The organism is Microbispora sp. NPDC046933, from assembly GCF_040644635.1.
Taxonomy (GTDB): Bacteria; Actinomycetota; Actinomycetes; order Streptosporangiales; family Streptosporangiaceae; genus Microbispora.
Map to the genome: position 1 here is coordinate 111,026 of NZ_JBEYWW010000008.1, position 57,508 is coordinate 168,533.

At 69.9% G+C, this 57,508-nt stretch carries 53 protein-coding genes, 1 tRNA gene and 3 pseudogenes (2 of these 57 cut by a window edge); 31 read left to right on the plus strand and 26 right to left on the minus strand.

The window, feature by feature from the left end; all coding sequences use genetic code 11:
- From rpsR to rpsF, 3 genes are all read right to left on the minus strand, one after another.
- Positions 1-2 carry a 2-nt sliver of a 30S ribosomal protein S18 gene (rpsR, locus tag ABZ857_RS13160; RefSeq protein WP_076439843.1) on the minus strand. The gene continues 235 nt to the left of window position 1, outside the view, so just 2 of its 237 coding nucleotides fall inside the window; the start codon is cut by the window's left edge — 2 of its three bases fall inside, at positions 1-2; its stop codon lies beyond the left edge, outside the window.
- A 102-nt stretch (positions 3-104) separates the two neighbouring features.
- Positions 105-641 (minus strand): single-stranded DNA-binding protein, encoded by a 537-nt coding sequence (locus ABZ857_RS13165; protein WP_357042168.1) that lies wholly within the window; start codon positions 639-641, stop codon positions 105-107.
- A 101-nt stretch (positions 642-742) separates the two neighbouring features.
- Positions 743-1,033 carry a 30S ribosomal protein S6 gene (rpsF, locus tag ABZ857_RS13170; protein WP_030508619.1) on the minus strand — a complete coding sequence of 97 codons (291 nt, stop codon included), beginning with the start codon at positions 1,031-1,033 and terminating at the stop codon, positions 743-745.
- A gap of 271 nt (positions 1,034-1,304) precedes the next feature.
- On the opposite strand from rpsF, the gene ABZ857_RS13175 reads away from it, so the two are divergent.
- Positions 1,305-1,550, plus strand: a complete 246-nt coding sequence (locus ABZ857_RS13175; protein ID WP_357042171.1) for a hypothetical protein — start codon at positions 1,305-1,307, stop codon at positions 1,548-1,550.
- Positions 1,551-1,623: 73 nt separating this feature from the next.
- Here ABZ857_RS13175 and ABZ857_RS13180 read toward each other — a convergent pair whose 3' ends face one another.
- On the minus strand, positions 1,624-1,800 hold the full coding sequence (locus tag ABZ857_RS13180) for a hypothetical protein (protein ID WP_193203926.1): 177 nt from the start codon (positions 1,798-1,800) through the stop codon (positions 1,624-1,626).
- 178 nt (positions 1,801-1,978) lie between these two features.
- Between ABZ857_RS13180 and ABZ857_RS13185 the strand changes: the two genes are divergently transcribed.
- Positions 1,979-2,770, plus strand: a complete 792-nt coding sequence (locus tag ABZ857_RS13185) for a deoxyribonuclease IV (RefSeq protein WP_357042174.1) — start codon at positions 1,979-1,981, stop codon at positions 2,768-2,770.
- A gap of 43 nt (positions 2,771-2,813) precedes the next feature.
- Here ABZ857_RS13185 and ABZ857_RS13190 read toward each other — a convergent pair whose 3' ends face one another.
- The 4 genes from ABZ857_RS13190 to ABZ857_RS13205 all read right to left on the minus strand — a co-directional run bounded on the left by ABZ857_RS13190 (position 2,814) and on the right by ABZ857_RS13205 (position 9,101).
- A complete protein-coding gene (locus ABZ857_RS13190) occupies positions 2,814-4,049 on the minus strand; it encodes a glycosyltransferase 87 family protein (RefSeq protein ID WP_357042177.1) in 1,236 nt (411 codons plus the stop codon).
- A gap of 111 nt (positions 4,050-4,160) precedes the next feature.
- On the minus strand, positions 4,161-5,525 hold the full coding sequence (locus tag ABZ857_RS13195; protein ID WP_357042180.1) for a glycosyltransferase 87 family protein: 1,365 nt from the start codon (positions 5,523-5,525) through the stop codon (positions 4,161-4,163).
- A gap of 104 nt (positions 5,526-5,629) precedes the next feature.
- On the minus strand, positions 5,630-8,119 hold the full coding sequence (locus tag ABZ857_RS13200; protein ID WP_357042183.1) for a transglycosylase domain-containing protein: 2,490 nt from the start codon (positions 8,117-8,119) through the stop codon (positions 5,630-5,632).
- Between the two features lie 598 nt (positions 8,120-8,717).
- Positions 8,718-9,101, minus strand: coding sequence for a DUF5318 family protein (locus tag ABZ857_RS13205; protein WP_357042186.1), 384 nt, complete (start codon positions 9,099-9,101; stop codon positions 8,718-8,720).
- Positions 9,102-9,226: 125 nt separating this feature from the next.
- Between ABZ857_RS13205 and ABZ857_RS13210 the strand changes: the two genes are divergently transcribed.
- Both ABZ857_RS13210 and ABZ857_RS13215 read left to right on the plus strand, forming a co-directional pair.
- On the plus strand, positions 9,227-9,865 hold the full coding sequence (locus tag ABZ857_RS13210) for a helix-turn-helix transcriptional regulator (protein ID WP_357042189.1): 639 nt from the start codon (positions 9,227-9,229) through the stop codon (positions 9,863-9,865).
- A 13-nt stretch (positions 9,866-9,878) separates the two neighbouring features.
- Positions 9,879-10,958: an inositol-3-phosphate synthase gene (locus ABZ857_RS13215; RefSeq protein WP_357042192.1), complete on the plus strand. Its 1,080-nt coding sequence runs from the start codon at positions 9,879-9,881 to the stop codon at positions 10,956-10,958.
- Between the two features lie 75 nt (positions 10,959-11,033).
- Here the strand turns inward: ABZ857_RS13215 and idi are convergent, their stop codons facing one another.
- Positions 11,034-11,630: an isopentenyl-diphosphate Delta-isomerase gene (idi, locus tag ABZ857_RS13220; protein ID WP_357042195.1), complete on the minus strand. Its 597-nt coding sequence runs from the start codon at positions 11,628-11,630 to the stop codon at positions 11,034-11,036.
- A 102-nt stretch (positions 11,631-11,732) separates the two neighbouring features.
- On the opposite strand from idi, the gene ABZ857_RS13225 reads away from it, so the two are divergent.
- Complete coding sequence (locus tag ABZ857_RS13225) at positions 11,733-13,031, plus strand: MFS transporter (protein ID WP_357042198.1); 1,299 nt, start codon at positions 11,733-11,735, stop codon at positions 13,029-13,031.
- A gap of 62 nt (positions 13,032-13,093) precedes the next feature.
- Here the strand turns inward: ABZ857_RS13225 and ABZ857_RS13230 are convergent, their stop codons facing one another.
- The gene (locus ABZ857_RS13230; protein WP_357042201.1) at positions 13,094-14,371 is read right to left on the minus strand and encodes an adenosylmethionine--8-amino-7-oxononanoate transaminase; all 1,278 of its coding nucleotides are present in this window, start codon (positions 14,369-14,371) and stop codon (positions 13,094-13,096) included.
- A gap of 109 nt (positions 14,372-14,480) precedes the next feature.
- Positions 14,481-15,914, minus strand: coding sequence for a CCA tRNA nucleotidyltransferase (locus ABZ857_RS13235; protein ID WP_357042204.1), 1,434 nt, complete (start codon positions 15,912-15,914; stop codon positions 14,481-14,483).
- Positions 15,915-16,056: 142 nt separating this feature from the next.
- Between ABZ857_RS13235 and ABZ857_RS13240 the strand changes: the two genes are divergently transcribed.
- From ABZ857_RS13240 to trxA, 8 genes are all read left to right on the plus strand, one after another.
- Positions 16,057-16,593: a YbaK/EbsC family protein gene (locus ABZ857_RS13240; RefSeq protein ID WP_357042207.1), complete on the plus strand. Its 537-nt coding sequence runs from the start codon at positions 16,057-16,059 to the stop codon at positions 16,591-16,593.
- A 46-nt stretch (positions 16,594-16,639) separates the two neighbouring features.
- Positions 16,640-18,919 carry a hypothetical protein gene (locus ABZ857_RS13245; protein ID WP_357042210.1) on the plus strand — a complete coding sequence of 760 codons (2,280 nt, stop codon included), beginning with the start codon at positions 16,640-16,642 and terminating at the stop codon, positions 18,917-18,919.
- Between the two features lie 93 nt (positions 18,920-19,012).
- Positions 19,013-20,611: a murein biosynthesis integral membrane protein MurJ gene (murJ, locus tag ABZ857_RS13250; protein WP_357042213.1), complete on the plus strand. Its 1,599-nt coding sequence runs from the start codon at positions 19,013-19,015 to the stop codon at positions 20,609-20,611.
- A 416-nt stretch (positions 20,612-21,027) separates the two neighbouring features.
- Positions 21,028-22,527, plus strand: a complete 1,500-nt coding sequence (locus ABZ857_RS13255) for a serine/threonine protein kinase (protein WP_357042216.1) — start codon at positions 21,028-21,030, stop codon at positions 22,525-22,527.
- A 60-nt stretch (positions 22,528-22,587) separates the two neighbouring features.
- Positions 22,588-23,178, plus strand: a complete 591-nt coding sequence (gene sigM / locus ABZ857_RS13260; protein ID WP_142564177.1) for an RNA polymerase sigma factor SigM — start codon at positions 22,588-22,590, stop codon at positions 23,176-23,178.
- Positions 23,168-24,142, plus strand: coding sequence for a zf-HC2 domain-containing protein (locus ABZ857_RS13265; RefSeq protein WP_357042219.1), 975 nt, complete (start codon positions 23,168-23,170; stop codon positions 24,140-24,142). Before sigM ends, ABZ857_RS13265 begins: the two co-directional genes overlap by 11 nt.
- 151 nt (positions 24,143-24,293) lie before the next feature.
- Complete coding sequence (gene trxB / locus ABZ857_RS13270) at positions 24,294-25,223, plus strand: thioredoxin-disulfide reductase (protein WP_357042222.1); 930 nt, start codon at positions 24,294-24,296, stop codon at positions 25,221-25,223.
- 78 nt (positions 25,224-25,301) lie between these two features.
- Complete coding sequence (gene trxA / locus ABZ857_RS13275; RefSeq protein WP_357042225.1) at positions 25,302-25,625, plus strand: thioredoxin; 324 nt, start codon at positions 25,302-25,304, stop codon at positions 25,623-25,625.
- 95 nt (positions 25,626-25,720) lie between these two features.
- Here the strand turns inward: trxA and ABZ857_RS13280 are convergent, their stop codons facing one another.
- Entirely contained in the window at positions 25,721-26,341 is a 621-nt protein-coding gene (locus ABZ857_RS13280; RefSeq protein WP_142573380.1) for a GNAT family N-acetyltransferase, read from the minus strand.
- Positions 26,342-26,693: 352 nt separating this feature from the next.
- Between ABZ857_RS13280 and ABZ857_RS13285 the strand changes: the two genes are divergently transcribed.
- Together ABZ857_RS13285 and ABZ857_RS13290 are read left to right on the plus strand one after the other, a co-directional pair.
- Complete coding sequence (locus tag ABZ857_RS13285; protein WP_357042556.1) at positions 26,694-27,926, plus strand: PLP-dependent aminotransferase family protein; 1,233 nt, start codon at positions 26,694-26,696, stop codon at positions 27,924-27,926.
- A 314-nt stretch (positions 27,927-28,240) separates the two neighbouring features.
- Positions 28,241-29,191, plus strand: a complete 951-nt coding sequence (locus ABZ857_RS13290; protein WP_357042228.1) for a D-alanine--D-alanine ligase — start codon at positions 28,241-28,243, stop codon at positions 29,189-29,191.
- A gap of 1,011 nt (positions 29,192-30,202) precedes the next feature.
- Here ABZ857_RS13290 and ABZ857_RS13295 read toward each other — a convergent pair.
- The 8 genes from ABZ857_RS13295 to rpmH form a co-directional block, all read right to left on the minus strand.
- A complete protein-coding gene (locus ABZ857_RS13295; protein ID WP_357042231.1) occupies positions 30,203-31,189 on the minus strand; it encodes a ParB/RepB/Spo0J family partition protein in 987 nt (328 codons plus the stop codon).
- A gap of 590 nt (positions 31,190-31,779) precedes the next feature.
- A complete protein-coding gene (locus tag ABZ857_RS13300; RefSeq protein WP_357042234.1) occupies positions 31,780-32,553 on the minus strand; it encodes a ParA family protein in 774 nt (257 codons plus the stop codon).
- Positions 32,554-32,875: 322 nt separating this feature from the next.
- Positions 32,876-33,556 carry a 16S rRNA (guanine(527)-N(7))-methyltransferase RsmG gene (rsmG, locus tag ABZ857_RS13305; protein ID WP_357042237.1) on the minus strand — a complete coding sequence of 227 codons (681 nt, stop codon included), beginning with the start codon at positions 33,554-33,556 and terminating at the stop codon, positions 32,876-32,878.
- 220 nt (positions 33,557-33,776) lie between these two features.
- Positions 33,777-34,271, minus strand: a complete 495-nt coding sequence (locus ABZ857_RS13310; protein WP_357042240.1) for a R3H domain-containing nucleic acid-binding protein — start codon at positions 34,269-34,271, stop codon at positions 33,777-33,779.
- Between the two features lie 18 nt (positions 34,272-34,289).
- On the minus strand, positions 34,290-35,240 hold the full coding sequence (gene yidC / locus ABZ857_RS13315; RefSeq protein ID WP_357042243.1) for a membrane protein insertase YidC: 951 nt from the start codon (positions 35,238-35,240) through the stop codon (positions 34,290-34,292).
- A gap of 4 nt (positions 35,241-35,244) precedes the next feature.
- Complete coding sequence (yidD, locus tag ABZ857_RS13320; protein ID WP_357042246.1) at positions 35,245-35,559, minus strand: membrane protein insertion efficiency factor YidD; 315 nt, start codon at positions 35,557-35,559, stop codon at positions 35,245-35,247.
- On the minus strand, positions 35,556-35,933 hold the full coding sequence (gene rnpA, locus ABZ857_RS13325; protein ID WP_079314209.1) for a ribonuclease P protein component: 378 nt from the start codon (positions 35,931-35,933) through the stop codon (positions 35,556-35,558). The genes yidD and rnpA overlap by 4 nt, the downstream gene beginning before the upstream one ends.
- A gap of 61 nt (positions 35,934-35,994) precedes the next feature.
- Positions 35,995-36,132, minus strand: a complete 138-nt coding sequence (gene rpmH, locus ABZ857_RS13330) for a 50S ribosomal protein L34 (RefSeq protein ID WP_015772801.1) — start codon at positions 36,130-36,132, stop codon at positions 35,995-35,997.
- A 432-nt stretch (positions 36,133-36,564) separates the two neighbouring features.
- Here rpmH and dnaA point away from each other — a divergent pair, with 432 nt between their 5' ends.
- From dnaA to ABZ857_RS13375, 9 genes are all read left to right on the plus strand, one after another.
- Positions 36,565-38,244, plus strand: coding sequence for a chromosomal replication initiator protein DnaA (gene dnaA, locus ABZ857_RS13335; RefSeq protein ID WP_357042249.1), 1,680 nt, complete (start codon positions 36,565-36,567; stop codon positions 38,242-38,244).
- 524 nt (positions 38,245-38,768) lie between these two features.
- Entirely contained in the window at positions 38,769-39,908 is a 1,140-nt protein-coding gene (gene dnaN, locus ABZ857_RS13340; protein ID WP_357042252.1) for a DNA polymerase III subunit beta, read from the plus strand.
- A 104-nt stretch (positions 39,909-40,012) separates the two neighbouring features.
- The gene (gene gnd / locus ABZ857_RS13345) at positions 40,013-40,957 is read left to right on the plus strand and encodes a phosphogluconate dehydrogenase (NAD(+)-dependent, decarboxylating) (RefSeq protein ID WP_357042559.1); all 945 of its coding nucleotides are present in this window, start codon (positions 40,013-40,015) and stop codon (positions 40,955-40,957) included.
- Positions 40,958-41,121: 164 nt separating this feature from the next.
- A complete protein-coding gene (gene recF, locus ABZ857_RS13350) occupies positions 41,122-42,309 on the plus strand; it encodes a DNA replication/repair protein RecF (protein WP_357042255.1) in 1,188 nt (395 codons plus the stop codon).
- Positions 42,299-42,832 carry a DciA family protein gene (locus ABZ857_RS13355; protein WP_357042258.1) on the plus strand — a complete coding sequence of 178 codons (534 nt, stop codon included), beginning with the start codon at positions 42,299-42,301 and terminating at the stop codon, positions 42,830-42,832. The genes recF and ABZ857_RS13355 overlap by 11 nt, the downstream gene beginning before the upstream one ends.
- A gap of 366 nt (positions 42,833-43,198) precedes the next feature.
- A complete protein-coding gene (gene gyrB / locus ABZ857_RS13360) occupies positions 43,199-45,145 on the plus strand; it encodes a DNA topoisomerase (ATP-hydrolyzing) subunit B (protein WP_357042262.1) in 1,947 nt (648 codons plus the stop codon).
- Positions 45,146-45,173: 28 nt separating this feature from the next.
- On the plus strand, positions 45,174-47,684 hold the full coding sequence (gene gyrA, locus ABZ857_RS13365) for a DNA gyrase subunit A (protein WP_357042265.1): 2,511 nt from the start codon (positions 45,174-45,176) through the stop codon (positions 47,682-47,684).
- Between the two features lie 186 nt (positions 47,685-47,870).
- A complete protein-coding gene (locus ABZ857_RS13370; protein ID WP_357042268.1) occupies positions 47,871-48,569 on the plus strand; it encodes a DUF3566 domain-containing protein in 699 nt (232 codons plus the stop codon).
- 155 nt (positions 48,570-48,724) lie between these two features.
- A tRNA-Ile gene (locus ABZ857_RS13375) sits at positions 48,725-48,801 on the plus strand.
- A 316-nt stretch (positions 48,802-49,117) separates the two neighbouring features.
- On the opposite strand, the gene ABZ857_RS13380 is transcribed toward ABZ857_RS13375, so the two are convergent.
- Together ABZ857_RS13380 and ABZ857_RS13385 are read right to left on the minus strand one after the other, a co-directional pair.
- Positions 49,118-49,480 (minus strand): nuclear transport factor 2 family protein, encoded by a 363-nt coding sequence (locus tag ABZ857_RS13380; protein ID WP_357042271.1) that lies wholly within the window; start codon positions 49,478-49,480, stop codon positions 49,118-49,120.
- 116 nt (positions 49,481-49,596) lie between these two features.
- Positions 49,597-49,763: pseudogene (locus ABZ857_RS13385) on the minus strand (helix-turn-helix transcriptional regulator); the annotation flags it as partial.
- A 293-nt stretch (positions 49,764-50,056) separates the two neighbouring features.
- Here ABZ857_RS13385 and ABZ857_RS13390 point away from each other — a divergent pair.
- Positions 50,057-50,269, plus strand: a pseudogene (locus ABZ857_RS13390) (glycosyltransferase); the annotation flags it as partial.
- Between the two features lie 66 nt (positions 50,270-50,335).
- A complete protein-coding gene (locus tag ABZ857_RS13395; protein ID WP_357042562.1) occupies positions 50,336-50,962 on the plus strand; it encodes a glycosyltransferase in 627 nt (208 codons plus the stop codon).
- 56 nt (positions 50,963-51,018) lie between these two features.
- Here the strand turns inward: ABZ857_RS13395 and ABZ857_RS13400 are convergent, their stop codons facing one another.
- Positions 51,019-51,975 carry an NADP-dependent oxidoreductase gene (locus ABZ857_RS13400; protein ID WP_357042274.1) on the minus strand — a complete coding sequence of 319 codons (957 nt, stop codon included), beginning with the start codon at positions 51,973-51,975 and terminating at the stop codon, positions 51,019-51,021.
- A 95-nt stretch (positions 51,976-52,070) separates the two neighbouring features.
- Here ABZ857_RS13400 and ABZ857_RS13405 point away from each other — a divergent pair, with 95 nt between their 5' ends.
- A complete protein-coding gene (locus ABZ857_RS13405) occupies positions 52,071-52,652 on the plus strand; it encodes a helix-turn-helix domain-containing protein (RefSeq protein ID WP_357042277.1) in 582 nt (193 codons plus the stop codon).
- Between the two features lie 416 nt (positions 52,653-53,068).
- Here the strand turns inward: ABZ857_RS13405 and ABZ857_RS13410 are convergent, their stop codons facing one another.
- Positions 53,069-54,109, minus strand: coding sequence for a hypothetical protein (locus ABZ857_RS13410; protein ID WP_357042280.1), 1,041 nt, complete (start codon positions 54,107-54,109; stop codon positions 53,069-53,071).
- Between the two features lie 179 nt (positions 54,110-54,288).
- On the opposite strand from ABZ857_RS13410, the gene ABZ857_RS13415 reads away from it, so the two are divergent.
- Positions 54,289-54,903: a TetR/AcrR family transcriptional regulator gene (locus tag ABZ857_RS13415; protein ID WP_357042283.1), complete on the plus strand. Its 615-nt coding sequence runs from the start codon at positions 54,289-54,291 to the stop codon at positions 54,901-54,903.
- Positions 54,904-54,988: 85 nt separating this feature from the next.
- Positions 54,989-55,146: pseudogene (locus tag ABZ857_RS13420) on the plus strand (transposase family protein); the annotation flags it as partial.
- Positions 55,147-55,169: 23 nt separating this feature from the next.
- On the opposite strand, the gene ABZ857_RS13425 reads toward ABZ857_RS13420, so the two are convergent.
- The gene (locus ABZ857_RS13425; protein WP_357042286.1) at positions 55,170-55,538 is read right to left on the minus strand and encodes a nuclear transport factor 2 family protein; all 369 of its coding nucleotides are present in this window, start codon (positions 55,536-55,538) and stop codon (positions 55,170-55,172) included.
- 162 nt (positions 55,539-55,700) lie between these two features.
- Positions 55,701-56,552 carry an alpha/beta fold hydrolase gene (locus ABZ857_RS13430; RefSeq protein ID WP_357042289.1) on the minus strand — a complete coding sequence of 284 codons (852 nt, stop codon included), beginning with the start codon at positions 56,550-56,552 and terminating at the stop codon, positions 55,701-55,703.
- Between the two features lie 103 nt (positions 56,553-56,655).
- Here ABZ857_RS13430 and ABZ857_RS13435 point away from each other — a divergent pair, with 103 nt between their 5' ends.
- Together ABZ857_RS13435 and ABZ857_RS13440 are read left to right on the plus strand one after the other, a co-directional pair.
- The gene (locus ABZ857_RS13435) at positions 56,656-57,069 is read left to right on the plus strand and encodes a helix-turn-helix domain-containing protein (protein ID WP_357042292.1); all 414 of its coding nucleotides are present in this window, start codon (positions 56,656-56,658) and stop codon (positions 57,067-57,069) included.
- Between the two features lie 402 nt (positions 57,070-57,471).
- Positions 57,472-57,508, plus strand: partial view of a HAMP domain-containing sensor histidine kinase gene (locus ABZ857_RS13440; RefSeq protein ID WP_357042295.1) — the start only. It continues 1,286 nt past the right edge of the window; only the first 37 of its 1,323 coding nucleotides appear in the window; its start codon is at positions 57,472-57,474; its stop codon lies beyond the right edge, outside the window.

The window sequence follows — 57,508 nt, forward strand, 5'->3', positions numbered from 1 at the left end:
ATCGTGGTGCTCCTCTCAGAGCCCCGCATGTCGCGGGAATGGTGCGCTCGGTTAGGTTTCGCTCGGTTGTGTTCACGGTGGTGGGACCGGAAGGCCCCGATGACCTAGAAGGGCGGTTCGTCGCTGAAGTCGCCGCCGAAGCCGCCACCGCCCTGCGGGGCGCCGAAGCCGCCGCCACCGCCGGAGCCGTAGCCCCCCTGCGGGGCGGGCGCCGCGGTCGCCCACGGGTCGTTGGCCGGGCCGCCTCCGAAGCCGCCGCCGCCACCGCCCTGGCGCGTGGTCTTGTTGACCTTCGCCGTGGCGTTGCGCAGCGAGGGGCCGACCTCGTCGACCTCGACCTCGTAGACCGTGCGCTTCTCGCCTTCCTTGGTCTCGTACGACCGTTGGCGCAGCCGTCCCTGCACGATCACCCGCATGCCGCGCTGGAGGCTCTCGGCGACGTTCTCCGCCGCCTGCCGCCAGACGTTGCAGGTGAGGAACAGGCCCTCGCCGTCCTTCCACTCGTTGGTCTGCCTGTCGAGGAACCGCGGAGTGGACGCGATGCGGAACCGGGCCACGGCCTGACCCGTCGGGGTGAAGCGCAGCTCCGGGTCGTCGACAAGATTGCCGACGATCGTGATCTGTGTGTCGCCTGCTGCCATCGGTCGCTTTCGCCTTCCTATCCCGTCAGCTGAGCCGTCAAGGGCTCAGAGTACGGCCCGGGCCCGACAAACCGCCGGGCTTCGGGTTCTGCCAGTGGAGCTCAGTGGAGCTCGGGGCGGATGACCTTGGTGCGGAGGATGCCCTCGTTCAGGTTGAGCTGACGGTCCAGCTCCTTCACGGTGGCGGGCTCGGCGGTCAGGTCGACCACGGCGTAGATGCCCTCGGACTTCTTGGCGATGTCGTAGGACAGGCGGCGACGGCCCCAGACGTCGACCTTCTCCACGGTGCCGCCGTCGTTGCGGACGACGGTGAGGAACTGGTCGAGCGACGGCTGCACGGTGCGCTCGTCGAGGGACGGGTCGAGAATGACCATCATCTCGTAGCGACGCATGTGTGATCCAACCTCCTCTGGACTCTTGCGGTCACGACGCCTTGCCGTGACAGGAGGACCCTGCGCCTCGCGCCGGGCGGCCATGCCCCCGGCCCTTATCAGACGCAGCCGAATAAGGCTACCAGCCACTTGGCCGTACCCGGCCCGGAGAGTGAAACTGGAGGTCGGAGAGGGGGTAGGCACGATGCGACACGCCATCGGCCGCAAGAAAAGGCACCCCGTTCATCTCACGCTGAACACGGACGGCAGGCCGCACCCGCGGGAGAACGCGATGACGATCGCGACGCTGGTGTGCGGCCTGGTGGCGTTCGTCACGGGCTTCATCGTGACAGCCCACATGATCGCGTCATGGGTGGGCGCGATCGGGTTCTGGGGCGGCCTGTACGCCCAGTTCGTCTCGTCGACCACCAGACAGCGATCGTTGATCATCGTGGGGATCGTGGGGTCGTTCGTCGGCGCCGCGCTGGGGATCGCGCACGGAGGCTTCCTCCCCCGCGGAGTCACCCTGCGCAGCTGAAGACCCGTGCAGCTGAAACCCCGGGCAGCTGACGACCCGTGCAGCGGAAGCCTGTGCGGCCGAGAAGCGCCGCTCAGCCGCCGATGTGCAGGTCCACGCCGAGCAGTACGAGGAACCAGAGGAAGACCGCGATCAGGGCCTGGGCGACCTGCTTGAGGAGAGTGGGAGTGATGTAGTCGTGGAGCCAGGCCACATAGAGGCCGACGAGGATGTAGATGAGAAGGATGAAGCTGCCTAAGCGATATCTCATGCTCGTCTCCTTGACGACGAAGTAGTATCGCGCGCGGGTTTCGGGGGCGCGTGCAACGCGACTGCCCTGGTTCGCGCTCTTGAAACAGCGTGTCCTCTTGAAACGCTCTTGGAGAGCGCCTAGAGTTCGCCCTCCGCGTCCGGCAGCCCCCTTACCAGCCAAGCGATGGAGGAACGGCATGGACAGCCACGACGGCGCCCGCCCGCGGATCGGGGCCCACGTCGACCAGGACGACCCGCTCGCGCACGCGGCGGCCCGCGACGCCGACGTGGTGCAGTTCTTCCTCGGCGACCCCCAGGGGTGGAAGGGCCCGGTGACACCCGCCACCGCCGACGCCCTGCGCGCCTCGGACGTGGACGTCTACGTGCACGCGCCGTACGTCATCAACGTGGCCACCGCGAACAACCGCATCCGCATCCCGAGCCGCAAGCTGCTCGACGCGCACCTCAAGGCGGCGGCGGCCATCGGCGCCAAGGGCCTGATCGTCCACGGCGGGCACGTCAACGCGGGCGACGACCCGCAGACCGGCTTCGACAACTGGCGCAAGGTCTTCGAGCGCACCGAGTGCCCGATCCCCGTGCTGATCGAGAACACGGCCGGCGGCGGCAACGCGATGGCGCGCAAGCTGGAGCGCATCGCCCGGCTGTGGGACGCGGTGACGGCGGGGGCTCCGGACCCCTCGGTCGTCGGCTTCTGTCTGGACACCTGTCACTTCCACGCGGGCGGCGAGGAGCTCGCCGGGCTCGTGGAGCGGGTGAAGGCGATCACCGGTCGCATCGACCTCGTGCACTGCAACGACTCGCGGGACGCGTTCGACTCCGGGGCCGACCGCCACGCCAACCTCGGCGCCGGGCAGATCGACCCCGAGGCGATCCTGGAGGTCTGCCGGACGGCCGGGGCGCCGATCGTGGTCGAGACGCCGTTCGAGGGCCAGGCCGACGACATCGCGTTCCTGCGCAAGCACCTGTAGACACTCGTCCACACCCTGTGGATAACTCTGCGGATTGAGAACCTCAGGAAGCGGGTACGGCTGCCTGAACGCCCCGCGCCGCCCTCACTTGCCGAGGCCTGCGTGTGGCGCGCCACAACTGCACGTACGACGTGACCGCCGCGGCCAGGAAGACCAGGTTGCGCACGACCAGCACGAGCGTCCCCGGCAGGGCCCCCGCCCAGCTGTAGTCCAGCTCCATCCAGGGATACATGATCCCCGTCAGCAGGGCGGCGACCATGACGAGCAGGGCGGCCGGCCGCTGCGTCGGGCCGGGCCGGTCGCGCCGCACCGACAGGATGACGGCGGCGACGCCGATCACCCAGACGAGGTACTGCGGCGACAGCACCCGGCTGGTGGCGACCAGGAAGAGCACGGTGGTGAGCGCGGCGTCGTAGTACGACCGCGGGCTCGGGGCCGCGCGCAGCCACCACAGCCCGACCAGCGCCAGCGCCACGGGTGTGGCGGCCACGCTCAGCAGGGTCGCGACGCCCACGCCGCCGCCGACGGCCTCCATCGCGCCGTGCTGGTAGGTGGTGTAGCCGTCCCACCAGCCGAGGGCCCGCGCGAGCGCGAACGGCGTGGCCGCCAGCGACTCGATCTGCAGGCCCCGCTTCTCCTGCGCGGTCAGGAAGTCCAGCGCGTGCGGCAGGATCAGGGCGGCCACGCCGCATCCCGCCACCGCGACGACGAGCGTGAGTGCCGACGTGGTCAGCAGTTCGCGCCACCGCCGCAGGCCGGCGAGCAGCGCGACCGGCCACACCTTGACGAGGAGCCCGACGCCGATGAGCGCCCCGCGCACCGCCGGGTTGGCCGACGTCGTCAGCGCGAGCACCGCCACGAGCGTGACCATGAGGTCGTAGCGGGAGACGAGCACCGGGCCGAGCAGGGCCGCGCCCAGGGTCCACGCCCACGGGCCCGCACGGCCCCCGCCGCGGCGTGGGCCCGAGAACCGCCACAGCAACAGCAGGATCGCCAGGTCGCACAGCAGCGCGAGCAGATAGAAGGCGACGTGGTAGCCCAGCGGCAGCAGGCGGGGGGCGAGCAGCGGCAGCGCCGCGAACGGCGGGTACTGCCACTTCTCGTCCCCGGCAGGGAACCGCCCCTCCATCAGGACGTCGGACCAGAGACGGTAGAGGGTGACGTCGTTCCTGAAGGACTCGCCGTGCCCGGTCGAGACGGTCTGGGTCGCGACGAGCAGGAGCGCCACCCGGGTCACCGTCCAGACCAGCAACAGGAGCCATGGTGGCCTCCGGCGCATCGCGTCTCCCCCGTTCGTCGCCCCTCTCAGGCGACGCTACGCGATGCCTCCGCTCGGACGGCTCCGGGCCGCGCCGCGACGGGCGCGAAATCCGATGTAAGTTTCAGGGGTTCACGCCGTCTCCGGCTGCTGCCGCACGCCCCTCGCGAGGAGCGAACGGCGCAGCACGAGACGGTCCTCGGCGTGGTCGAACACCCCGCCCGACGGGTCGTCGGCCTCCCCCTGGCGTACGACGTCGTGCTCGGGCCGCAGGATGTCGCGGACGACGAGCGCCATGAGGATGACGATGGTCAGCGCCCGGGCCCAGACCGACAGGAAGTACGGGTCGTCCCCGATGCCGAGGGAGGCCTGGTCGGGGTACTGGCTGACCAGGTAGAGCCAGATCGAGAAGAAGTACCAGCACTCGGCGACCTGCCAGGCGGCCAGCGCGCCCCACCTCGGCCTGGCCAGCACCGCGAACGGCACCAGCCACAGGACGTACTGCGGCGACCAGACCTTATTGGTGATCATGAAGGCGGCCAGCGCGAGGAAACACAGCTGCATCAGGCGCGGCCGGCGCGGCGCGGCGAGCGCCAGCACGGCGACGCCCAGCAGCAGCACCGCCAGGGCGGCCATGGCCATGGTGTTCAGCTTCTCGGGGTCGCCGAGAAAGGCCAGGAAACCGGGCCTTTCCATGCCGAACCACTGGGTCTTCTGGAAGAAGAACCACAGCCCGCCCCAGTCGGCGCCGCGCTCGCTGCTGAACGCGTAGAACCGCTTCCAGCCCTCGAAGTTGACCAGCATGATCGGCACGTTCACCAGCAGCCACGCGGCCGCGGCCGCCGCGACGGTCTTGAGGAACGGCACCCACTTCGCCGTACGCACCGTGAGCAGGAACAACGCGCCGAAGAACATCAGCGGGTAGAACTTCGTGGCCACGGCCAGCGCCAGCAGCACACCCGCGAGCCACGGCCGGTGGCGGGACCAGGCGAGCAGGCCGCCGAGTGCGAGAGCCCCCGCGGCCAGGTCCCAGTTGATGTACGCGCAGAGGATGACGGCCGGGCCGACGGCGTACCAGAGGGCGTCCCAGCGGCGGGCCGGGCCGGCCAGCGCCGCCGTCAGCAGCACGCCCGCGACCAGCGCGATTCCCATCAGGACCACGGTGACGTCGTAGAACACGACCCCGTCGCCGTGCGCGAGCCGGCGGGCGAACTCCATGATCCCGCCGATGCCGACCGGATATTCGACCGGGTAGTCGACGTAGGGGACCTTGCCCTCGTTGAGGTGCTCGGCCCAGAACAGCGGATAGATGTCGGTGTAGCAGAAGTTCGTGAACTGCCCGACACCGCCGTTCCAGGCTCCGCCGAACCGGCAGGGATACTTCCACAGGTATGCGAGAACGGCGCCGAGCCCCGCGAGAAGCCCGAGAGGCAGGTACGGCACCGCCCGCGCGGCGACCCCGGGCAGCGGGGCGGAGTTCGTGGTCCGGGTCGTCATGCTCGGTATTGCACCATTCAACACCTCGGATTGGCGACCCCGCGCACCGAAGGGGCCCGCGGCGGGAGTCGCCACGGGCCCCTTCGGGACATCGGATCGGCGGATCAGGCGCCGCGGCCGTTCCTGCCGTTGCCCGGCCCGGCCGGCAGGGCGGCCGGGCCGTCGTGGATGTTCATCGGGACGTCGCCACCTCCCGGGCCGCCGTCCTGGCCGCCCTGGCCCGGGTTGTCGCCGAAGCCGTCACCGCCGTCGCATCCCGGGCCGATGTCGTAGCAGCCGTCGTCGTCGGGGGAGTTGGTCGGGAAGTCGGTCGGGAACCCGCCGTCGTCCGGGGTCGGCGACGGAGTGGGCGTCGGGCTCGGCACCAGGTTCTCCGGAGAGCCCAGCCCGGCCTTCGGCGGGAACTGCTTGACCGGCTTGCCCGCGAGCGCCTCCATCATGAAGTTCCGCCAGATCGTGGTCGGGTAGGTCGCGCCCTCGATGCCGGCGCCGAGCGATATCTCACGGCCTTGTGAGTATCGGTTGTTCGGGCCGTACTTCTTGCTCTCCTTCCCTCCGGGGGTCTCCGGGCAGTTCGCGTCGATCGGCTGGACGATCTTGCCCGATTTGGTGACGCACTGCTCGCGGTACATGCCGACGGCGGTGGAGAGCTGCGGGGTGAAGCCGACGAACCACGCTTCCTTGTTGTCGTTGTTGGTGCCGGTCTTGCCGGCGGCCGGACGGCCGATGCCCCGGCCCGCCGCCGTACCCGACTTGAGCACCTCCTCCATGGCCGCCACGGAGTCGGCCGCCGCCTCGGGCGTGATCACCTGCTTCACTTCCCGCCGCTCGGGGAAGACGACCTCCGTGTCCTTCCTGACCTCCTTGACCACGTGGTAGTCGATGTGCTTGCCCTCGTTGGCGAAGATCGAGTAACCGGCGGCCTGCTCGACCGGGGTGACCCCGGCGCTGCCGATGGAGAACTGGTACTGGTGCTTCTTGATGTCGTCTTCCAGGCTCTTCTTGTCGAGCCCCGCCTCCTCCGCGATCTGCTTCACCGCGCTGAGCTGCCCGACCGTGCCGTTGTCCTCGTCCAGCTTGTACGCCATCGAGGCGAACGCCGTGTTGACCGAGTGCGCGGTGGCGTAGATCGCGTTGATGGCGGACGGGGTGCTGGAGTGGCTGTTGGCGAGGCCCTTCTCGAAGCCCGGCAGTTCCTTGGGCACGGTCTGGGTGCCCGGCAGGAAGCTGTTCAGGCTGTACCCGGCGTCCAGCCAGGCGGCCAGCACGTACGGCTTGAACGCCGAGGCGGCCTGCTTCCTGGAGTCGAACGGCTCGTTCCAGTTGTCGTTGACGTAGTCCTCTCCGCCGTAGAAGGCGAGCACCCGTCCCGTCGTGGGATCCACCGCGGCCAGACCGGCGTGGATCTCCTTCGGCAGACTGGCGGTGGTGCCGATGACCGCCTTCCTGGCGGCCTGCATCATCTTCTTGTCGAAGGTCGAAATGATTTTGTAGCCGCCGCTCCTGACCTGGTCGGGCGACAGGTTCATCCGGGTCTTCAGCTCCTGCATCACCTGGACGATCATGTAGCCCTTCAGACCGCCCAATTCGTTGCTGTTGCGCTCGGGGACGGTCTTGGGGAACTTGGCCGTGCTCGGCAGGTTGCCGTACTTGGCCGGGTCGAGCTTCGCCATGGCGTTGACGACGTCCTTGAACCGGCTCTGCAACCGCGGGGAGTCGGCGTCCAGCGCGGGCGTCTGGATGCGCGCGGCGAGGTAGGCGCCCTGCTCCGGAGTGAGCTGTTCGACGTGCTTCTTGAAGTACGCCTGCGCGGCGGCCTCGATGCCGTAGGCACGGCCGAAGGGCACCGTGTTGAGGTACTGCAGCAGGATCTTGCTCTTGCTCACCTTCTGGTCGAGCTTGACCGCGACGAAGATCTCCTTGATCTTTCGCTTGATCGACACTTCCTGGCTGAGGCCGTCGTAGTAGTTGCGGGCCATCTGCTGGGTGATGGTCGAGGCGCCCTGGAGCTGCTGGCCGGTCGCGGTCATCCAGACCGACCGCGCCATGCCGGGGATCGAGATGCCGCTGTCGGACCAGAAGGTGTTGTTCTCGATCGCGATGACGGCGTCCTGGACGTGCTTCGGCACCTTGTTGAGGTCGTCGAGGATGACGCGGGGGGTGCCGACCTTGCCGATCAGCGTCTTGCCGTCGTTGTAGTAGATGGCGCTGCCCTGGGCCACGGCTTCCGCCTGGGTCGCCTCCGGCAGCGGAGTGTTGGCGTAGGCCACCGCGATCATGCCGAAGGTGCCGGCGGCCAGCACGGTGAAGGCCGCCACGAGGATCTTCCAGCTCGGGAGGAAGCGCTTCCAGCCCGTACGGCGCGGCTTCTCGTCGTCCTCGTCGAAGTCGTCGAAGTCGCGCGGGTCCCGGGGGCCGCGCCCGCCGGGGCCTTCGGGACCACCCGGACCACCGGGACCGCCGGGACCCCCCGGACCGCGGCCACCCCGGCCCGGGGGCCTGCGGCGGCGACCACCGGTCTGGATCGCCTCGGTGCGCTGCCCGTCCGCGTCCCCGCGAACGTCGGGGCGGAAGCCGCCGGACGGCATGCCCATCGCCTGGGTGCGCTCGTCCGGGGAGGGAGCGCCGGGCCGGCCAGGACCGCCTTGACCCCCTTGACCACCTTGACCCCCTTGACCCGCCGGGCCGCCGGGGCCGGCCGCGTAACGGGGGTCACGGCCCGCCGGCGGGCGACCGCCGCCCATCGGTCCCCGGGGTCCCTGCTGCGGTCCTTGGGCGGGTCCCTGAGCCGGCCCCTGAGCCCGCCCCTGTGCCGGTCCCTGTGCCGGTCTCTGCGGCGGGCCGGGGGGCACCGCGTTCATGGCCGCCGTGTCCTCGAAGGCCGCCGCCTCTCTGCGGCGCTGCTCAGGTCCTCCCTGCCGGGCGGCCCGGGGCGGCTGTGGCGCCGGGCCCCTGCCGGGCTGTCGCGGCGGAGCGGGCTCGCCGTACTCGCCGTACTCGTCGGATTCCCGGGGCGAGCGACGACGGCGCCCAGGGCGGGATGATCCACCGGAGCCCGAGGCGTCCTCGGGACGGCCGGTCGGCTCCGGTCCATAGCTGCTGTAAGTCACGCGTCCTCGTCAGATGTTTCGGGGAATTGATCGACGTCGGCCGACAGGCCGGCGGGCGGTCCTCCTGGAGGTGGAGGTCGCCCTACAGAGAAGGGCCCGGGGGATCGGCTGTTCCGAGGACGAACGACACCGCCAGGTGGTTCCAGGAACAACCTTGGCAGACCTCCACCACGTAGACCCGGAATTCGCGGTATTCCCGGGCCATCGCGGTGAGCTCGGCCATACCTTTTGCCTGGCCGGCTACTCGTCCTAATTCGTCCCCATATACGTATGTGACGTTGGTCACGTTCTTTCGTTCGCATATAGGGCAGACGCGACTCGTCGGCTCTCCGTGGAACCGGGCCGCGCGCAGCAGGTATGGGTGGGCGTCGCACACGTCCCGCGCCCGCATGCGGCCGGCGCGGACGGACTGCACGGCCGCCCGCTTTGCGAGGCCGTAGTCCACGACCGACCGCTGTGACCACATGCGGCCAGATTACGACCCTTTGCTGAATCTTGCCCAACCGTTGACCCGTTGCCATCTATGACACCCCGACGTATCCTGCGGATGTATCGAGTCGATACATCGGTCGGACACAGGGGGTGGTTCCAGTGACGGGCTCTCGTGGAGGTGTGCTGGAGCTCGCCGTCCTGGGATCGCTGCACGAAACGCCCTTGCACGGATACGAGCTGCGCAAACGGCTCAACACGCTGCTCGGCATGTTCCGTGCGTTCTCCTACGGCTCGCTGTATCCCTGCCTCAGGGGTCTGCTCAACGAGGGCCTCATCGCCGAGGAGGAGCCCCCTGAGGACACGGTTCTCGGCCGCAGGTCGAAGATCGTGTACAAGATCACGGCGGAGGGTAAGGAGCGGTTGCAGGAGCTGCTCAGCCAGTCGGGCCCGTCCTCCTGGGAGGACGAGAGCTTCGGGATTCACTTCGCCTTCTTCCGGCATACGGAGGCGGAGGTGCGGCTGCGCATCCTGGAGGGCCGCCGCAGCCGTCTGGAGGAACGTCTCGACCGCGTCCGTGAGGCCCTCGCCCGCACGAGAGAGCGACTGGACAGCTACACGCTCGAACTCCAGCGCCATGGGCTGGAGTCGGTCGAGCGCGAGGTCCGCTGGCTGAACGAGCTGATCGACTCGGAACGGCGGAGCCGCTCGGCTCCCGGCGAGGGGGATCACCCCCCGGATCCCGCGCAAGCCGTACAGGAAGAGACCCAGAGGGCGGACACGCCCGAGGTAGATAGGTAAAGGAGCGAGTGCTATGGGTTCGGTGCGCGTAGCCATCGTCGGTGTGGGCAACTGCGCCGCATCGCTGGTGCAGGGCGTCCACTACTACAAGGACGCGGATCCGGGCAGCCGTGTGCCGGGCCTCATGCACGTGCGGTTCGGTGACTACCACGTCGGCGACGTGGAGTTCGTCGCGGCCTTCGACGTGGACGCCAAGAAGGTCGGCCGTGACCTCTCGGAGGCCATCGTGGCCTCCGAGAACAACACGATCAAGATCTGCGACGTGCCGCCGCTCGGCGTCACCGTGCAGCGTGGCCCGACCTTCGACGGGCTGGGCACGTACTACCGCGAGATCATCGAGGAGTCGGACGAGCAGCCGGTCGACGTCGTCCAGGCGCTGAAGGACGCCCGGGTCGACGTCCTGGTGTCCTACCTCCCGGTGGGCTCCGAGGAGGCCGACCGCTTCTACGCGCAGTGCGCGATCGACGCCAAGGTGGCCTTCGTCAACGCGCTGCCGGTCTTCATCGCCTCCGACCCCGAGTGGGCCGCGAAGTTCACCGAGGCCGGCGTCCCGATCGTGGGCGACGACATCAAGTCGCAGGTCGGCGCCACGATCACGCACCGCGTGCTGGCCAAGCTGTTCGAGGACCGCGGGGTCGAGCTGCTGCGCACCTACCAGCTCAACTTCGGCGGCAACATGGACTTCATGAACATGCTGGAGCGCACCCGCCTCCAGTCCAAGAAGATCTCCAAGACGCAGTCGGTCACGTCGCAGATCCCGCACGAGATGGCCAAGGCCGACGTCCACATCGGCCCGTCCGACCACGTGCCGTGGCTGGACGACCGCAAGTGGGCCTACGTCCGCCTGGAGGGCAGGTCGTTCGGCGACACCCCGCTCAACCTGGAGTACAAGCTCGAGGTCTGGGACTCGCCCAACTCGGCCGGCATCATCATCGACGCGGTCCGCGCGGCCAAGATCGCCCTCGACCGGGGCATCGGCGGCCCGCTCCTGTCGCCCTCGTCCTACTTCATGAAGTCGCCGCCGGAGCAGTACTCCGACGACGACGCCCGCGAGGCCGTCGAGAAGTTCATCCGCGGCGAGGTCGAGCGCTGACGCCCGTCGTCCACCGCGTGTCCCGCCCCGGCTCCGCTCGACGCGGACCGGGGCGGTTCTGTGTCCGCGCGTGTCTCAGCGGTTGCTGAGCGGGCGCGCGGCCGGCGGCAGGGCCGCGGGGTCGGCCACCGGCCAGGCCAGCGGGTCAGGCCCGAGCGCGACGAGCTGGGGCACCTGCAACCGGGCCCAGGGCGAGATGTCCAGTTCCCCGCTCATCACCTCGGCGGCGAAGCGCGTCCAGGGCTCCCACCGGACCTCGCCCACCTCCTCGGCGTTGGGCGCGGCCTCTTCCGTCACCACGGCCCGGTAGACCGGGCACAGCTCGTTCTCCACCATGCCGTTGTCCATCACGGCCCGGTAGGAGAAGCCCGGCAGGATCAGGTCGACGGACTCGACGGCCAGGCCCAGCTCGAATCCGAGGCGGCGGATCACCGCCGACGACAGCGGCTCGCCCGGCAGCGGGTGCCCGCAGCAGCTGTTGGTCCACGCGTCGGGCCAGGTCAGCTTCGAGCCCGCCCGCCGCGAGAGCAGCAGGCGGCCCCGGTGGTCGAAGACATAGCTGGAGAACGCCAGGTGCAGCGGAGTGTCGGCGCCGTGGACGGTGGACTTGGGAGCGGTGCCGATCGGGTTGCCCTCGCCGTCGACCAGCACGACATGTTCCTGTGAGGTCACTCTGCGAGAGTACGTGATCACCTTGATGCGGGTGAGACGTAGGGGGCTTTATCAGGGTTGATCCTGATGCCCCAGCTGTGATCGCCCGCGTAGGCTGTCGCCGTGTCCTATGTCTCCGATCTGCGGGTGGTCCTGCGGGGCCGAAACTTCCGGCGGCTTTTCGCCACGCGGCTCGTCTCGCAGTTCTCGGACGGGATCTTCCAGCTCGCCGTGGGCGGTTACGCGTTCTTCAGCCCGGACCGGCAGGCCAGCGCGACCGCGATCGCGGCGGGCCTCGCCGTGCTGCTCCTGCCGTACAGCGTCCTTGGGCCCTTCGTCGGGGTGTTCATCGACCGCTGGTCGAGGCGGCAGATCCTCGTCGTCGCGCCGTTCGTACGCGGGACGCTGCTGGTGCTGGCCGCCTGTCTCGTCGCGTCGGGGGCCCCCGACGCCGTCTTCTACGCGGCGGCGCTCGGCGTGCTCGCGGTCAACCGCTTCTTCCTGGCGGCTCTCGGCGCGTCCCTGCCGCACGTCGTGCCGGGCGAGCACCTGATGATGGGCAACGCGGTGACGCCCACCTCGGGCACAGTGCTGACGTTCGTCGGGATGGGCGCCGGCGTCGCGCTTCGCGCGGTCGCCGGATCGGACGACACGGGCGTCGCGGTGCTGCTGGCCTGCTCCGGCCTCGTCTTCGGGCTGAGCGCGCTGATCGCGCGGACGATGGAGCGCTCCCTGCTCGGCCCCGCCTACGATCCGGACCGCCCGCAGGCCCGCGAGGCCGTACGGCACGTGCTCACCGGCCTGGTGGACGGCGCGCGGCACCTCGCGCACCGGCGTGCGGCGGCGGCGGCCCTCGGCGGCATGGCGACCCACCGCCTCATGTTCGGCATCTCGACCGCGGCGGTGGTCATGCTCTACCGCTACAGCTTCACCTCGAACCCCGACGACGCGCTGAAGGGCATCACTCTCGTGCTGGGGGCCGTCGGCGTGGGGAGCTTCGCCGCGGTGCTGGTCACCCCGTGGGCCACCGACCGGTTCCGGATCGAGACCTGGGTCCCGATGATGCTGGTGACCTGCGGAGTCCTGGAGTTCGCGCTGTGCGCGACGTTCCACCAGTGGGCGTTCGTGGCCGCCGGACTCGTCATCGGCGTCGCGGGACAGAGCGTGAAGATCTGCGCGGACACCGTCGTGCAGCGCGACGTCGAGGACGCCTACCTCGGCCGCGCCTTCTCCGTGTACGACATGCTGTTCAACGGCATGACCGTCCTCGGCGCGGTGCTGGCGGCAGGGCTGCTGCCGCCCGACGGCAGGTCCTATCTCGCGCTCGCCGTGATCGGGATCGGCTACCTGCTGGGCGCGGGGGTGTACCGGCTGATCCTGCCCGCGGCCGTACGCAGACCGCCGGTCCCCGCCGCCGACTGACCGCATCAGGAGGACGTCTTGGCGTTCAAGACCTTCGAGGACTCACTACGTCCGCGACCGGCTCAGAGCGCCGCCGTAGCGGCGACCATGGCGCCGGTGATGCGGGCGACGTCCTGCGGCGTGCAGGCGTACGGCGGCATGGTGTAGATCAGGCGGCCGAAGGGCCGCAACCAGACGCCGTGCTCCATCACGATGTCCTGAATTTTCGCGACATCGACGGGCTGGTTGGCCTCGATCACCCCGATCGCGCCCAGCACCCGTACGTCCCGTACGCCCGGGGCGTCCGCGGCGGGGGCGAGGCCGTCGAGAAGGGCGGCCTCGATGCGCGCGACCTCCTCCCGCCAGGGCCGCTCGGCGAGCAGGTCGAGCGAGGCGCCGGCCACGGCGCAGGCGAGCGGATTGCCCATGTAGGTCGGGCCGTGCATGAGCACGCCGATGCGGTCGGCCACCCGCGCGGTGCACAGCGTGGCGGCGAGCGTCATGTATCCGCCGGTCAGCGCCTTGCCCACGCACATGATGTCCGGCCTGATCCCGGCGTGGTCGCAGCCGAACATCTCCCCCGTACGGCCGAAGCCGGTGGCGATCTCGTCGGCGATCAGCAGGATGCCGTGCTCGTCGGCCAGGTCGCGCAGCCGCCGCAGGTAGGCCGGGTGGTAGAACCGCATGCCGCCGGCGCCCTGCACCACCGGTTCCACGATGATCGCGGCGAGGTCGGCCGCGTGGGCCTCGACGGCCGCGGTCAGCTCCGCCAGGTACGCCTCGTCGGGGCCGGACCGCGTCATCGAGACCGGGGCCGGGACCGGGCGGCGGCCGTAGTCGTGCGGCGGAAGCGGCGCGAAGACGTGGGCCGGGAGCATGCCGGTGAACAGGTGGTGCATGCCGTTGACCGGATCGCAGACCGACATCGCGGCGAACGTGTCGCCGTGGTAGCCGCCGCGCACGGTCAGCAGCGTCGAGCGCCCGCTGTACTGGACCGCCATCTTGATCGCGACCTCGACCGCCACCGAGCCCGAGTCGGCGAGGAAGACGCGGTCGAGCCCGGTCATCCCGGCCAGCCGGTGCGCGAGCCGTACGGCGGGCTCGTGGGTGAGACCGCCGAACATGACGTGCGCCATCTCGTCGGCCTGGTCGCGCACGGCCTGGTTGAGCCGCGGGTGGTTGTATCCGTGGATCGCGGCCCACCAGGAGGCCATGCCGTCGATCAGCTCACGGCCGTCGCCGAGCGTGATCCGCACGCCGGCGGCCCGGCGGACGACGTGCGCGGGCACCCCCGGCGGCACGGCCGTGTACGGGTGCCAGACGTGCTCCCGGTCCAGCCGGAGGACCTCCCCGGTGTCCACCAGTGCCCCTCCCTGCGATCTTCGCCCCGTCGCGTCGCCAGAGCGGCACCTCGCCGCGTTGTCGCCCGGCCCACGAAAACAATTCGTGTCGGTCGCGGTACTACAGGTACTACAGGATCCCGTTGTCGTGAGCCCAGGCGAGCAGGGCCTCCCTGGCGGCCTCCTTGCCGATCATGCCCTGGTCCATGCGGATCTCCAGCATGTGCTTGTAGGCCCTGCCGACGACCGGGCCCGGCGGCACGCCGAGGATCTCCTGGATCTCGTTGCCGTCCAGCTCGGGCCGGATCTTGGCCAGCTCCTCCTCCTCGGCCAGCCTGGCGATGCGCTCCTCCAGCTGGTCGTAGGTGCGCGACAGGGCCTGGGCCTTGCGCTTGTTGCGGGTGGTGCAGTCGGCCCTGGTCAGCTTGTGCAGGCGTTCGAGCAGGTGTCCCCCGTCGCGGACGTAGCGGCGCACGGCGCTGTCGGTCCACTCCCCCGTCCCGTAGCCGTGGAAGCGCAGGTGCAGCTCCACGAGCCTGGACACGTCGGACACCACGTCCTTGGGGAACTTGAGCTCGGCGAGCCGCTTCTTGGCCATCTGCGCGCCGACCACCTCGTGGTGGTGGAACGACACCCGGCCGCCGGGCTCGTTGCGCCGGGTCTTCGGCTTGCCGATGTCGTGCAGCAGGGCCGCCCACCGCAGCACCCGGTCGGGGCCGGCCGTCTCCAGCCCGATGGCCTGCTCCAGCACGATCAGCGTGTGCTCGTAGACGTCCTTGTGCCGGTGGTGCTCGTCGATCTCCAGCCGCAGCCTGGGCAGCTCGGGCAGGACATGGGCGGCGAGCCCGGTATCCACCAGCAGCGCCAGCCCGGCCCTCGGGTGCGCGCCGAGGATCAGCTTGTCGAGCTCGTCGCGGATCCGCTCGGCCGAGACGATCTCGATGCGGCCGGACATCGCGGTCATGGCCTCGACGACCTCGGGGGCCACGGTGAACCCGAGCTGGCCCGCGAACCTGGCCGCCCGCAGCATCCGCAGCGGGTCGTCGTCGAACGACTGCTCGGGGCGGCCCGGCGTCCGCAGCGTCCTGGCGGCGAGATCCGGCAGCCCGCCGTACGGGTCGACGAACTCGTGGGTGGGCAGGCGGACGGCCATGGCGTTGACCGCGAAGTCGCGCCGGGCGAGGTCGCCGTCGAGCGAGTCGCCGTACATCACCTCGGGCTTGCGCGAGGCGGGGTCGTACGACTCGCTGCGGTAGGTGGTGATCTCCAGCAGCCACCCGCCCTTGCGCACGCCGACGGTGCCGAAGTCGATCCCGATCGTCCAGACGGCGTCCGCCCAGTCCTTGACGATCTCCAGCACCCGCTCGGGACGGGCGTCGGTGGTCAGGTCGAGGTCCTTGCCCGCACGGCCGAGGAGGACGTCGCGGACGGAGCCGCCGACCAGGGCCAGCTCGTGCCCCCGGGCCGAGAACAGCTCACCGAGCTCGTCGGCGACAGGGGCGATCCGGCGGAACAGTTCGTTCACGGCGCGCTGCTGGCTGTCGCTCAGATTTGAAACGGACAAGGCTGGGTAGGTCCTTCGGTCACGGAACAGAAACTCTCCCCCGACGGCCCAGGTGTTCGGGTGTCACCCAGGGGAGACACACCTAGCGATCACCAGGCCACGGACGGTTCGGGGGCGCTGGACGACGCAAGGAGCACAAGAGATGAAAGACGCTCTCGCGATTCACCGCTGGCTCCTCGCCCACCAGATCCACCATGAGATCGTACGTCTTCCGCGCCCGTTGACATGCTCGGACGAGCTTCCCGAGGTGCTGGGGGTCACTCCCGAGACGTGCCTGTGCGTGTCGCTGTTCGAGGTGTCGGCGCGCGGGCGGACACACGAGGTGGCCGTGGTGAGCGCGGTGAACTCCTGTCCCGGGCCGGCGGCGGTGGGCGCCGTCCTGCGCGCCCACAGGGTAACCCCCGCGTCCGCCTTCACCGTCAACTCGGCCACCGACTACGCGCACGGCCTGGTCTGCCCGCTGCTGCTGCCCGACGATCTGACCGTCCTGGTGGACCAGCGCCTGATGGAGCGCATCGATCCCGACGAGGTCGTCCACACCGCGACCGGCGAGCGCCGCACCGCTTTGCGAGTGCGCGCCATCCACCTGTTCGACCTGGTGGCGGCCAAGCCCGTCGACCTGACCGCCACCCACAGGAGGGGTCTCGCAAGCCTGGTGAGTCCTATGCGGACCGCGTAGCCAATAGCATTCTGGACGTGCGCCGTACCTCACCGCCGGCCGGCACATGATCCGTAAGGCCGCGCTGCTGACATTGCTGACCGCCCTGCTCGCCTCCCCCGCGGGCATGGCCGGTACGGCTGTCGCGGCACCCCCGGGTCGCGTCGCGGCCGCGGCTCCCGCCGATCCGCTCGTCGTGAGCGAGATCACGCCGGAGGTCGTGCGCGTCGGCGCCGCCCCCATAACCGTCTCGGGGACCGTCTCCGGCACGCCGGGGTCCTCCGTGCGGGTCGCCGTCCGTTACTCCCGGGGCCGGCCGTTCGCCTCCCGCGCCGAGATGGCGGCCTACCTGGCGGAGCAGGGGTACGCCACCACCAACTGGAGCACCAGAATCCAGGCCACTCCGCTCGACCAGTCGGGAAAGCTCCCTTTCCGGTTCACCGTGACCCCTGGGGAGCTGGGCATGCCCCGGCCGGGGGTCTATCCCTTCGAGATCGAGGTGACCGACGCGGCGACCGGGCAGCGGCTCGGGATCGAACGGACCTTCCTGACGTACGCCCCCAAGGGCGAGCAGATCCCCAAGATCAAGCTGGCCGTCGCCCTGCCGATCGTGGACCGGCCCCACCGCGCCGACGACGCGACGTTCATGGACGACGACCTGTCCGCCTCGCTCACGTCCGGTCGTCTCGCGTCGCTGCTCCAGACCGCGCAGGACACGGGCGGCGGGGTGACCTGGTTCGTGGACCCCGCCCTGCTCGACGACGTCCGCGCCCTGTCCTCCGGGACCAGGAGCGTGCGCGGCACGCGCAAGAACGCCGACCAGGCCGCGGGCCAGTGGCTGAACGGCCTGCGCAGCGCGCTGACGGACAAGACCGTCGTCGCCACGCCGTACGCCGACCCGGACGTGGCCGCGCTGGTCCACCACGGCCTCGACAAGCAGGCCGCGGCGTCCGTCCAGCGCGGGGCCGCCCTCGCGAGCGAACTGCTCGGCCGGGAGATCCGCGGCACCACCGCGTGGCCGGCCGGCGGCAAGATCGACCGTGACGCGGTGGACGAACTGGCGATGTCGGGCGTGACGTCCGTGCTGCTGTCGGGGGACGCGCTGCCGCCGCGGGCCACCGGGCAGAACACGGTGCAGGACCCGACGCAGAACGCGCAGCCCGTCCCCCCGCCCGCGCAGACCACTCCCGACGGGGCGGCCAGGCTCGACACCGTCGCGGACAACCCGCTCACCGCGCTGCTGGCCGACCCCACGCTCAGCGAGGTCCTCGGCGGAAACGTGTCCGCCCCCGGCGCCGCGATGCTCGCGCGGCAGCGGTTCCTCGCCGAGACCGCGATGATCGCCTTCGAGCAGCAGACCTCGCAGACCGGGCAGAGTGGGCAGTTCGGACAACTCGGGCAGAATGGGCAGACGAGCCAGACCGGCCAGACCGGTCAGGGCGCGACGGCGAAGACGGCCGTCCGCACGGTGATCGCGGCTCCGGAGTCGCACCTGTGGACTCCCGACCCGGCGTTCGTCTCCGGCCTCCTCCAGGCCGCCTCCAGCGCCCCCTGGCTGCGCATGACCTCGCTCGACTCGGTCAAGCCCGGCCGGGCCGGCGTGCCGCGCGGCGACCTGACCTACACCGAGCACGACCGCCAGGCCGAACTGAGCCGCTCCTACCTCGCCACCGTACGCAAGCTGGAGCGCAAGGCCGACGCCGTGGCCACCGTCACCGAGGAGCACACGGACGTCTTCCACACGGCCATACTCCGGCTCTCCTCGGCCTCCTGGCGGGGCGACGGCAAGCGGGCGCTCTCCTTCGCCGGACAGGTGCAGAAGGCGATCGACGACCGGATCGACGACGTGTCCGTGCTCGACACCCCCCGCGCGGTCGCGGGAAGCAACGGCCAGGTCCCGGTCAGCGTGGCCAACAACCTGGACAAGGACATCCAGATAAAGATCCGGGTCACCTCGGGCAGCAAGTCGCGGCTCGCGATCGACGCCCCCGGAGGGGTCTACGTGACCCCCACGACCAGGATCCTCGCGGGGCGCAGCCAGCTCGTGAACGTACCGGTGATCGTGCGCAACGAGGGCGGCGACGCGAGCATCTCGGTGCAGCTCCTCACGGACGGGGACGAGAAGTACGGCAGCGCGGTGCGCGTCGTGGTGCGCGCGACGGGCTACACCGGCATCGCCCTCGTCATCGTGGGGGCGGCCGTGGTCATCATGCTGGCCGCCGTGGTGATGCGCATCCTGCGCCGCAGGTCGCGCAAGGCGTTCCCGTTCAACGGGCCGGAGAACGAGGACGGCCCGCCCGCCGGCCGGCCGGGAGCCGTCCCGGCCGAGCGCACCCAGTCGCCGTAGTCTGGGTCGCCGTAGTCTGGACCACCCTGAAGTCTGGGACCACTGGAGGAAGGCGGCCACGCGATTCCGGCCGTCGTGAACCGAAGGAAAACCATGAGCAGGATGCTGCGGGCCAGCGCGATCATGGCGGCCGGGACGATGGTCTCGCGGCTCACCGGCTTCGTCCGTACGGCGATGCTCGCCGCCGCCATCGGGACGTTCGACCTCGGCGACGCCTACAACGCGGCCTACATGATCCCCTACATCCTGCTCGACCTGCTGCTGCAGGGCGTGCTGAGCAGCGTGATCGTGCCGGTGATCGTACGGGCGCAGCAGCGCGACCCGGACGGGGGCCAGGCGTTCGAGCAGCGGCTGATGACGCTGGCGGTGGTGGTGCTGACGGCCGTCGCACTGCTCGGCGTGCTGCTGGCCCGGCCGATCATGGAGCTCTACACCGCCTCGAACTGGTCCGACGACAAGGTGGAGGTCGCCGCCACCCTGGCCAGGTTCATGCTGCCGCAGATCGCGTTCTTCGGGATCGGCTCGCTGGCCGGGGCGATCCTCAACACGCGGGACAGGTTCGCCGCCCCGATGTGGGCGCCGGTGCTGAACAACATCGTGGTCATGGGAGTCCTGGCCGCCTACTACGCCGTAGCGTCGTCGGACATCGACAAGGTGAGCGAGCGTGACCTCACGCTGCTCGGTCTCGGCACGACCGGCGGCATCGTGGCCCAGGCACTGGTGCTGATCATCGCGCTGCACCGGGCCGGGTTCCGGTTCCGCCCGCGCCTCGGGCTGCGCGGCACCGGGCTGGGCGAGGCGGCCAGGGCCGCCGTGTGGACGTTCGCCTACACCGGCATCACCCAGATCGGGTTCTGGGTCACCACCAAGCTCGCCACCGGCGCGGGAGAACGGTCCCCCGGCGCCGGCAACAGCGCGTGGTCGTACGCGTTCCAGCTCTTCCAGCTCCCGTACGGGATCATCGCGGTGTCGGTGATCACGGCGATGCTGCCGAGGATGAGCCGGTCGGTGACCGATGGCCGGCTGGACGAGGTGCGTACGGAGTTCGCCTCGGCGGTGCGGCTGGTCTCGTCCGTCATCGTCCCGGCGAGCCTGCTGCTGATGGTGCTCGGCCCTGCGGTCACCGCGATGATCTTCTCGTGGGGCCGCATGACGGCGGGCGACGCGATCTACATCGGCCACGTGCTGCAGGTGTTCGGCGTCGCGCTCGTGCCGTTCTCGATCTTCCAGCTCCTGCTGCGGGTCTTCTACAGCTTCGGCGACACCCGCACCCCGGCGATCATGGCGGCGGTGAACGTGGCCATCAACGCGACGCTCAGCCTGATCGCGTATTTCATGCTCCCCGACCGATACATCGTCATCGGGATGGGCTTCGCCTACCTGGTCACGTACGTCGTGCTGGCCGGGCTCGCGTGGGCGCTGGCGAGCCGGAAGATCGGCGGGCTCGACGGCCGGGAGATCAGCGGCGGCCTGGGCCGGATGTACGCGGCGGCGATCCCCGCCGCCGCGCTGGCGCTGGCGGTCCTGTGGCTGGCCAGGGAGGTCACCTCGATCACCGCGCTGAGCTCGGCCGTGGTGCTCGTGGTGGGCGGCGGCGCCGGGCTGCTGCTGTACATGCTGGCCGCGCACCGGCTGCGGGTGCCCGAGGTCCGTTCCATCATTGGACTTGTCGCAGGCCGGGTAGGACGGTAAGAGTCCTCAAGAACGACCGGCAACTGGAAGGTAACCCGAAAGTCCGATTCGGACGTCTTCGATCGGGAAGGCGGGCACAAGCGGCACGGCACTAGCATGGTGCGCCAGGGAGTGTTGAGACACCACCCAGGGAACGTCCCGTAGATCTTGCCCTACCGATGGATTCGGCCGGGCGGGCGACCGCGAGGCGGAGGAGGACCGGGCGGCGTGGCCGCGCGGGCCGATTCCGGCCCCGCGGATGCTCGTCTCCGGGGTCTCGCCGACCCGGCGGTGCTCCGCTCGGCGACCGCGGCAGGCAGGAGGTCTCAGGGGCGCGATCTGGAGTTTCGGACCGGCGAGCGGAAGCGGGAAGGCGTGGGCGGAACCACCCGGCATCGGCTGATGCATGCCGACGGGCCGCGGAGCGGGGCGGCCGCATGAGCATGTCCACGGTCGAACCGGGGACCCGGCTGGCGGGTCGCTTCCGCCTTGAGGACCGGGTCCACGAGTCCGGCGGCGCGACCCTGTGGAAGGCCCTGGACGAGATCCTCGCCCGCCCGGTCGCGGTCCACACGTTCACTCCCGATTTCCCCCGGGTCCAGGAGGTGGTCACCGCCGCCCGCCTGGCGAGCCGCCTGACCGACCCCCGCCTCACCCAGGTCTTCGACGCGGCCGACGAGGACGGCACGGCGTACGTCGTGAGCGAGTGGGTCAGCGGAGACTCGCTCCTCGACCTTCTGGAGAGCGGTCCCGTCGAGCCCGAGCGCGGCGCGGCCCTGGTCGCCGAGGCCGCAGAGGCCCTGGCGCACGCGCACGCGGCCGGGCTCACCCACCTGCACCTGACCCCCGGCCGTCTGGTCTGGACGAGCGGCGGCACGGTCAAGCTCCTCGGGCTCGCCGTCGACGCCGCGATCCTCGACCTGAGCAGCGAGGAGCCCGCCCGGGAGGACGCCGAGGGGCTGGGCCGCCTGCTCTACGCGGCACTGACCGGCCACTGGCCCGGCGACTCCGACTGCGGGCTGCCCCCCGCGCCCCTGGACGACGGCAAGATCTGCACACCCCGGCAGGTCACCGCCGGAGTCCCCGGCTATCTGGACGCCATCACCTGTCGTGCGCTGTTGCAGGAGCCGCGACGGGGGCAGCCGCCGCTGGCCACCCCGGCCGACGTGGCCGACGCGCTGGCCGAGGTGCCCCGCCCCGCGCCGGCCCCCGTCACCACCGCGCCCCCCGCGCTGAACCTGCACACCGAGGCGCCGGACGGCCTGGGCTCGTCCACGATGCCGCCGCGCATGCCGCATCCCATGACGATGGTCCCTCCGCCGCGACCGCAGACCGGCGCCGCGAGCAAGATCCTGCTGACCGTCATCGTCCTGCTCGTGATGGCGGCGGTCGGCGTCGGCGCCTGGACCGTGGGCAAGAACCTCGGCAACACCCCCCGGGTGACCCAGTCGGACGTCTCGCAGTCCCCCTCCCCCTCGCGCAAGCCGGTCACCGTCAAGCCGGTGAGCGCGACCGGGTTCGACCCCCTCGGTCCGGACCGTGCGGAGAAGCCGGAATTCGCCCCGCTCGCCATCGACGGCAAGCCGTCCACCGAGTGGCACACCGAGAGTTACAGCAGCGCCGACCTCGGACGGCTCAAGGACGGTGTCGGGCTCATCCTCGACATGGGCAAGCCGGTCCCCGTCGCCGACGTGGTCGTCTCCCTGGGCAACGCGGGCGGTGCGACCGTGCAGCTCAAGGTGGGCGACGCGGCGGAGCTGTCCTCGCTGAAGACCGTGGCGGAGAAGAAGGGCGCCTCGGGTTCCGTGACACTCACCCCGGAAAAGGCCACCACTGGTCAGTACGTTTTGATCTGGTTCACCCGACTTCCCCCCTCGGGCTCGCAGTATCGTGGCACTATCTACGAAGTAACGGTGCATTCCCCCGGATCGGCATAGCAGGGACTTGTGAATTCCCCACCAGACAATCCCCCGACGGCTGAGCACGCGCCTCGCGCGATGTCCGATGCCGATCTGCTGGCCCGCCACCTCGGCGGGGACCCTCACGCGTTCAGCGAGATCGTCAGGCGGCACCGCGACCGGATGTGGGCGGTCGCTCTGCGTACGCTCGGCGATCCCGACGAGGCCGCCGACGCGGTCCAGGACGCGTTCGTCTCGGCATACCGGAAGGCGGGCAGCTTCCGCGGCGAGGCGGCGGTCACGACATGGCTCCACCGAATCGTCGTCAACGCCTGCCTCGACCGCATGCGCCGCAAGTCGGTGCGCCCGGTGGCCGACGACGAGCTCATCGAGGCCGTGGAGCGCGAGGTTCCGGCCACCGACCAGGCGGGCGAGCGCGAGGTCTCCCTGGAGGTCACGGCGGCGCTCAAGCTGCTGCCGCCCGACCAGAGGGCGGCCCTCGTGCTGGTCGACATGATGGGGTACGGGGTGGACGACGCGGCGGCGGTGCTGGGCGTCCCGCCAGGCACCGTGAAGAGCCGCTGCGCGCGGGGCCGCGCGAAACTCGCCCCGATTCTTTCGCATCTGCGGAACCGATCCGACCTCACCCGCGTCTCATCCGGGAAGGGAGCAGAACTTCGTGACGGGTGACACGCACTACGACCTGGAGGTTCTCGCCGAACTGGCGGAGGGTCTCCTCGACGACACGATGGCCCGGCGGGTCCGCGAGCATCTCGCGGTCTGCGACCCCTGTGGGGAGAGCCTTGCCGACCTGGCCGCGGTTCGCGAGGTCCTGGCGGCGATGCCGGTGCCGGCGATGCCTCTGGGCGTCGCCAAGCGCATCGACCGGGCACTGGCCGCCGAGGCCCCGGACTGGGACCGCGTCCTGCGGGAGGCCCCATGGGACAGCGCTCCACGGGAGAGTGTCCCGTGGGAGAGCGCTCCGTGGGAGACGGTCGAGCCTCCGGTCGCGACCCCGGTGGGAACCACCGCGGAATCCATCGCGGCGACTCACGTGGAGCCGGAGCGCGAGCCCGCGCCGGCCACCCCGACGGCCACTCCACTGGGTGTCGTCGCCGACGACGGGACGATCGTGCCGGCCAGGCGCCGTTCCGGAACGCGTACGGCGGGCCGTAAGGCGTCCAGGCGGCGCGCGTGGGCGATGCCGGCCGTGGCCGCCGCCGCGGCGGCCGTCGTGATCGGGAGCGGCGGTCTCGCCACCGGCCTGCTCTCGTTCGGCGACTCGCCGTCCCAGCCGGTGGTGAGCCAGGGCGACCCGGGCCAGAGCCCGACCAACGTCCAGGCGTTGACCTACTCGACCTACGCCAGTGGCCACAACTACACCAGCCGGGAGCTGCGCGGGCCGCTGCTGGGTTACTTCGGCGTGGCGCCCGGCTCGGGCACCAACGACGACGAGGACCTGGACACCTGCGTCAAGCGGTTCTCGAACGAGCTCGACCGCACGCCGATCGGTGTCGACAAGGCCCTCTACAACGGCAACGAGGCCACCGTCATGGCGTTCTGGGAGGACAAGAGCATGAACGCCGTCCGGGTGGTCGTGGTGGACTCCGACTGCCGCAAGCTACGGCCCGAGGGTCTGGCCACCTGGAAGTGACCGCACGGCGCGAGCCGTACCATCAGCAGTGGCGAAGCCCCCCGCGACCTCCGGGGGGCTTCGCCGTATCGGGGACCGGCCCGGGAATGACCGGGGCCTAGGATCTGTTGACGGCACTGCACATCAACCGGGAGCGAAGAGGGCGGGTCCGTTGAGCGACGTTCGTAACGTGATCATCATCGGGTCGGGGCCGGCCGGCTACACGGCGGCCGTCTACACGGCGCGCGCGGACCTGAAGCCGCTCGTCTTCGAGGGGTCGGTCACCGCGGGCGGGGCGTTGATGAACACCACCGATGTGGAGAACTTCCCCGGGTTCCCCGACGGCATCATGGGCCCCGACCTGATGGACAACTTCCGCAAGCAGGCCGAGCGGTTCGGCGCCGAGCTGGTGGCCGACGACGTGGTCGAGGTGGACCTCGAGGCGAACCCGAAGGTCGTCAAGACCTACACCGACACCTACTACGCCAAGGCCGTGATCCTGGCCACCGGGTCGCGCTACCGCGAGCTCGGGCTGGAGAACGAGAAGCGGCTGTCGGGGCGGGGCGTGTCGTGGTGCGCCACCTGTGACGGGTTCTTCTTCCGCGACCAGGACATCGTGGTGGTCGGCGGCGGCGACACGGCGATGGAGGAGGCGATCTTCCTGACCCGGTTCGCGAAGTCGGTGACGGTGATCCACCGCCGCGACTCGCTGCGCGCCAGCAAGATCATGCAGGATCGGGCGTTCGCGAACGAGAAGATCCGCTTCGTCTGGGACAGCGAGATCGCCGACGTGCTCGGCGAGGAGCGTATCTCCGGTGTGCGGGTGCGCAACGTCAAGACCGGCGAGGAGTCCGACCTGCCGGTGGGCGGCCTGTTCATCGCGATCGGGCACGAGCCCCGCACCGACCTGGTCAAGGGTCAGGTCGATCTGGACGAGCAGGGGTACATCGAGGTGGAATCGCCCACGACGCGGACGAACATCGACGGGGTGTTCGCGGCCGGGGACGTCGTCGACCACATCTATCGCCAGGCGATCACGGCGGCCGGGACCGGGTGCGCGGCGGCGCTGGACGCCGAGCGCTGGCTGACGCTGAACGCCTGAGTCCCGACATCGGGAATGCGGGGACCGTCCCCGCGGTTGTCTGCACCGCCACACCACTCATGCAAGGGGAGAAATACCGTGGGCGCGATCAAGAGCGTGACGGACGCGAGCTTCGAGGCCGAGGTCCTCAAGAGCGACAAGCCGGTTCTGGTCGATTTCTGGGCCGAGTGGTGCGGTCCGTGCCGTCAGGTCGGGCCGATCCTCGAGGAGATCGCCGCCGAGCACGCCGACAAGCTGACCATCGTCAAGCTGAACATCGACGAGAACCCGGTCACGCCGCGGGACTTCGGTGTGCTCCAGATTCCGACGATGAACGTCTACAAGGGTGGAGAGGTCGTCAAGCAGATCATCGGCGCCAAGCCGAAGGCCATGCTGCTGCGCGAGCTCGACGGCGTCATCTGACGCTGTTTCCGCCGGCACCGTCCCAAGAGCCCCCCGTGCGTGCGGCGCGGGGGGCTCCTGTGTTCCCCGGTGCCGTACGGACCGCTGGAATCCCCTCAGACGGGCCGCAGAGCCCGCTCCGGGGACATCGACCCCAGCAGGCGCTCCAGTGCCACCTCGACGTCCTCACGCCACGACACGGCCGTCTTGAGCTCCAGCCGGAGCCGGGGGAAACGCAGATGCGGGCGCACGGTCTTGAACCCGACCGACAGCAGGTAGTCCGCGGGCAGCACGCAGCCGCCCGGCTGCTCCCACTTCAGGTCGCCGAACGCCTCGATCGCCCGTACGCCGCGGCGGGTCAGGTCCTTGGCGACGCCCTGCACGAGCATCCGGCCCAGCCCCCCGCCGGTGAACTCCGGCACGATGTGCGCGGTCATCAGCAGCACGGCGTCCGAGCTGACCGGGGACGTGGGGAACGCCACCGAGCGCGGGACGTACAACGGCGGGGCGTAGAGCACGAACCCGGCCGCGACGCCGTCGACGTAGGCGATCTTCCCGCAGCTCCCCCATTCGAGGAGGGTCGCCGAGATCCACGCCTCCTTCTCCAGGCCCGGGTCTCCCGCCTCCACGGCGCGCTCGCCGCTGACGGGGTCGAGCTCCCAGAACACGCACCGCCGGCACCGGCGCGGCAGGTCATCGAGATTGTCGAGGGTGACATTGACCAGCCGACGCGACACGTGATGCCCCAATCCCCGTCAGGAGTCCTGCCAGAAAAGCGCGCGAATACGGCGTCTCCAGCTCGCATCGTAACTCAGCGGAAGGGCGGGAGCGGGTGCGCCACAGCGGCCGCCGGCGACCGAAAAAGGGGTTGGCCGGGCCGAAACCAGTGGGGCAGGAATGCAAGAAAAGGGGCCCTTGATGGTCAATACCCTGTTGTGATCCGCGTGGCGCGTTACCGTACTCTGGTTTTCCTGGCTACGTGATCGGAGGTGGACCGTGGCACAAGAGCTTGATCACGGTCGGACGAACGCGGCCCACGGGTCGCGCATTGACGCCTACGTCGACAGGTACGCCGCCCGCGCCGCCGGGATGGTCGCCTCCGAGATCCGAGCTCTCTTCGCCGTCGCGTCGAGGCCCGAGGTGGTCTCGCTCGCCGGCGGCATGCCGTACGTCAACGCGCTCCCCCTCGACCTCGTCAGCGAGCTCGTCGCCGACCTGGTCACCTCGCGCGGCTCCGTGGCCCTGCAGTACGGCTCCGGGCAGGGCGACCCCGCCCTGCGCGAGCAGATCTGCGAGGTCATGCGCATGGAGGGCATCGAGGCGAACGCCGACGACGTGGTCGTCACGGTGGGCTCGCAGCAGGCGCTCGACCTGATCACCCGGATCTTCATCGACCCCGGCGACGTCGTGCTGGCCGAGGGGCCCTCGTACGTCGGAGCGCTTGGGACGTTCAGCGCCTACCAGGCCAAGGTCGTGCACATCGCCATGGACGACCAGGGCCTCATCCCCGAGGCCCTCGCGCAGACCATCTACGCGCTCCAGGCGGCCGGTAACCGGATCAAGTTCCTCTACACGATCCCGAACTTCCAGAACCCGGCCGGTGTGACGCTGAACGAGGTGCGCCGCCGCCAGGTGCTGGAGATCTGCCGCCGCGCCGGCGTCCTCGTCGTGGAGGACAACCCGTACGGCCTGCTCGGGTTCGACGGGGAACCGATGCGGGCGCTGCGGGCCGACGATCCCGAGGGCGTGGTGTATCTCGGCTCGTTCTCCAAGACCCTCGCCCCCGGCTTCCGCGTCGGCTGGGCCCTCGCCCCGCACGCCGTACGCGACAAGCTGATCCTGGCGATGGAGTCGGCGGTGCTGTCGCACTCGTCCTTCACCCAGCTCGCCGTCGGCCAGTATCTCGCCACCCAGCCGTGGCGCGAGCAGATCAAGTCGTTCCGTGAGCTGTACCGCGAGCGGCGAGACGCCCTCTTGGGCGCGCTCGAGGTGCTCATGCCGCCCGGCTGCACGTGGACCCGCCCCGCCGGCGGGTTCTTCGTCTGGGTGACCCTCCCCGAGGGACTCAACTCCAAGGCGATCCTCCCCCGTGCGGTCGCCGAGCGGGTCGCGTTCGTGCCCGGCACCGGCTTCTACTCCGACGGCGGCGGCTCGCGCAACATGCGGCTGTCGTTCTGCTATCCGGAGCCCGACCGGATCAAGGAGGGCGTGCGCCGCCTGGCGGGCGTGATCGAGCAGGAGCTCAGGCTGCGGGACACGTTCGGCACGGGCTCCACGCCGGGCCACGCCGGCGTCGACACCCCCGGCCCGGATCTCGCCTAGACGCGGTACGGCCGCTGCCCCTGCGACGGAGGAGCCGCCCGTGGCACCGCTCATGGGCGGCTCCGGCCGGACGTGCGACGCTTGCCCGGGACGGTGATGCGGCGACGCGACGGCGCGGGCGGGGCACTAGCCTGTTCAGGCTGGCCGTACTGACTTCTTGAGGCGAGAAAGGCCCTCTTCGTGAGCGAGCGAACGATGACCCAAGGATCGCCCCCCGCGCGTCCGCGGAGGGGGACGCGACCCGGGCCACGCGACACAGATCACCGCTGGACCGGAACCGCCGCCGCGGTGGAGCGCATCGGCGGTGAGGCGCCATGAGCGATCTGGGCCACGTGCTCATCCTCGCGGGAGGGCTCTCCTACGAGCGTGAGGTCTCCATCCGGTCGGGACGCCGCGTCGCGGAGGTGCTGCGGGCGGCCGGTGTGGACGTGGAGACACGCGACGCCGACGCCACCCTCGTGCCCGCCGTGCTGGCGGACCCGCCGGACGCGGTGTTCGTCACCCTGCACGGCGGCGCCGGAGAGGACGGCGCCATCCGGTCGGTGCTGGAACTGCTCGACGTGCCCTACGTCGGAGCGACGCCGGACGCCTGCCGGGTCGCCTTCGACAAGCCCACGGCGAAGGCGGTCGTCCGCTCCTGGGGGCTGAACACGCCCGACTCGGTGGCGCTGCCCAAGGAGACGTTCCACGATCTCGGCGCCACGGCTGTGCTCGCCCGCATCATCGATCGGCTCGGCCTGCCGCTCTTCGTCAAGCCCTCCCGCGGTGGTTCCGCGCTGGGTGCGTCCATCGTGCGCACGGCGGAGGAGCTACCCGCCGCGATGGTCGGGTGCTTCGCCTACGGCGACACCGCGCTCATCGAACGGTACGTCCAGGGCGTGGAGGTCGCGGTCTCCGTGGTGGATCTCGGCGACGGCCCGGTGGCCCTGCCGCCGGTGGAGATCGTGCCCGACCGGGGCGTCTACGACTACGCGGCCCGGTACACGGCCGGGCAGACGGAGTTCTTCGCCCCGGCCCGGCTCTCCCCCGAGGCCACCGAGGCGTGCGCGGGTATGGCGGTCGCCGCCCACACCGCGCTCGGCCTGCGGGACATCTCCCGCACCGATCTCATCGTCGACGCCAGCGGCAAGCCGTACTTCCTTGAGGTGAACGTGGCGCCCGGCATGACGGAGACCTCTTTGCTGCCGATGGCCGCGGAGGCAGCGGGCCGGGACCTCGGCACGCTGTGCAAGGGACTTCTGGAGCTCGCCGCCACCCGGGGCTGATCTCACCCCCGTTTCACGTGAAACACCCCCCTCCAGGCTTCCAGAGCCCTGCGTCGCCGCCTGGAGGGGCTGCCCCGGACTCGCGATCGATGATTCTGGAGTTATGGCGGCCTAGCGGGGTGTCCACGAGCCTTGGCCCGGTCGATCACTTCGCCGGAAGGAACCTCCGGTCCTTGCGAAGCCCGCTCCGCTCCACCCACGAAAATGCCTCCGCAAGCACGGAATTCCCACGGGGCCCGGGGCGGGCCTTCGCTCCGGTCCTCACTCCCGTCCGCTCCGCTCCCTCGCCCCCAGTGAACGCCGGCGCCAGGGCGGCGGGTATGTGATTGCCGATGCGGTCTTCGCCGAACGCCTCGAACCGCTCCTGCGGCGATCGTCGGTACACGGCGCAGCAGGAACGCCGGACGAGCATGTCACCACCACGCTGGCCCCAGAAGTGCTTCCTCCCGAACGCCGAGTTCCGTGTGGCTTCCCGAGAAGCAACTGAGTGCCGGCCGGAGCCGACAGAGGCGGGGTCCGATTATCGGGGCTCCGCCCGTGGCGACCTCGCTGGCAGAACCGGCAGACCCCGACCCGGCCGAGCCACCGGCCTTCTCCCGGCAAGGGCGTGAGCGCCAAGGGGTGCTCGACCTCGCCGGGCGAACCCGACGGGGGCGTAGGGAGTTTCTGACACATGCTGCCCGTCGCGAGCCTGGATCCACGTGGATGAATCGCAAGGCGGAGGAGGAGCCGATAACAGCGTTATCGGCGACGACGACAATGCAGCGTAGGCGCCGCCTGGGCCACGCGCAGCAGGACCGTGATTTGCCAGAAGGTCGGGATTGGCCTTGGTCTCGTCCGGCCACTCCAAGCGGCCTGTGGCGCTCACGCAGCTGCCGTCGAACGATCAGGATGCCGAACTCGGTCGCAGCGGGGCATCACATCGCCCCAGTGCCCCCGCGAGGAGGCATCTGGGCGCGATGTTTCACGTGAAACTGGCGCCAGGGCGCGTAGCTACCGCAGGCCCTGCGGTCACTCCGTCGTGATGCCTCTGCTGCGCATCGCGTGGGCCGCCTCCGGCGCCATCGTGTCGATGATGCGCTCCAGGTCGTCGATCGTGGAGAACTCCACGACGATGCGCCCCTTCCGGCTGCCGAGATCGACCTTCACCTTCGTCTCGAAGTGGTCCGAGAGCCGATCCGCCAGATCGCGCAGCGCCGGCGCGGTCGGCTTCTTCGCCCGGGGCTTGCGTGGAGCCGGCCCTGCGGTCGCCTCGCCCAGAGCCACGATCTCCTCGACGGTCCGGACCGACAGCCCCTCCGCCACGATCCGGCTCGCCAGCCGCTCCTGGGCGGCGGGGTCGTTCAGTGCCAGCAGCGCCCGCGCGTGCCCGGCGCTGATGATCCCGGCCGCCAGCCGGCGCTGCACCTCGGGAGGAAGGTTCAGCAATCGCAGGGTGTTGCTGATGTGCGAGCGTGACCGTCCGACCTTCCTGGCAAGCACCTCGTGGGTGGCCCCGAAGTCGTCCAGAAGCTGCTGGTAGGCCGCGGCCTCCTCCAGCGCGTTCAGCTGCTCCCGCTGGAGGTTCTCGATCAGCGCCTCACGGAGCATCTCGTCGTCCTGAGTGCTCCGGACGATCGCCGGGATGCGGTCGAGCCCGGCGATCTGCGAGGCGCGCCACCTCCGCTCCCCCATGATGAGCTCGAAGCGGCCGGCCTCCACGGCGCGGACGACGACCGGCTGCAGCAGGCCGACCTCCTTGATGGACGCCGCGAGCTCTTCGAGCCGGTCCTCGTCGAACACCTCCCGCGGCTGCCGGGGGTTCGGGGAGATGGAGTCGACCTCGATCTCCTGGAAGTAGGCGCCCTCCACGGGGCGCAGGCCCGCCATGTCCGCCCCCGGCGCGGCCGAGGGCGGGCCGACAGGCGGAGCGCTCGCCACGGACGCCGGATCGACGATCGGTCCCGTGGGGATCAGAGCCCCAAGACCCTTGCCCAGTCCCCGACGCTGCTGGCTCACCGCTGCTCCTTCATACCCGCACCCGCACAGAAGGCGGTGCCCAGCGACTCGGGGTCACTGGGCACCGGCACGCACACACCAGGAGAGAGTACCGCTGCGAAGCCTCGCCATGAGTCTCCGCGCATCCAGCCGTGCACAACCCACCCAGACGCCGGCCCAGGGCCGGACGTAAGGAGCGGAGCGGGCCGGAGCGAGGACCGCGGCGAAGGCCCAGCGGAGCGGGCTTCGCGAGGACCGGAGCTTCCGCCCGGCGCAGTGACGTCTCGGCGCAGTGACGTCTCGGCGCTGTCCCGTTCGAAGACCGTGACGGCCGAAGCGCTGCGGGCGAAACGGTGGGGGCTTCGCGAGAACCGGAGCTTCCCCCCGGCGCAGTGACGTCTCGGAGCTGTCACGAAAGCCGTGACGGCCGAAGCGCTGCGGGCGAAACGGAGCGGGCTTCGCGAAGGCCGGAGCTTCCGCCCGCCTGTCAGTGACGTTCCGCCCGCCACCTTCTCGCCCGCATGTTCTCGCCTGTCGGCCCGCCGTCGTCGACACGCCGTCCCCGCCCGCTCCATGCGAGCGCCCGCCTGCCGTACGGCAGGCGGCTCTCTTCAGGCGCCGGCGAGGGCCGCCGCCCGATAGGCGATCTCGCGGGCGGCGCCCATGTACGCCAGCGCCCCGCTCGATCCCGGGTCGTACGTCATGACCGACTGGCCGTAGCTGGGCGCCTCGGAGACGCGGACGCTCCTGGGGATGACGGCGTCGAGCACGGTGTCGCCGAAGTGGGAGCGCACCTCCTCGGCCACCTGGGAGGCGAGGCGGGTCCGGCCGTCGTACATCGTGAGCAGGATGGTCGAGACAGACAGCGTCTGGTTGAGGTGCGCGCGCACCAGTTCCACGTTCTGCAGAAGCTGGGTGAGCCCCTCCAGGGCGTAGTACTCGCACTGGATGGGAATCAGCACCTCCTGGGCCGCCGCCATGGCGTTCACGGTCAGCAGGCCCAGCGACGGCGGGCAGTCGATGAGGATGTAGTCGAACTCCATCGCGTCGAACGAGGCGAGCGCCCGCCGCAGACGGGTCTCCCGGCCGACCATCGGAACCAGCTCGATCTCCGCGCCCGCGAGGTCGAGGGTGGCGGGAGCGCAGTACAGGTTCGGCATGTCGGGGACCGGCTTCACGATCTGCGACAGCGGCATGTCGTCCACGAGGACCTGATACACCGACGGCATCCCCGACCGGTGTTCCGTCGCCAGCGCCGTGGACGCGTTGCCCTGCGGGTCGAGATCGACCACGAGAACGCGCTGATCGTGCATGGACAGCGCCGCCGCGAGGTTGACGGCCGTGGTGGTCTTCCCCACGCCGCCCTTCTGGTTGGCCACCGTCATCACGCGACACCGGGAAGGCCGGGGCCAGGCCCCCTCGTCGCGCGTCGAGTAACCGACGGAAGGCGCAGCCGCCTGCGGGGGCGCGGCGGCTGTTTCACGTGAAACCACAGAACTCAGTGCCTCTCGTACCAGCGGCGAATCGCCAGAGTTAAGGGGGGTCTGGGACACGGTCGTCGTCCTTTCGACCGGCGAGACAGGGGGACGAGGCCAGCCCACCCCGGAGGACCGGCCTGCTGTCGCGATCTCCCAGCGTAGGGGGAGCCGAGTCTCCGGCCAACCCAGGCCCGCTGTCACACCGCCTGATCCGGCGTCCGCCACCGGCTCACCTCTTTCGTCGCCTCCGCGTGTCCGCTCGCGGAGACCGTCCGGCGACGACGCGAACGAGGGTCGCGGGCGGCTCGACCTTACCGTGCCCGACTGTGACCAGCTCGACGTGCCTCACCCCGAACGCCTCCAGCTGAGGACGGGCCGCGTCCAGTTCCTCCTGTGCCCGCTCCCCCTTCATCGCGAGCAACTCCCCGCCCTCGTGCAGCAGCGGCATCGACCACGACAACAGACGGTCGAGTGGCGCGACCGCCCGCGCCGTCGCCACGTCGAAGACGCGCTTACGGGCGAGCTCCTCGGCCCGCCCGCGCAGCACCTCGACGTTGTCCAGCTTGAGCGCCTCGACGCACTCGGAGAGGAACACGGTGCGGCGCAGCAGCGGCTCCAGCAGCGTCACGGTCACATCGGGGCGGACGATGGCGAGCACGAGGCCGGGCAGGCCCGCGCCCGAGCCGATGTCGACCAGAGTCGAGTCCGGCGGGACCGCCTCCTCCACGACCGCACAGTTCAGTAGGTGCCGGTCCCAGATGCGGGGCACCTCGCGCGGCCCCAGCAGTCCCCGCACCACGCCCGGCCCGGCGAGCAACTCGGCGAACACCCGGGCCCGCTCCAACGCCTCATCGGTGAAGATCTCCCGCGCCACCGGGGGCGCCTCGGGCAGCTCGTTGCTCTCCGTCATCACTCACTCATCCAGGAACGCTCTCGGCCAAGGGTAACCGTCCTTTCCCTTCGGCGACGGCCGGCCGTACATCCGGCGACCGCCGGCCGTGCGGACCCGGCCGAAGGGGCAGGGCGAGGAAGGGACGTACAGGACGGAAAAGCCGCCGGTCCCGGGTGTCGGGACCGGCGGCTTCCCCGCGTCGGAACTGTGAAAAGCGGTGTCGGAACTAAGGAAGGCGTCAGGCGGGCAGGACCACCACGAAGCGGCGGGGTTCCTCGCCCTCGGACTCGCTGCGCAGGCCCGCCGCGGCGACCGCATCGTGAACGATCTTGCGCTCGAACGGCGTCATCGGCTTGAGCGCCTTCGGCTCGCCGGTGCGCTTGACGTCGTCGGCCGCCGCGGCGCCCACCTTGGTGAGTTCGGCGCGGCGCCGCTCCCGATAACCGCCCACGTCGAGCATGAGCCGCGAACGCTCCCCCGTCTGCCGGTGCACGGCCAGGCGCGTCAGCTCCTGCAGCGCCTCCAGCACCTCCCCGCCGGGACCCACGAGCTCGTCGCCCTTGACGCCCACGATCGAGACCACGGCGCGGTCTCCCTCGACGTCCATGTCGATGTCGCCATCGAGGTCGGCGATGTCGAGCAGGCCCTCCAGGTAGTCCGCCGCGATCTCGCCCTCCTGTTCCAGGGCTTCGATGTCGGGAGCAGGCTTGAGGGTCTCCCCAGCTTCGGTCACGTCCGGACTCTCCTTCTCCTACGACTTCTTGCTGCCGGTGCGCTTGCTGCGAGGCTGGCGCGTCGGCTGCTGACGGACGATCTTGGGGGCGGGTTCGGGCTCAGGCTGCGCCGCCGCCTTGGGCTTTCCCACCAGCTTGGTGAAGATGCCGTTCGTCGGCTCGGGAGTGGTGACGTTGCCCTTCTCGTCCACGACCGGCATGGGGTGACGGCTGTAGAACCAGTGCTGCTGGCCGAGCGTCCACAGGTTGGTGGTCACCCAGTACAGGATCAGGCCGAGCTGGAAGTTCAGGCTGAAGACGGCGAACAGCGGCGAGATGTACATCAGGATCTTCTGCTGCTGCGCCATGGGGTTGTCCGGCATCTGCGCCATCGAGCGCTTCACGCTCTGCCGGACGGTGAGGAACGTGGTGCACGAGCTGATGGCCACGAAGAAGGCGAGCACGATCTTCGTGATCAGCGGGTCGGCGCCGAACTTCTCGATGTCCGCCGCGCTCGTGAAGAAGGTCGCCGGCAGAGGAGCGCCGAAGATGTGCGCCTCCCGGGCGCTCTCCACGAGATCCTTGGTCATCCCGAACACGGCCCGGTCCTCGGCGATGGCCCGCAGCACGGTGAACATCGAGATGAAGATCGGGAACTGCGCGACGATCGGGAGGCAGCCTCCCAGCGGGTTGGCTCCCGCCTCCTGATACAGCCGCATGACCTCCTGGTTCATGCGCTGCTTGTCGTTCTTGTACTTCTTACGCAGGTCCTGGACCTTGGGCGCGAGCTCCTGCATCTTGCGCGACGAGCGCATCTGCTTCATGAAGAGCGGGAAGATCAGCAGACGCATCAGCACGGTCAGCGTGATGATGGTCAGCGCCCAGTTGAGACCGCTGCTTGAGGGGATGAATGTGCCGTATCCGGCGTGGATGTGGGTGATCACCCAGGCCACCGCCGTATACAGCCAGTTCAGGAATGGCAGCTCCACCGAGCTAGCTCCCTTGCGTTTCGTCGTGAGACCGGACTCGGCGTGGGGGCACCGGGTCGAAACCTCCAGGATGGAACGGGTGACACCGTCCGATACGCCTGACGGTCAGCCATACCCCGCGCGCCGCTCCATGAACGGCGACGGCTTCCAGGCCGTAGGCGCTACAGGACGGTTCGAACCGGCACCTCGGCCCCAGCATGGGGCTGATGAAGGCGCGGTAGAACCGGATGAGCGCGAGCAGCACGCGGGCGACCGGCCCGGTCGCGGGCCGGTCGGCCTCCCCGGGCACCACGGCCGGGGTCGGTTGCTGCGCTGTCATGACCGTCCATCCGTCGGGGTCCGGGAATCGGACCCGCGCCGCCGGAGTAAACGACTCAGCGCGACGTCGAGTTCGGCGGCCAGGTGCTCGCTACGCGCGGACGCGGCCGGTGGATTGGCGCGTACCACCAGAAGGCTACCTCTCGGCAGCAGCGGCAGGCGGCTCCGCACGAGGTGTCTCAACCTGCGCCTGACCTGGTTACGCACCACGGCGCCACCGACCGCCTTGCTCACGACGAAGCCGACCAGCGGTGGCTCGTCGGCGTCGCGCAGGTTCAGGTGTGCGACCAGGGTGGGACGCCCGGCGCGCCGCCCACGGCGAATCGCGTCGGCGAACTCGTCACCCCGCCGCATGCGGGACGCGGACGGCAGCACCGGGCCTTCCTCGACGTACGGCCGCCCGCTCCGCTCGGCACGGGCGGGCGGCGTCTGATTGTCAGACCGTCAGCTCGGCGCGGCCCTTGCGGCGGCGCGCGGCCAGGATGGCGCGGCCGGCCCGGGTGCGCATGCGCAGCCGGAAGCCGTGGGTCTTCGCGCGGCGACGGTTGTTCGGCTGGTAAGTACGCTTGCTCACGGGTGGGCTCCAGGCTTCAAGTACGTCCGCGGCGTTCCGCGGGCGCGGTACATTCCAAGGTCACGGCTCGTCAGATGCGCGGGCATGCGAAATAGCCGTCGCGTGATTAGCCGACCGGGACACGTTACGGGCCCACCATACGTCAGGTCAAACCGGCGCCCGTGACGCCAAGCGAGTACGGCGAGCGACCATGGCCCGTTAGGCTGTGGACAACGCCTTGAACGCAGGTTGCGCACACCGCTACTGTCGGCCGTCCGGCCCTTCCCCCTATCAGCGTGAATGTGCCCGGGGAGGACGCGCGGGCTGTGCACATCATGTGGATCATATGTGGATGGCATCCGGACGAGGGCCGGTGCCGCGAGGCGTCAGGACTGACACGACACGGATCGCGGCGGGCGAGCGGGGCCGCGCAACGGGAGGAGGGGCCGAGCCATGGAAGGCGTCGATCTCAACGCTGTATGGGCTCGGGCGCTCAGGACCCTGCTCGATGAGGGCGTCTCGGGGCAGCAGCGCGCGTTTCTGCAGATGACGCAGCCCTCCGGCCTCATCAACGACACGATTCTCCTGGCGGCGCCCAACGACTTCGCCAAGGAGGTCATCGAGGTGCGGCTGCGCCCGCTGATCGTGCACGCGTTGTCGCAGGAGCTCGGCAGGCCCGTACGGATCGCCGTGATGGTGGATCCCGGCGCCGGCCTGCAGGCCGCCTCCGACCCCGCCCCCGCGTCCCCGGCCGACCATCGTCCACAGCCGCCGTCCACAGATTATCCACAGGCCCGCCCCCAGGCTCCACGCTTCCCCTTAGGCGAGGACGGCCCGATCCGGCGCGAGGCCGAGCCGCAGGCGCCGCATTATCCACAGGGCCAGCAGTATCCACAGCCTCCCCAGCACATGTCCCCGCCGGACCGCCCGCAACGGCCCGGCGGCTACTCCCCCGAGCCCCCCGCGGCGCCCAAGCCCGAGCCGATGCCGGGGCCCGGCCCCGTGTCCGGCCCCGTGTCCAGCCCTGTGTCCGGGCCGGTGCCCGGCTCCGGGCAGAACCGCTGGGAGGCCCGCGGCGGCCGCGCCTCCGGCGAGCCGGCCCGGCTGAACGCCAAGTACACGTTCGAGACGTTCGTCATCGGCGCCAGCAACCGCTTCGCGCACGCCGCCGCCGTCGCGGTCGCCGAGGCCCCGGCCAAGGCGTACAACCCGCTGTTCATCTACGGCGACTCCGGGCTGGGGAAGACCCACCTGCTGCACGCGATCGGCCACTACGCGCAGAGCCTGTACGACGGCGCCCGGGTGCGGTACGTGAGCTCCGAGGAGTTCACCAACGACTTCATCAACTCCATCCGCGACCACAAGGCCGACGGGTTCCGCTCCCGCTTCCGGGCTGTGGACATCCTCCTCGTGGACGACATCCAGTTCCTCGAGGGCAAGGAGCAGACGCAGGAGGAGTTCTTCCACACCTTCAACACCCTCCACAACGCCAGCAAGCAGATCGTCATCTCCAGCGACCGGGCGCCGAAGCAGCTCGTGACGCTGGAGGACCGGCTGCGCAACCGGTTCGAGTGGGGGCTGATCACCGATGTCCAGCCGCCCGAGCTGGAGACCCGCATCGCGATCCTGCGCAAGAAGGCGATCCAGGAGGGCCTGGCCGCGCCGCCCGACGTGCTGGAGTACATCGCCAGCCGCATCGCGACCAACATCCGCGAGCTCGAGGGCGCGCTGATCCGGGTCACCGCGTTCGCCAGCCTCAACCGGCAGTCTGTGGACATCCAGCTCGCCGAGATCGTCCTCAAGGACCTCATCAGCGAGGACGCGAGCCCGGAGATCACCATCTCCCTCATCATGTCCACAACCGCCGAATACTTCGGCGTCTCGCTCGACGACCTGTGTGGAAGCTCACGCTCACGCGCCCTGGTCACCGCCCGCCAGATCGCCATGTATCTGGCCCGTGAGCTCACCGACCTGTCCCTGCCCAAGATCGGCCAGCAGTTCGGCGGGCGCGACCACACGACCGTGATGCACGCGGAGCGTAAGATCCGGTCGCTCATGGCCGAGCGGCGCTCGATGTACAACCAGGTCAACGAGCTGACGACACGGATCAAGCAGCGCGCTCGCAACGCTTAGTACACAGCTGTGGATAAGTCTGTGGATCAAAAATTCCGCCCTCGGCGGCGGCTCCGTGCGTTACCCCCACCCTCTCCGGCCCGCCAACGCGCCGTCCCCACTTGGGGACAACTTTGGGGAGAACCTGGGGATGGTTTGGGGAATACCCGTGGACGAGCTGGGGACGCCCTGTGCGTACTCGTCACACACAGCTCAGCTGTCCCTTTTACCCCGTGGACAACCGGTGGAAACCTCGTGGATTACTCGTGGACAGAGGGCCCTTCACCTGGGGACCGGGTGTGGGGACAGCGGGACCACCCACAGTCCACAGGGGGTCCGTCCACGTTTCCCCCACACCGGCAGTGGATGAATCAGCTCCACTGAGCTGCGAAAATGCTCGACATCCACATATCCACACTGCCTAATGAGACGACTTGTATCTCTCTCCCTAAGGAACTCAAGAACCATAGAAGGGGTTCTGGAGGCACGCAGGTGCGGGAGAGTGAAGACTTGACGAAGCAGCGACACCCAGGAGGCTGATCCACGTGATGTTCCGGATCGATCGCGACGTGCTCGCCGAGGCCGTGGCGTGGACGGCACGGAGCCTTCCGGCCCGTCCCTCGGTGCCGGTGCTGGCCGGCATGCGGCTGGAGGTGACCGACGACCAGCGGCTGAAGCTCTCCGGCTTCGACTACGAGGTCTCCGCCGAGGTGACCCTCGACGTGCAGACCGGGGAGCCGGGCGTGGTGCTCGTCTCCGGCAAGCTCCTCGCCGAGATCACCCGCGCGCTCCCCGCACAGCCAGTCGAACTCGTTGTGGACGGAGCGAAGGCCGTCGTCACCTGCGGCAGCGCCCGGTTCACACTTCTCACCATGCCTGTGGAGGACTACCCCTCCCTTCCGGCCATGCCCCCCGCCGCCGGACGGGTCGGCAGCGACGTGTTCGCCTCCGCCGTCGGCCAGGTGGCCGTCGCCGCGGGCAAGGACGACACCCTCCCGATGCTCACCGGCGTACGGATGGAGATCGAGGGCGACACCGTGACCCTCGCCGCCACCGACCGCTACCGCCTCGCCGTACGCGAGCTGAAGTGGCAGCCCGAGCAGCCCGACTTCCAGGCCGTGGCGATGATCCCCGGCCGTACGCTGGCGGACACGGCCAAGGCGCTCGGCGGCTCCGGCGCCGAGGTCGAGATCGCGCTGAGCTCGGCCGGCGGCACCGGCGAGGGCATGATCGGGTTCTCCAGCTCCGGACGGCGGACGACGACCCGGCTGCTCGACCCCGAGTTCCCCAAGTACCGCTCGCTGCTGCCCACCGAGTTCTCCGCGCGCGCCGACCTGTCCACAGCCTCGTTCGTGGAGGCCGTCAAGCGCGTCGCGCTCGTCGCCGAGCGCAACACCCCCGTACGGCTGGCCTTCCGCGGCGGAGAGGTCGTCCTGGAGGCCGGCAGCGGCGACGAGGCGCAGGCCGTGGAGGCGCTGCCGGTCGAGTTCGACGGCGACGAGATCAACATCGCCTTCAACCACCAGTTCCTGCTGGAGGGCCTGGGGGCGATCGACTCCGACGTCGCGCGGCTCCAGTTCACCACGCCGACCAAGCCCGCCATCCTCACCGGGGGCAAGCCTGTGGACGACGGAGCGACCGAGGACTACCGCTACCTCATCATGCCCATCCGCCTGTCCAGCTGACCCGGCAAGAACACCCCGGGCGTACGATCTCCTGCGGGCATGGACCTCTGATGCATGGGTACGCGTGCCTCGGTGGACGACGCAGAGGTTGAGGGGTGGCTCAGATGCAGATCGGCATGATCGGGCTCGGCAAGATGGGCGGGAACATGGCCGAGCGGCTGCGGCGCGGCGGCCACGAGGTCGTCGGCTACGACCGCGATCCCTCCGTCAGCGACGTCGGCAGCCTGAAGGACCTCGTCGAGAGGCTTCAGGCGCCGCGCGCGGTCTGGGTCATGGTCCCCGCCGGGGCGCCGACGCGGAGCACGGTCGAGCAGCTGCGCAACCTGCTGTCGGACGGTGACGTCGTCATCGACGGCGGCAACTCGCACTATCTGGACGACCAGCGGCACGCGGCCGACCTCGGCACCCGCGGCATCGGCTTCGTCGACGTGGGCGTCAGCGGCGGCGTCTGGGGCCTGGAGTACGGCTACGCCCTGATGGTCGGCGGCGACGAGGAGCACGTCCGCCGGCTCATGCCGATCTTCGACACGCTCAAGCCCGAGGGCGAGGACGGCTTCGTCCACGCGGGCAGCGTGGGCGCCGGTCACTTCGCGAAGATGGTCCACAACGGCATCGAGTACGGCATGATGCAGGCCTTCGCCGAGGGCTGGGAGCTGCTGGAAGCCAGCGACGCCGTCACCAACGTCCCCGAGACGTTCAAGAGCTGGCGGCACGGCACGGTCATCCGGTCCTGGCTGCTCGACCTGCTGGTGCGGGCGCTGGAGGAGGACCCCGATCTCGCCGAGCTCAAGGGCTACGCCGAGGACTCCGGCGAGGGCCGGTGGACGGTCCAGGCCGCCGTGGACCACGCCGTGCCCCTGCCGGCCATCACCGCCGCGCTGTACGCCCGCTTCGCCTCGCGTCAGGCGGACTCCCCCGCCATGAAGATGGTCGCGGCGCTGCGCAACCAGTTCGGCGGGCACGCCGTCGCCTCGGCCGAGGGCCAGACCGGCAAGGGCGCCGACGCCCCCGGAGCCGACGTCACCCCGCCCGTGGAGGCCGAGCGCTGACACGCCGCTGGGCCCCGGAGTCCATGCGCCGCGTGCCGCGACGGACAGCAGCCGCAGCGGTCCGTCGCCCACAGGCTGTGGACGAACCACCCGGCGCCCACCCGTTGTCCACAGTGCGCCGTGGCCGGGACACGAAGGCCGGGCACCGGCACTAGCCTGGCGGGGTGCACGTGGCGAGCCTGTCCCTCACCGACTTCCGGTCGTACCCGGAGGTCGAACTCGTGCTGGAACCGGGGGCGACGGCGTTCGTCGGGCCGAACGGGCAGGGCAAGACCAACCTGGTCGAGGCGCTGGGCTACATCGCGACCCATTCGAGCCACCGGGTGGCCACCGACGCGCCGCTCGTACGGCACGGCGCCCAGCGCGCGATCGTGCGCGCCGCGGTGGTCAGGGACGACCGCCGCGCCTTGATCGAGGTGGAGATCAACCCGGGCCGGGCCAACCGCGCCAGGGTGAACCGCTCGCCCGTCCCCCGGCCGCGCGACGCCCTCGGCCTGCTGCGGACCGTGCTGTTCGCCCCGGAGGACCTCGCTCTGGTGAAGGGCGACCCGTCCGAGCGCCGCCGTTTCATGGACGACCTGCTCGTCGCCCGTGTCCCCAGGTTCGCGGGTGTGCGTGCCGACTACGAGCGCGTGCTCAAGCAGCGCAACGCGCTCCTGCGTACGGCCGCGGCGGCGCGGGCGGGACGGCGGCGCGGCGGCCGCAGGCAGGAGGACGACGCGGCCTTCGCCGCCGCAGGCGCGGGAGACGTGCTGAGCACGCTCGAGGTCTGGGACTCCCACCTGGTGCGCCACGGCGCGGAACTGCTGGCGGCGCGGCTGCGCCTGGTGGACGCGCTGCGTCCGCTCGTGGGCAAGGCGTACGCCACTCTCGCCCCGTCGTCGGGGCTCGCGGATCTCGAATACCGGCCGTCCGGGTTATCCACAGATATCCCCACCCTGGGGACAAACCGGGAACTACTGGCCGAGCATCTACGGGCGGGCCTCGCGGAGGCGCGCCAGGCGGAGCTCGAACGCGGCGTGACCCTCGTCGGCCCGCACCGCGACGACCTGCTGCTGCGGCTGGGCGAGCTGCCGGCCCGGGGCTACGCGAGCCACGGCGAATCGTGGTCGTTCGCGCTCGCGCTGCGGCTGGCCGCCTACGACCTGCTGCGGGCCGACGGCGGCGACCCCGTGCTGATCCTGGACGACGTCTTCGCCGAGCTGGACGGTCAGCGGCGCAGGCGGCTCACCGAGATCGTCGCCCCGGCCGAGCAGGTGCTCATCACGGCGGCGGTGCCGGACGACGTGCCGCCCGAGCTGGCCGGTGCCCGCTTCGACGTGATGGAAGGGAGCGTGACCCGTGTCCGATGAGATATCCACAGGCGGTGGACAGTCCCCGAAGGGCGCGGCCGCGCGGGGTGCCGCGATGGCGCGGGAGAAGCTGGCCCAGGCGAAGGCCGACGCGCTGAAACGGGGGCAGCTCCCGCGGACCGAGCCGCGCCGCCGTTCCGGCTCGGGCGCCCAACGACGGGACTCCGGCGACCCGTTGCCGTTCGGCCGGGCGATCCGCGACCTGCTCGCCGCCAGGGGATGGGAGCAGCCGGTCGCGGTGGGCGGGGTGTTCGGCCGCTGGGCGGAGATCGTCGGCCCCGAACTGGCCGCCCACACCCGGCCGGAGAGCTTCGAGGACGGCGAGGTGATGGTCGCCGCGGACTCGACCGCCTGGGCGACCCAGGTGCGGCTGCTCGCGTCCACCCTGGTCAGGCGGCTGAACGAGGAACTCGGCGACGGCACCGTGACCCGCGTCAAGGTGCACGGACCCGGCGCGGGCCACCGCCCGGAGGGCGGCCTGCGCGTACGCGGGAGCCGTGGGCCTGGCGACACGTACGGCTGAGCGCGGGGCGGGGAGCGCCTCCGGGGGCTCGCACGAGCTCGCGACGATCTCGAACCGACCCAAGGAGAGCCCGAACCGGCCCAAAATCGCGTCTGAGGCTCCGACCCCCGTTCCGTGTGGGGGGTGCTCGGAAACATGATCGTCAAGCGACAGGGCATCACAGCCCCCGTGAATGCCACCTGATGTCCATCGGACCGGTAGAATGTAAACGGACTCAAGGACACGTCCGGTTTGCGTCACCCCGGTCCCATGGGCCGATTTCCCCTGGGTGGGCGCATCGGGGCACTCACGACGGTGACGGGCACGGCAGGGGCAGCCAATCCACGGTGTCGCCCGCCGCGTGTCCGCGGCAGGAGGATTTCGCACTTGTCCTACGACGCTAGCTCTATCACCGTTCTCGAAGGGCTGGAAGCGGTCCGCAAGCGCCCCGGTATGTACATCGGTTCCACCGGTGAGCGCGGGCTGCACCACCTCGTCTACGAGATCGTGGACAACGCGGTCGACGAGGCGCTGGCCGGCTACAACGACCTGATCGAGGTCACCCTGCTCGCCGACGGCGGCGTGCGCGTGCTCGACCACGGCCGCGGCATCCCCGTGGGCATCGTCCCCGCCGAGGGCCGGCCCGCCGTGGAGGTCGTCTTCACGGTCCTGCACGCCGGCGGCAAGTTCGACAGCAAGTCGTACGCCGTCTCGGGCGGCCTGCACGGCGTGGGCGCCTCGGTCGTCAACGCGCTGTCGACCCGCCTGGAGGTCGAGGTCCGCACCGACGGCCACGTGTGGCGGCAGAAGTACGTGACGGCCAAGCCGACGGCCTCGCTGGAGAAGGGCGAGCCGACCGACGAGCACGGCACCATGATCAGCTTCTGGCCCGACCCGGCCATCTTCGAGACGACCACCTGGAACTTCGAGACGCTCGCGCGCCGGTTCCAGGAGATGGCCTTCCTCAACAAGGGCCTCAGGATCACGCTGACGGACGAGCGGCCCGACCACATCATCGACGGCACGCCCAAGGTCGTCACCTACCACTACGAGGGCGGCCTGTCCGACTTCGTCACCCATCTGAACTCGAAGAAGGACCCGATCCACAACTCGGTCATCGACTTCGAGGAGCACGGCGACGGCATCTCGGTCGAGATCGCCATGCAGTGGAACGCCTCCTACAGCGAGTCGGTCTACACCTTCGCCAACACGATCAACACCGCCGAGGGCGGCACCCACGAGGAGGGCTTCCGCGCCGCGCTGACGACCATCGTCAACCGGTACGCGCGCGAGCAGAAGTTCCTCAAGGAAGGCAAGGACGACAACCTCAGCGGCGACGACGTCCGCGAGGGGCTCGCCGCGATCATCTCGGTGAAGCTGGCCGACCCGCAGTTCGAGGGCCAGACCAAGACGAAGCTGGGCAACACCGAGGCGAAGTCGTTCGTCCAAAAGGCCTGCAACGACCACCTGCGCGACTGGTTCGAACGCAACCCGGGCGAGGCGAAGGAAATCATCAACAAGTCGCTCCAGGCCTCCCGGGCCCGCATCGCGGCCCGCCAGGCGCGCGACCTCACCCGCCGCAAGTCGCTGCTGGAGAGCGGCAGCGGCCTTCCGGGCAAGCTGGCCGACTGCCAGTGGTCGGAGCCGGAGAAGTGCGAGCTGTTCATCGTCGAGGGCGACTCGGCCGGCGGCTCGGCCAAGGGCGGGCGCGACCCCAAGTTCCAGGCGATCCTCCCGCTCCGTGGCAAGATCCTGAACGTCGAGAAGGCCCGGATCGACAAGGTCCTCAAGAACAACGAGGTCCAGGCGCTCATCACGGCTCTGGGCACCGGCGTGCACGACGAGTTCGACATCTCGAAGCTGCGCTACCACAAGCTGATCCTGATGGCGGACGCCGACGTGGACGGCCAGCACATCACCACGCTGCTGCTGACGCTGCTGTTCCGCTTCATGCGCCCGCTGATCGAGGCCGGGCACGTCTACCTGTCCCAGCCGCCGCTCTACAAGATCAAGTGGGACCGCAAGGGCGAGGACGCCTCGTACGCGTACTCCGACCGGGAGCGGGACGCGATCATCGAGGACGGCGTCGCCCGCGGCCGGCGCGACCCCCGGCTCCACGACGGCGTGCAGCGGTTCAAGGGTCTGGGCGAGATGAACGCCTCCCAGCTGTGGGACACCACGATGAACCCCGACACCCGGGTGCTGCGCCAGGTCACACTCGACGACGCCGCCCAGGCCGACGACCTGTTCAGCGTGCTGATGGGCGAGGACGTCGAGGCCCGCAGGAACTTCATCATCACCAACGCCCGCGACGTCCGGTTCCTCGACGTCTGAGCAGCGTGGCCAACCAGAAGGACTTTTCGTGACGGAAGTGAACACGCCGCCTGGGCCTCCCGCCGATCGCATCGAGCCGGTCGACATCCAGGCCGAGATGCAGCGCAGCTACATGGACTACGCGATGTCCGTCATCGTGTCCCGCGCGCTGCCCGACGTCCGCGACGGCCTCAAGCCCGTGCACCGCCGCGTGCTGTACGCGATGTTCGACGGCGGCTACCGGCCCGACCGCGGCTACTTCAAGTGCTCCCGCGTCGTCGGCGACGTCATGGGCTCCTACCACCCCCACGGCGACACGTCGATCTACGACACCGTCGTACGGCTCGCGCAGCCGTGGTCGCTGCGCTACCCGCTCGTCGACGGCCAGGGCAACTTCGGCTCGCCGGGCAACGACCCGGCCGCCGCGATGCGGTACACCGAGTGCCGCCTCGCGCCGATCGCCATGGAGATGCTCCGGGACATCGACAAGGAGACCGTCGACTTCCAGCCCAACTACGACGGGCGGTCGCAGGAGCCGGTCGTCCTTCCGTCGCGGTTCCCGAACCTGCTGGTCAACGGGTCCGCCGGCATCGCGGTGGGCATGGCGACGAACATCCCGCCGCACAACCTCCGGGAGGTCGGCGAGGCCGTCAAGTGGGCGCTCGACAACCCCGAGGCCACCGACGAGGAGTTGCTCAACGGGCTGCTCGCGCGGGTCAAGGGCCCCGACTTCCCGACCGGCGCGCTGATCGTCGGCCGCCGCGGCATCGAGGACGCCTACCGCACCGGCCGCGGCTCGATCATCATGCGGGCCGTCGTCGAGGTCGAGGAGGACGCCAAGGGACGGCAGTGCCTGGTCGTCACGGCCCTGCCATACCAGGTGAACCCGGACAACCTGGCGCTCACGATCGCCGAGCTGGTCAGGGACGGCAAGATCACCGGCATCGCGGACGTCCGCGACGAGACGTCCTCGCGCACCGGCCAGCGGCTGGTGATCGTGCTCAAGCGCGACGCGGTCGCCAAGGTCGTGCTGAACAACCTCTACAAGCACACACAGCTCCAGACCACGTTCGGTGCGAACATGATCGCGCTGGTGGACGGCGTGCCGCGGACGCTGCGGCTCGACCAGTTCGTCCGGCACTACATCACGCACCAGATCGAGGTCGTGGTCCGGCGGACCCGGTTCCTGCTGCGCAAGGCGGAGGAGCGGGCGCACATCCTGCGCGGTCTGCTCAAGGCGCTCGACCGGCTGGACGACGTCATCGCCCTGATCAGGCGGTCGCCGTCGGCGGCCGAGGCGCAGGGCGGCCTGATGACGTTGCTGGACATCGACCAGGTCCAGGCGCAGGCCATCCTGGACATGCAGCTGCGCAAGCTGGCCGCGCTGGAACGGCAGCAGATCCAGGACGAATACGACGGCCTGATGGCGCAGATCGCCGACTACCAGGACATCCTGGCCTCCGAGCCCCGGCAGCGCCGGCTCGTGTCGGACGAGCTCGGTGAGATCGTCGCGAGGTACGGCGACGAGCGGAAGACCGAGATCACCGCGTACGAGGGCGACATGTCCATCGAGGACCTGATCGCCGAGGAGGACGTGGTCGTCACGATCACGCGCGGTGGCTACGCCAAGCGGACGAGCACCGATCTCTACCGGGCGCAGCGGCGCGGCGGCAAGGGTGTCAGAGGCGCGCAGCTCCGCCAGGACGACATCGTGGAGCACTTCTTCGTCACCACGACGCACCACTGGCTGCTGGCTTTCACCAACAAGGGCCGGGTCTACCGCTTCAAGGCGTACGAGCTGCCGGACTCGGGCCGGGACGCCCGCGGCCAGCATCTGGCCAACCTGCTCGCCATGCAGCCCGACGAGCACGTGATGGAGATCCTCGACCTGCGGGACTACAACGTGGCGCCCTACCTGGTGCTGGCGACCCGCAGCGGCCTGGTGAAGAAGACGCGGCTCTCCGAGTACGATTCGCCGCGATCCGGTGGCCTGATCGCGATCAATCTGCGCGAAGATGACGAGGTGATCGCCGCCCGTCTCGTCTCCGAGGGTGATGATCTGCTGCTCGTGTCCAAGAACGCGCAGTCGATCAGGTTCACCGCCTCGGACGAGGCGCTGCGCCCGATGGGCCGGGCCACCAGCGGAGTGATCGGCATGCGGTTCGTGGACGGTGACGAACTTCTCGCGATGAACGTCATGAGCGACGGCGATGACGTGTTGATCGCGACCGAGGGTGGGTATGCGAAGCGGACACCCGCCGACCAGTACCCGGTCCAGGGCCGGGGCGGCAAGGGCGTCCTGACAGCGAAGATCGTCAGCGCTCGTGGCAAGCTGGTCGGAGCCGTCATGGTGCGTCCCGAGGACGAGGTCTTCGCGATCACCTCTGCCGGCGGGGTGATCCGTACCAGCGCCGGCGAGATCAAGCAGTCGGGCCGCCAGACCATGGGCGTCCGCCTGATGAACCTGGCAGAGGGTGACAGCGTTGTGGCCCTCGCTCGCAACGCCGAGTCGTTGGAGACCGAGGAGAACGGGGCAGGAGGCGAGGATGAGCGAGCGTAGCGAGCGAATCGTCATCCGCGAATGCGCACCAGGTGAGGCTGTGGCATGAGCGACACCGGTGGGCCGCGGACACCCGGCAGCAAGCAGAGACCCACGGGCGCCCGCCCGGCGTCGTCCCCGAACGGCGTTACCGCGCGGGCGCACGATGGCGGTAGCGTCGCCAAGGTGGCTTCCGAAGGAGATGACGTGACCGCCGCCGACAAGGCGAAGGCCGACGACACCATGCGCATCCGGACCTCGGCCGCCGACCAGCCATGGAAGCGGCAGACGGCGGCGGACGGCGCGCCCGACAACGGCAGGTCCGACGGCGGCGGGGCGACCGCGCAGTACCCCCGGCCCACCGGCCTCGGCACGTCCACACCCCCTGTGGACAACGGCCGCCCGTCTGTGGACAACAGCCGGCCCCCCGTGGACGGCGGTTCCGTACGCGGCCTGAGCTTCGGCCCGGCCGGGGACAAGGCCGAGTCCTCCAAGAAGGACAAGGACAAGAAGCCCGGCGTGCGCCCGCCGCGCAAGGCTCACCTGGTCCTGCGCAGGATCGAGCCGTGGTCGGCGATGAAGTTCAGCTTCGTCGTGTCGCTGGTGTGCTTCGTCGTGCTGTTCGTGGCCGTCGCCGTGCTGTATGGCGTGCTGTCGGCGCTCGGTGTCTTCTCCTCGATCACCGAGACCGTCAACCAGCTCACCAGCGGCGCCGGTGGCGCCGGGGCCGGCACCATCGACATCGCGAGCTGGTTCGAGCCGGTCCGCATCCTCGGGTACGCGGCCCTGCTGGGCGCGCTGAACGTCGTGCTCATCACCGCGCTGTCCACCCTCGGTGCCGTGATCTACAACATCTCCGCGGATCTCGTGGGCGGCGTCGAGGTCACCTTCAGCGAAGCCGAGTGACCCTACCGGTACGGCAGGCCGCCCGCACAAGCGGCCCGCCGTACGGACGCGCCTCGATGGCGCGACCACGGGCCCGGACACGGTAAGCTTTTCCTCGTTCGGAACGACGGATTCGCCACCGGAAACGGGATGCGGTAACCTTCGTTGCGCGGTGCGGGGCTATAGCTCAGTCGGTTAGAGCGCTTCCCTGATAAGGAAGAGGTCCCAGGTTCAAGTCCTGGTAGCCCCACCACGAAGTACCAGCTCAGAGGCCAGTTACCAAGATCAGGGGCCTGGCCTCTTGATCGTTTGCCATCGATTTGCCATCACGGACGTCCGGCAGCAGGTAGCAGACGCTGATCTCATGGCCGATGGCGTGTTGATCGACTTCAAGAGCACGCGGAACGTGCACATCTTCAGCCAGGCGACCATTCAGCAGTTGCTCGGCTACGTGTTACTTGACCTGAACGATCAGTACAGCCTCCGGTCTACTATCGCTCCGCTCCCAGTGCTCCAGTGCCGTTCTCATGCCACCTCAATAGCGAAGATGGCGAAGGGTCACTGAAGTACTAGACCGCGTAGACGGGGGCGAGATCGACGAATATGCGGTAGTCCGAGATCAGGCCGTCGTCGCGGGTGCGCCAGATCGATACGGCTACGGCGCTTGCGTCCTTGCCGTCGAGCCTCCGGTAGGTCACCTCGGTCTCGGCGATGATGTCGGCATCCACCCGCCAGTTCCGGACGATCCGGTGCCGCAGGCCGCCGATGGTGGAGTAGAACTCCCGGAGCCCGGCGACGATGGCCTCACGTCCCGCAAGCGGTTCGGCATTGCCGAATACCAGCGTGGCATCCTCGCTCAGCAATCGCCCAAACTCGTCAGGATCGAACGAATCGACTGATCGAAAAACGCGTCGCACCGCATCGTCGGACATGCCGGTCCCTTCTCACGCAGACGGGATCACTGATGGGGACGATACGGGGCGAAGGATGGCGTACAACTAGCGCATAGGTGGTGATTTCGTCTCCGAGTCCGGGTCGGAGATCTGTATCAGGTCGCCAGGCCGCGGTGGTAGGCGTAGACCGCCGCCTGGACTCGGTCGCGGAAGTCGAGCTTGGTGAGGATGCGTGACACCTATGGCTTGACGTCTCCTGGCTGATCACTAGGCTGGCGGCGATTCCGCTGTTGGACAGGCCGTCCGCGATAAGGCGCAGCACGCGCCAAGCTGCCCGCGCGGGGGTTCAGCGCTTCCTGGTCATTGTGAATGACGGGAACGTGCAGCAAATCAAGGCGGACGTCGCTGTCGCCGGCTATCGCGACGTCAAGATCTGCTTGCAGGAGGGCCTCACCGCGGATGGTGCGGCTCTGACCGGACTGCGGCGTGTCCGTACGGCCGGCTCCGTGTTCGTGAGCGGGATCACCGACCTGGTCCCCGACGACACTTATGAGCGGCTGGCCGCCTGCCCGTCGCCGATCGCTGTGACAACCGCGGTGCTCCAGAACACCTTCATCGGCGGCATTGATCGATCTTTTCAAGATCCCCGTCGGCGTTCTGCAGGCGGCCGGCATAGCCGCCCGCTACCGGCCGGATGTGGTGTTGTCGACGGGAGGTTACGTCAGCGTGCCCCTCGGCCTCGCCGCTCGCCTTCTCGGGCGTCCGCTGGTCATGCACGAGCAGATCACCTCGCTCGGCCTGGCGAACCGCATCCTGGCCCGCGTGGCCACGACGGTCGCGCTCACCCATCCCACGTCCATCGACCACCTGCCTGCGCGGGCACGCGCACGAGCCGTGGTCACGGGCAACCCCATCCGCCCCCAGCTCCTGCACGGAACCCCGGCCCGGGCGCATGAGCGGTACGGCCTGGCCCCGGACCTGCCGCTCGTCTACGTGACCGGCGGCGCCCAGGGCAGCCGGCAGATCAACACCCTGATCGAGCAGGTACTGCCCACGCTGCTCACCCAGGCCCAGGTGCTTCACCAGTGCGGCCGGGACTGGATCGGCCATCTCACCGAGGTCGCCGCCAACCTCCCCGCCGAGATCGGCGAGCGCTACCACCCCACGGCGTACGTCGGCGAGGAACTGCCCGATGTGTATGCCGCCGCGGACATCGTGGTCTCCCGCAGCGGCGCGGGAACCGTGGCCGAGCTGGTCGCGGTCGGAAAACCGTCCGTCCTCATCCCCCTGGTCCCCGCCGCCGGAGACGAGCAGCGTAACAACGCCCGCTACCTCGTCCAGGCCGGAGCCGCTCGCGCCCTACTCGAAGCCGGCCCCACCCCGCAGCAACTCCTGGCCGAACTCGACGAACTCCTCCTCGCCCCTGGCCTTCAAGCGCGTATGACCGATGCCGCCAAAGCCCTAGGCCGGCCCGACGCCGCTGACGCCCTCGCCAAGGTGATCCTCGAGCAAGCGAAGTGATCACAATGCCTGATCGGTGACGACGACATCGCGTTCATCGTCGCGACGGCCTTGATCTAGAGGTCGATGACGACCTTGCCGTGCACGTGCCGGCCGGCCTGGAGCTCGGCCGCGCGACGGATCTGCTCGACCGGGAAGCTCGCCGCGATAGGCAGCCGGAGTCGGCCCGCCGCGACCAGGCGGGCGACCTCTTCCAGGGCGCCGGGGGCGGCGTTCGCGCCGTTGGCCGTCGACACGCCGTCGACTTGCGCGGCGATGGTGCAGATGCGGCCGTCCGGGACGCCGAGTTCCCTTGCGGCGTGCACTGTCTCCGTCCCGTGCAGGTCGATGGCGGCGGTGACACCGCCGGGAGCGAGGGCTCGGACCCGGTCGGCCAGGCCGTCGCCGTAGGCGACCGGCTCGGCTCCGAGGTCGCGCAGGAAATCGGATGATGTCGCCGATCCCGTCCCGATCACGCGCGCTCCTGCGATTCGGGCCAGCTGGACAGCGAACACCCCGACCCCGCCCGCCGCGCCGCCGATCAGCACTGTGTCGTCCGGGCCTGGGTCGACCACGGCGAGGGCGGCGGATGCCGTGCGGCCGGCGATCGTGAGGGTGGCGGCGGTGCGGTCGTCGACGCCGTCGGGAGTGTGATGGGCCTCGTTCGCCGCGATCCCCCCGGCCGGGTCGATCACCACGAAGTCGGCGACCGCGCGGGACAGGGCGCCCCCGAACACCCGGTCGCCGGGCGCGAAGCCGGTCACCCCGTCACCGACCTGGTCGACCAGTCCCGCGTAGTCGGTCCCGAACCCGGCCGGGAGGCTCAACCCGAACCGGGCGGCGGTGTCCGCGTCGGCGGTCATGATCCAGTCCATCGGGTTCAGACCGGCCGCGGTGACCCGCACGCGGATCTGTCCCGGGCCGGCCTGTGGAGCGGGAACCTCACGGATGTCCAGGACTTCGGGGCCGCCGAATGAATCGAGCCGGACCGCCCTGCTCCTGCCCGTCGGCGGTTGATCGCTCTGTTCCTGCATGTACGCCTGTCTCCTTGGGGGACCGAGGGAACGCCTTGAAACGGACTATGCTCCGTTTCATGGATGACCCTAACACAACCGGAGCGTGATCCGTTTTGACTGAGGCGGAGATGCGCGCGCCACGGGCGGACGCAACCCGTAACCGCGACCAGTTGCTCGCGGTGGCGACCCGCGTGTTCGCGTCGGCTGACGCCGAGCCGTCGATGCGTGCGATCGCCCGCGAGGCCGGGGTCGGCATCGCCACGCTCTACCGGCACTTCCCGACCCGCGAGTCGCTGGTCGATGCGGTCTACCGGGACCAGGTCGTGCGGCTGACGACCGGCGCCCGCGAGCTGCTCGGCCAGCTGCCCCCGGCTGCGGCGATGCGGCGCTGGATGGACTTGTTCGGGGACTGGATCGCGACCAAGAACGGCATGCTCGACACGCTGCTTGCGATGATCGAGTCGGGCGAGATCGCCCATGCACAGACCCGGAGCGAGCTACTGGCGGCCATCACCACGATTCTCGACGCCGGTCGCGCGGCGGGCGACCTCCGCTCCGACGTCACCGCCGAAGACATCGCCGCCTCCCTCATCGGCATCTTCACCGTGGCCCCCCGGCGCGAGCATGAAGCCAAGGCCGGTCGCCTGCTGGACCTCCTGATGGACGGCCTCCGGCCCGCCGCCCGGCCGGCGTGAGCCCGGATCGAGGCGGTTAGTGGTGCGCTGTCCACCAATGTTCACCGGGGTGGAGGGAACGAAGCGGGCTTCGCGAGGACCGGAGGTTCCATCCGGCGCCGGTCGGCCGCGATAGCGGCCTTCGGCTTCCGCTGCGGCGATCCCCTCGGCCGTCAGCTCGTTCTGCAGGTCGCGCTGGAACTGCCCGACGGCAGCCGGGTGGAACCCCTCGGCCGCACCCTCGGTCCGGACCAGGAGCCCGGCCTCGGTGAGGATGTGCCGCTGCCGCAGCAGGGACTGGGCTGGGCCGTGGTGGACGGGCGGGAGTAGACGATCCGCACCGGCGCTCCTCGGAAGGACACCGACCCCTGCGAAGGCACCGCAGCGCGATCAAGGCCTACTTCGGGACTGGGGACATCTTCGGGGGCGGAGGGCTGTCAGCGCCGCTGCAGCTTCGCGAGCAGCAGGTTCGAGTCGTTCCCGACCAGGTTGGCGCCGTTGGTCACATAGACCCGATTTCCTCGGACGGCGACGGCCGTGGTCCCCTGCATGCCGTCCTGGGCGTCCAGCAGGGTTTCGTGGGTGCCGTCCGCGTCCACCCGCACGAGCTTGCTGCTCTGGTTGATCGCGGCGAGGATCTCGGTGCCCCGACCGGTGAAGTCGAAGTCGTCGATGCCCTCCAGCCCCGTGGCCCGGACCTCGGCGCGGCCGGAGCCGCCGTCCTTGGTCACCGGGATGCGGACGATGGTGCCGTGGTCGGAGTTGCTCGCCCACACGGCGCCGTCGTGGATCTTCATGCCGTTGGCGCCGAAAAAGGCGCCGGGCGCCAGGACCGGGTCCGCCGACCACACGGAGGCCTCGCCGCCGCGCAGCGGGGCCTGCCAGATGCGCCCGCCGGCGGAGTCGGTGACCAGGAAGCGGTCCCGCTTGCCATCGATGACCAGTGCGTTCGGCATGGTGTCGGCAGGCAGCGGCACGACGAGCCGGGGCTCACCGGAGCGGCGGACCTGCCAGATCCCGGTCAGCCCGCCCTGCCCGGAGGAGTAGAGGAAGTAAACGGCGCCGCTGTTCGACCGGGCGACCCCGGTGACCACGGGGTCCCCGATGACCGGGGTGGTGCCGCCGCCACCCGGAGGTAGCGGCATGGTGACGAGTACCTGGACGGCCCCGTCCTGCGCGACCCGCACCACCTGGCGGCCTGGGATCATGCCGATGACCGCGCCGCCGCCGGGCTCCAGGGCGATGCTCTCGGCGGCCTGGCCCGCGGCCCGGTCAAAGTGGGCGAGGACGCGCACGTCGCCCAGGCGGGTGCCGGCGGCGTGGCCGGTGTGCGTCGGGGTGGTGGCCAAGGCCGGGGTCGGGGCCGGGGTCGCGAGGGCCGCCGGGGCCGCGGCGATCGCGGTACCCGCGGTGAGCAGGGCGGCGAGGCCGAGCGTGGCGGCGCGCCGCCGGAGCCGGGTGGGTCGGTGGAGGGACATGGTTTTCCCTTCGGTTGTGCGGGATGGGGAGGGTCCCGGCGCTCGGCGTGCTGCGCAAGCGCGATCGTGTCGGCGGAACGCCAAAGACTGTATCGCCCGGTACAGAAAGTTCCACCATAGACTGTATCAGCGAGTACAGAACGTCTGTACTGTGAGATACAGAACACGGAGGAGGCGCAATGGGACACACACCGACCACCGCGCGGGGTCGCGCGACCCGAGAGCGCATCCTCGATTCGGCAGCAGACCTCATCCAGCGGCACGGCGTCGCGGCGGTGACGCTGGACGATGTCGAACGCGCCGCGGGGGTCGGCCGAAGCCAGCTCTACCACTACTTCGACGACCGGGACGATCTCATCCGCTCCGTGGTTCACGCCACCGTGGACACGGTGTTGGCCGCGCAGGAACCGCTGCTCCTGGAGGTCGACTCGCTGGCCGGCATCGACCGCTGGTTTGACGCGATCGTGGCCAACGGGACGCGGCAGGACGCGGTGGGCGGCTGCGCGATCGGTTCGTTGGCCAGCCAGCTCAGCGGCCAGGACGACCTCACCCGGCAGGCGTTCGTGGACGCCTTCGCGCGCTGGGAGGCCCCCCTCATCGCGGGCCTGCGCCGGATGCAGGAGTCGGGCGAGCTGCGCCCGGACGTGGACGTGACGGAGCTGGCCGACCTCACCATGGCCGCAATCCAGGGCGGCCTCCTGCTGGCCCAGATCCGCCGTACACCGGACCAGCTCCGTCACGCCCTGGGCGGCGCGCGAGCGGCGTTGAAGGACGCGCTCGCTCCCCTGCCCTGAACGCGGTCCACCTGCCGCTCAGCGCGGGCGACCCACCACGCCGACTCCTACGTGACGGCTGGGGACACCTTCGGGAGCGGAGGGCCTCGACGGCACGCTGATCCCGATCGACCGCCTCCCCGATCAGAAGCCGTACTACTCCGGCAAGCACAACCGCCATGGCATGAACGTCCAAGTGCTCGCCGATCCCGCCGGGCGGATGTCTGGGTCTCACCCGCCTTGCCCGGTGTGGTGCACAACCTGAAAACGTGATCGAACTCCTCCGGTCAGCGGTAGTCGTTCTCCTTCAGTTCGATGACCCAGGCACGACGCTCTGCGATCTTGCCGTCGCGCATGACAAACACCTCGGCCATGGACATGCGCATCTCGCCGCCCGCGGCTCGCTTCGCCGTCCCGGTGAGTTCCGCCATGACGACATTGTCCTGCTCGACCATCCGCACGACCTCCAGGTGAGGAGGGCCGATGAGTTCGGGCGGGCCATCGATGGCCCTGTCATAGGCGTCTTTGCCGGTCAGGTGGAAGGCACCGAAGACGGTCCACTCGATGTCGTCAGTCAGGCAGGACAGGATCTGCTCGTGATCGTTCTTACGGAAACCGTCAAGGTAGGTGTTGACGGTCTCAATGTTCCGCGACATGTCTGCTCCTTTCAATCGGGCGTCCATGGGGTGCCCGGCGGTTCCCTTGTAGGAAGGTCGGAGTGGCCAGAGCGTTCTCGACATCACTTCGACAACTGAACCTGAACACCGGCACCCAGACCGACGGAAAGACGCCCCGGGTCGGAGTGACCTCCGCCCCGGTCACGCCGCTCTCGCGTCCTCACCGGCCAGGAACGGACGCAGCAGCGTGAGCAGGGCGCGCGGCCGGTGCAGCGGGATGATGTGGCCGCAGTCTTCGATGACGTGTCCGGTGAGATCGTCGGTGACCGGGCGGAGCTGGCGTTCCAGCGCAGCACCGACAGGCCGGGCGCCCAGCGCCATCGTCGGCACCGTCAGGCGGGCAGTGGTGACCGCCTGCTCGATCTGTACCGCGCTCTCGGGCAGGGCCCGGTAGTACGAGAACGCGCAGCTCAACGCCTCGCGGCCGGTGTATGCGCGGACGAAGGCGTCCCGGATGGCGGGGGGCACCCCGTCGCCGAGCGTGCCGGCGCGCAGAAACCAGTCGACGTAAGCGGCCTCGTGGCCCTCCAGCACGGTCTCGGCGAGGCCGGGCGCGGCGGAATGGAAGCCGAACCACCACGGCGGCCCGTCGGCGAGGAAGTCCTCCGCGCCGGGCAGCCTGCCCAGCAGTGATTCCATGACGACCAGGCGCCGGACGAGACGGGGCCGGCGCAGGGCGAGGAGGAAGGCCGGAGCGGTGCCCGCGTCGATGCCCACCACGGCGGCCGAGGAGATGCCGAGCGTGGTGAGAAGCGCCGCGGCGTCCTCGGCCAGGGTGCCCGCGTCGTACCCGGAGGCGGCTCGGCTGCTCGCCCCGAACCCGCGCAGGTCCGGCGCGATGACGCGGTAGCGGTCGGACAGATCGGCCATGACGTCCGTCCACAGCTCCCAGGTATGCGGGAAGCCATGCAGCAGCAGGACGGCCGGGCCCGATCCGGCGAGGGCGACGTTCAGTTCGACACCGTTGACGGGGACGCGTCGCAGCTCGGGCATCGAGGGACTCCAGGTGTGTGGTGATAAATGGTGACAAGGTCACGTTAGGGAACTAACCTGGTCCGCTTAAGACGGCACTTTCCCTTCAGGTGGTGAGCCCCAGGTGACCACGTCGAGGCCCGGCGGACGGGACCAGCGGCCCGGTGAGCGCGGTGACCTGCTGGATCCGCGCTGCCCGACCCGCCAGTTACTCGACCGCATCGGCACCAAGTGGACGTCGATGGCGGTCAAGGTGCTGGCCGAGGAGGCTCCGGGTGAGCTCCGCTTCGCGGAACTGCGGCGCCGTATCCCGGGCATCTCTCAAAAGATGCTGTCCGCCACCCTGCAGAGCCTGGTCCGCGACGGCCTGGTCGCGCGCCGCGTCGAACCCACCGTGCCGCCCGCCGTCCACTACCGGCTCACCGAGCTCGGCCTGTCCCTCGAAAGACCGCTCTCCGCTCTGCGGGTCTGGGCCGAGACACACATGCCGGAGATCGAACGCCACAACCAGCTCGCCGACGAGTCACTCCCCAACTAACCGTGCTTACCGTCCCAGGCCGGCCAGGTGCCGGTGGCGGGATTCGGCCTGCAGTCCGGGCGCGGTGCGGCCGAGCCGGGCGAGGCGCGTGGAGGGGGGCGCAGCCAGCGGAACGCCCACCCGCGTCCGTGGGGGTCGAGTGGAGGGGGCGCAGCCAGCGGAACGCCCACCCGCGCCCGTGGGGGTCGAGCGGGGCCCTGAAAACGTGCTTGCGAGATCGTGCGCCTAAGCCTCCGGGAGGCATACATCTCACCAAAGTTTGTCCCACGTCATGACATGCATCTTGGGCGTTTCGTCTTCGTGCAGGTATGCGTGAGAACAGGCGAACATGGCGGGGGGATGCCCATGTGGTCTTGGTGGCGAGATTGCTCGATCCAAGCGCGCTTCACACTCCTTGCCGGAGTGCTGTCCCTGCTCGTCTTCACCGTGATCGCGGTAG

Coding starts and splice junctions, on each gene's coding strand:
- ABZ857_RS13175 (WP_357042171.1), top strand. CDS start 1,305: ATGACGATCGCGACGCTGGTGTGCGGCCTGGTGGCGTTCGTCACGGGC.
- ABZ857_RS13215 (WP_357042192.1), top strand. CDS start 9,879: ATGGGTTCGGTGCGCGTAGCCATCGTCGGTGTGGGCAACTGCGCCGCA.
- rsmG (WP_357042237.1), bottom strand. CDS start 33,556: ATGACGGAGAGCAACGAGCTGCCCGAGGCGCCCCCGGTGGCGCGGGAG.
- ABZ857_RS13400 (WP_357042274.1), bottom strand. CDS start 51,975: ATGCAGGAACAGAGCGATCAACCGCCGACGGGCAGGAGCAGGGCGGTC.
- ABZ857_RS13430 (WP_357042289.1), bottom strand. CDS start 56,552: ATGCCCGAGCTGCGACGCGTCCCCGTCAACGGTGTCGAACTGAACGTC.
- rpsF (WP_030508619.1), bottom strand. CDS start 1,033: ATGCGTCGCTACGAGATGATGGTCATTCTCGACCCGTCCCTCGACGAG.
- murJ (WP_357042213.1), top strand. CDS start 19,013: ATGAGCAGGATGCTGCGGGCCAGCGCGATCATGGCGGCCGGGACGATG.
- ABZ857_RS13425 (WP_357042286.1), bottom strand. CDS start 55,538: ATGTCGCGGAACATTGAGACCGTCAACACCTACCTTGACGGTTTCCGT.
- ABZ857_RS13185 (WP_357042174.1), top strand. CDS start 1,979: ATGGACAGCCACGACGGCGCCCGCCCGCGGATCGGGGCCCACGTCGAC.
- yidD (WP_357042246.1), bottom strand. CDS start 35,559: ATGACAGCGCAGCAACCGACCCCGGCCGTGGTGCCCGGGGAGGCCGAC.
- ABZ857_RS13285 (WP_357042556.1), top strand. CDS start 26,694: ATGGTCGCCTCCGAGATCCGAGCTCTCTTCGCCGTCGCGTCGAGGCCC.
- ABZ857_RS13240 (WP_357042207.1), top strand. CDS start 16,057: ATGAAAGACGCTCTCGCGATTCACCGCTGGCTCCTCGCCCACCAGATC.
- ABZ857_RS13415 (WP_357042283.1), top strand. CDS start 54,289: ATGGGACACACACCGACCACCGCGCGGGGTCGCGCGACCCGAGAGCGC.
- sigM (WP_142564177.1), top strand. CDS start 22,588: ATGTCCGATGCCGATCTGCTGGCCCGCCACCTCGGCGGGGACCCTCAC.
- ABZ857_RS13200 (WP_357042183.1), bottom strand. CDS start 8,119: ATGGGCATGCCGTCCGGCGGCTTCCGCCCCGACGTTCGCGGGGACGCG.
- ABZ857_RS13410 (WP_357042280.1), bottom strand. CDS start 54,109: ATGTCCCTCCACCGACCCACCCGGCTCCGGCGGCGCGCCGCCACGCTC.
- ABZ857_RS13205 (WP_357042186.1), bottom strand. CDS start 9,101: ATGTGGTCACAGCGGTCGGTCGTGGACTACGGCCTCGCAAAGCGGGCG.
- ABZ857_RS13165 (WP_357042168.1), bottom strand. CDS start 641: ATGGCAGCAGGCGACACACAGATCACGATCGTCGGCAATCTTGTCGAC.
- ABZ857_RS13180 (WP_193203926.1), bottom strand. CDS start 1,800: ATGAGATATCGCTTAGGCAGCTTCATCCTTCTCATCTACATCCTCGTC.
- ABZ857_RS13255 (WP_357042216.1), top strand. CDS start 21,028: ATGAGCATGTCCACGGTCGAACCGGGGACCCGGCTGGCGGGTCGCTTC.
- ABZ857_RS13245 (WP_357042210.1), top strand. CDS start 16,640: ATGATCCGTAAGGCCGCGCTGCTGACATTGCTGACCGCCCTGCTCGCC.
- ABZ857_RS13380 (WP_357042271.1), bottom strand. CDS start 49,480: ATGTCCGACGATGCGGTGCGACGCGTTTTTCGATCAGTCGATTCGTTC.
- ABZ857_RS13195 (WP_357042180.1), bottom strand. CDS start 5,525: ATGACGACCCGGACCACGAACTCCGCCCCGCTGCCCGGGGTCGCCGCG.
- ABZ857_RS13290 (WP_357042228.1), top strand. CDS start 28,241: ATGAGCGATCTGGGCCACGTGCTCATCCTCGCGGGAGGGCTCTCCTAC.
- ABZ857_RS13300 (WP_357042234.1), bottom strand. CDS start 32,553: ATGACGGTGGCCAACCAGAAGGGCGGCGTGGGGAAGACCACCACGGCC.
- dnaA (WP_357042249.1), top strand. CDS start 36,565: ATGGAAGGCGTCGATCTCAACGCTGTATGGGCTCGGGCGCTCAGGACC.
- gnd (WP_357042559.1), top strand. CDS start 40,013: ATGCAGATCGGCATGATCGGGCTCGGCAAGATGGGCGGGAACATGGCC.
- ABZ857_RS13190 (WP_357042177.1), bottom strand. CDS start 4,049: ATGCGCCGGAGGCCACCATGGCTCCTGTTGCTGGTCTGGACGGTGACC.